Origin of the sequence: Streptomyces sp. 4N124, assembly GCF_052245395.1 — a bacterium.
Classification (GTDB): Bacteria; Actinomycetota; Actinomycetes; order Streptomycetales; family Streptomycetaceae; genus Streptomyces.
Window position 1 is genome coordinate 1 of sequence record NZ_JBQQBS010000016.1, and the last position, 53,744, is coordinate 53,744.

62 protein-coding genes, 1 tRNA gene and 3 pseudogenes (1 of these 66 running past the window's edge) are annotated in these 53,744 nt (G+C 68.2%); 33 read left to right on the forward strand and 33 right to left on the reverse strand.

Translation table 11 applies throughout. From position 1 onward, the window contains the following. Positions 1-105: 105 nt before the first annotated feature. Entirely contained in the window at positions 106-441 is a 336-nt protein-coding gene (locus ACTWQO_RS18035; protein WP_443238353.1) for a hypothetical protein, read from the reverse strand. A gap of 957 nt (positions 442-1,398) precedes the next feature. Here ACTWQO_RS18035 and ACTWQO_RS18040 point away from each other — a divergent pair. Beyond that, entirely contained in the window at positions 1,399-1,758 is a 360-nt protein-coding gene (locus tag ACTWQO_RS18040; protein WP_443238354.1) for a hypothetical protein, read from the forward strand. On the opposite strand, the gene ACTWQO_RS18045 is transcribed toward ACTWQO_RS18040, so the two are convergent. The 4 genes from ACTWQO_RS18045 to ACTWQO_RS18060 form a co-directional block, all read right to left on the reverse strand. After that, positions 1,698-1,997 (reverse strand): hypothetical protein, encoded by a 300-nt coding sequence (locus ACTWQO_RS18045; RefSeq protein WP_443238355.1) that lies wholly within the window; start codon positions 1,995-1,997, stop codon positions 1,698-1,700. The two genes, ACTWQO_RS18040 and ACTWQO_RS18045, sit on opposite strands and share 61 nt — an antisense overlap. Beyond that, complete coding sequence (locus ACTWQO_RS18050; RefSeq protein WP_443238513.1) at positions 1,990-2,514, reverse strand: tyrosine-type recombinase/integrase; 525 nt, start codon at positions 2,512-2,514, stop codon at positions 1,990-1,992. Before ACTWQO_RS18050 ends, ACTWQO_RS18045 begins: the two co-directional genes overlap by 8 nt. A gap of 27 nt (positions 2,515-2,541) precedes the next feature. After that, a complete protein-coding gene (locus ACTWQO_RS18055) occupies positions 2,542-2,925 on the reverse strand; it encodes a phage integrase N-terminal SAM-like domain-containing protein (protein ID WP_443238356.1) in 384 nt (127 codons plus the stop codon). 9 nt (positions 2,926-2,934) lie between these two features. After that, positions 2,935-3,010, reverse strand: a tRNA-OTHER gene (locus tag ACTWQO_RS18060). A 455-nt stretch (positions 3,011-3,465) separates the two neighbouring features. Between ACTWQO_RS18060 and ACTWQO_RS18065 the strand changes: the two genes are divergently transcribed. Beyond that, positions 3,466-3,846 carry a nitroreductase family protein gene (locus ACTWQO_RS18065; RefSeq protein WP_443238357.1) on the forward strand — a complete coding sequence of 127 codons (381 nt, stop codon included), beginning with the start codon at positions 3,466-3,468 and terminating at the stop codon, positions 3,844-3,846. A 46-nt stretch (positions 3,847-3,892) separates the two neighbouring features. On the opposite strand, the gene ACTWQO_RS18070 is transcribed toward ACTWQO_RS18065, so the two are convergent. Both ACTWQO_RS18070 and ACTWQO_RS18075 read right to left on the reverse strand, forming a co-directional pair. Next, positions 3,893-4,690 carry a MerR family transcriptional regulator gene (locus ACTWQO_RS18070; RefSeq protein ID WP_443238358.1) on the reverse strand — a complete coding sequence of 266 codons (798 nt, stop codon included), beginning with the start codon at positions 4,688-4,690 and terminating at the stop codon, positions 3,893-3,895. A gap of 23 nt (positions 4,691-4,713) precedes the next feature. Further along, positions 4,714-5,514, reverse strand: coding sequence for an alpha/beta fold hydrolase (locus ACTWQO_RS18075; protein WP_443238359.1), 801 nt, complete (start codon positions 5,512-5,514; stop codon positions 4,714-4,716). 686 nt (positions 5,515-6,200) lie between these two features. Between ACTWQO_RS18075 and ACTWQO_RS18080 the strand changes: the two genes are divergently transcribed. Both ACTWQO_RS18080 and ACTWQO_RS18085 read left to right on the forward strand, forming a co-directional pair. Then, on the forward strand, positions 6,201-7,301 hold the full coding sequence (locus tag ACTWQO_RS18080; protein WP_443238360.1) for a serine hydrolase domain-containing protein: 1,101 nt from the start codon (positions 6,201-6,203) through the stop codon (positions 7,299-7,301). A 292-nt stretch (positions 7,302-7,593) separates the two neighbouring features. After that, positions 7,594-8,919 (forward strand): GDSL-type esterase/lipase family protein, encoded by a 1,326-nt coding sequence (locus ACTWQO_RS18085; RefSeq protein ID WP_443238361.1) that lies wholly within the window; start codon positions 7,594-7,596, stop codon positions 8,917-8,919. Here ACTWQO_RS18085 and ACTWQO_RS18090 read toward each other — a convergent pair. Beyond that, on the reverse strand, positions 8,913-9,581 hold the full coding sequence (locus ACTWQO_RS18090; protein ID WP_443238362.1) for a TetR/AcrR family transcriptional regulator: 669 nt from the start codon (positions 9,579-9,581) through the stop codon (positions 8,913-8,915). The two genes, ACTWQO_RS18085 and ACTWQO_RS18090, sit on opposite strands and share 7 nt — an antisense overlap. Before the next feature lie 146 nt (positions 9,582-9,727). Here ACTWQO_RS18090 and ACTWQO_RS18095 point away from each other — a divergent pair, with 146 nt between their 5' ends. From ACTWQO_RS18095 to ACTWQO_RS18105, 3 genes and pseudogenes are all read left to right on the forward strand, one after another. Beyond that, positions 9,728-10,846, forward strand: a complete 1,119-nt coding sequence (locus tag ACTWQO_RS18095) for an FAD-dependent oxidoreductase (RefSeq protein WP_443238363.1) — start codon at positions 9,728-9,730, stop codon at positions 10,844-10,846. Positions 10,847-10,855: 9 nt separating this feature from the next. Next, a pseudogene (locus tag ACTWQO_RS18100) lies at positions 10,856-10,987 on the forward strand (MFS transporter); the annotation flags it as partial. 166 nt (positions 10,988-11,153) lie between these two features. Then, positions 11,154-11,759, forward strand: a complete 606-nt coding sequence (locus tag ACTWQO_RS18105; protein WP_443238364.1) for a GPP34 family phosphoprotein — start codon at positions 11,154-11,156, stop codon at positions 11,757-11,759. Positions 11,760-11,843: 84 nt separating this feature from the next. Here ACTWQO_RS18105 and ACTWQO_RS18110 read toward each other — a convergent pair whose 3' ends face one another. Both ACTWQO_RS18110 and ACTWQO_RS18115 read right to left on the reverse strand, forming a co-directional pair. After that, a complete protein-coding gene (locus tag ACTWQO_RS18110; RefSeq protein WP_443238365.1) occupies positions 11,844-13,109 on the reverse strand; it encodes a SpoIIE family protein phosphatase in 1,266 nt (421 codons plus the stop codon). Positions 13,110-13,706: 597 nt separating this feature from the next. Further along, positions 13,707-13,973 (reverse strand): hypothetical protein, encoded by a 267-nt coding sequence (locus tag ACTWQO_RS18115; RefSeq protein ID WP_443238366.1) that lies wholly within the window; start codon positions 13,971-13,973, stop codon positions 13,707-13,709. 113 nt (positions 13,974-14,086) lie between these two features. Here ACTWQO_RS18115 and ACTWQO_RS18120 point away from each other — a divergent pair, with 113 nt between their 5' ends. Then, entirely contained in the window at positions 14,087-14,296 is a 210-nt protein-coding gene (locus ACTWQO_RS18120; RefSeq protein ID WP_443238367.1) for a hypothetical protein, read from the forward strand. A gap of 312 nt (positions 14,297-14,608) precedes the next feature. Further along, positions 14,609-15,676 carry a hypothetical protein gene (locus tag ACTWQO_RS18125; RefSeq protein ID WP_443238368.1) on the forward strand — a complete coding sequence of 356 codons (1,068 nt, stop codon included), beginning with the start codon at positions 14,609-14,611 and terminating at the stop codon, positions 15,674-15,676. A gap of 237 nt (positions 15,677-15,913) precedes the next feature. On the opposite strand, the gene ACTWQO_RS18130 is transcribed toward ACTWQO_RS18125, so the two are convergent. Together ACTWQO_RS18130 and ACTWQO_RS18135 are read right to left on the reverse strand one after the other, a co-directional pair. Further along, the gene (locus ACTWQO_RS18130) at positions 15,914-16,267 is read right to left on the reverse strand and encodes a hypothetical protein (protein ID WP_443238369.1); all 354 of its coding nucleotides are present in this window, start codon (positions 16,265-16,267) and stop codon (positions 15,914-15,916) included. Positions 16,268-16,302: 35 nt separating this feature from the next. After that, positions 16,303-17,805 (reverse strand): hypothetical protein, encoded by a 1,503-nt coding sequence (locus ACTWQO_RS18135; RefSeq protein ID WP_443238370.1) that lies wholly within the window; start codon positions 17,803-17,805, stop codon positions 16,303-16,305. Between the two features lie 203 nt (positions 17,806-18,008). Between ACTWQO_RS18135 and ACTWQO_RS18140 the strand changes: the two genes are divergently transcribed. Next, positions 18,009-18,164, forward strand: a complete 156-nt coding sequence (locus tag ACTWQO_RS18140; RefSeq protein WP_443238371.1) for a hypothetical protein — start codon at positions 18,009-18,011, stop codon at positions 18,162-18,164. 273 nt (positions 18,165-18,437) lie between these two features. Here the strand turns inward: ACTWQO_RS18140 and ACTWQO_RS18145 are convergent, their stop codons facing one another. Beyond that, positions 18,438-19,322 (reverse strand): alpha/beta hydrolase, encoded by an 885-nt coding sequence (locus ACTWQO_RS18145; protein ID WP_443238372.1) that lies wholly within the window; start codon positions 19,320-19,322, stop codon positions 18,438-18,440. 147 nt (positions 19,323-19,469) lie between these two features. Between ACTWQO_RS18145 and ACTWQO_RS18150 the strand changes: the two genes are divergently transcribed. Then, positions 19,470-19,979 (forward strand): SUKH-4 family immunity protein, encoded by a 510-nt coding sequence (locus tag ACTWQO_RS18150; protein WP_443238373.1) that lies wholly within the window; start codon positions 19,470-19,472, stop codon positions 19,977-19,979. Between the two features lie 221 nt (positions 19,980-20,200). Beyond that, positions 20,201-20,386 (forward strand): annotated as a pseudogene (locus tag ACTWQO_RS18155) (IS630 family transposase); the annotation flags it as partial. Here ACTWQO_RS18155 and ACTWQO_RS18160 read toward each other — a convergent pair. Then, positions 20,359-20,997, reverse strand: a complete 639-nt coding sequence (locus ACTWQO_RS18160) for a TetR/AcrR family transcriptional regulator (RefSeq protein WP_443238374.1) — start codon at positions 20,995-20,997, stop codon at positions 20,359-20,361. The pseudogene ACTWQO_RS18155 and the gene ACTWQO_RS18160 overlap by 28 nt on opposite strands. 122 nt (positions 20,998-21,119) lie before the next feature. Here ACTWQO_RS18160 and ACTWQO_RS18165 point away from each other — a divergent pair, with 122 nt between their 5' ends. Continuing rightward, entirely contained in the window at positions 21,120-21,908 is a 789-nt protein-coding gene (locus tag ACTWQO_RS18165; protein WP_443238375.1) for an SDR family NAD(P)-dependent oxidoreductase, read from the forward strand. Between the two features lie 61 nt (positions 21,909-21,969). Then, positions 21,970-22,434 carry a transposase family protein gene (locus ACTWQO_RS18170; protein ID WP_443238514.1) on the forward strand — a complete coding sequence of 155 codons (465 nt, stop codon included), beginning with the start codon at positions 21,970-21,972 and terminating at the stop codon, positions 22,432-22,434. Positions 22,435-22,475: 41 nt separating this feature from the next. Here ACTWQO_RS18170 and ACTWQO_RS18175 read toward each other — a convergent pair whose 3' ends face one another. From ACTWQO_RS18175 to ACTWQO_RS18200, 6 genes are all read right to left on the reverse strand, one after another. Further along, positions 22,476-23,360 carry a helix-turn-helix transcriptional regulator gene (locus ACTWQO_RS18175; RefSeq protein ID WP_443238515.1) on the reverse strand — a complete coding sequence of 295 codons (885 nt, stop codon included), beginning with the start codon at positions 23,358-23,360 and terminating at the stop codon, positions 22,476-22,478. A gap of 36 nt (positions 23,361-23,396) precedes the next feature. Beyond that, positions 23,397-24,203 (reverse strand): SDR family oxidoreductase, encoded by an 807-nt coding sequence (locus ACTWQO_RS18180; RefSeq protein WP_443238376.1) that lies wholly within the window; start codon positions 24,201-24,203, stop codon positions 23,397-23,399. 214 nt (positions 24,204-24,417) lie between these two features. Then, the gene (locus ACTWQO_RS18185; RefSeq protein WP_443238377.1) at positions 24,418-24,933 is read right to left on the reverse strand and encodes a hypothetical protein; all 516 of its coding nucleotides are present in this window, start codon (positions 24,931-24,933) and stop codon (positions 24,418-24,420) included. Positions 24,934-25,116: 183 nt separating this feature from the next. After that, a complete protein-coding gene (locus tag ACTWQO_RS18190) occupies positions 25,117-25,329 on the reverse strand; it encodes a hypothetical protein (RefSeq protein ID WP_443238378.1) in 213 nt (70 codons plus the stop codon). Positions 25,330-25,515: 186 nt separating this feature from the next. After that, positions 25,516-26,721 (reverse strand): MFS transporter, encoded by a 1,206-nt coding sequence (locus ACTWQO_RS18195; protein WP_443238379.1) that lies wholly within the window; start codon positions 26,719-26,721, stop codon positions 25,516-25,518. Positions 26,722-26,856: 135 nt separating this feature from the next. After that, the gene (locus ACTWQO_RS18200; RefSeq protein ID WP_443238380.1) at positions 26,857-27,801 is read right to left on the reverse strand and encodes an alpha/beta hydrolase family protein; all 945 of its coding nucleotides are present in this window, start codon (positions 27,799-27,801) and stop codon (positions 26,857-26,859) included. Between the two features lie 147 nt (positions 27,802-27,948). On the opposite strand from ACTWQO_RS18200, the gene ACTWQO_RS18205 reads away from it, so the two are divergent. Continuing rightward, complete coding sequence (locus ACTWQO_RS18205; RefSeq protein WP_443238381.1) at positions 27,949-28,539, forward strand: TetR/AcrR family transcriptional regulator; 591 nt, start codon at positions 27,949-27,951, stop codon at positions 28,537-28,539. 43 nt (positions 28,540-28,582) lie between these two features. Further along, positions 28,583-29,155, forward strand: coding sequence for a GNAT family N-acetyltransferase (locus tag ACTWQO_RS18210; RefSeq protein ID WP_443238382.1), 573 nt, complete (start codon positions 28,583-28,585; stop codon positions 29,153-29,155). 29 nt (positions 29,156-29,184) lie between these two features. Here ACTWQO_RS18210 and ACTWQO_RS18215 read toward each other — a convergent pair whose 3' ends face one another. Continuing rightward, entirely contained in the window at positions 29,185-30,444 is a 1,260-nt protein-coding gene (locus ACTWQO_RS18215; protein WP_443238383.1) for an SLC13 family permease, read from the reverse strand. A 132-nt stretch (positions 30,445-30,576) separates the two neighbouring features. Here ACTWQO_RS18215 and ACTWQO_RS18220 point away from each other — a divergent pair, with 132 nt between their 5' ends. The 5 genes from ACTWQO_RS18220 to ACTWQO_RS18240 are packed head-to-tail and all read left to right on the forward strand — an operon-like array spanning position 30,577 to position 34,724. Further along, complete coding sequence (locus ACTWQO_RS18220; protein WP_443238384.1) at positions 30,577-31,050, forward strand: carboxymuconolactone decarboxylase family protein; 474 nt, start codon at positions 30,577-30,579, stop codon at positions 31,048-31,050. A gap of 56 nt (positions 31,051-31,106) precedes the next feature. Further along, the gene (locus tag ACTWQO_RS18225) at positions 31,107-32,081 is read left to right on the forward strand and encodes a patatin-like phospholipase family protein (protein ID WP_443238385.1); all 975 of its coding nucleotides are present in this window, start codon (positions 31,107-31,109) and stop codon (positions 32,079-32,081) included. Further along, entirely contained in the window at positions 32,078-33,304 is a 1,227-nt protein-coding gene (locus tag ACTWQO_RS18230) for a macrolide family glycosyltransferase (RefSeq protein ID WP_443238386.1), read from the forward strand. Before ACTWQO_RS18225 ends, ACTWQO_RS18230 begins: the two co-directional genes overlap by 4 nt. After that, on the forward strand, positions 33,304-33,789 hold the full coding sequence (locus ACTWQO_RS18235; protein WP_443238387.1) for a hypothetical protein: 486 nt from the start codon (positions 33,304-33,306) through the stop codon (positions 33,787-33,789). The genes ACTWQO_RS18230 and ACTWQO_RS18235 overlap by 1 nt, the downstream gene beginning before the upstream one ends. Further along, positions 33,786-34,724, forward strand: a complete 939-nt coding sequence (locus ACTWQO_RS18240; protein ID WP_443238388.1) for a hypothetical protein — start codon at positions 33,786-33,788, stop codon at positions 34,722-34,724. The genes ACTWQO_RS18235 and ACTWQO_RS18240 overlap by 4 nt, the downstream gene beginning before the upstream one ends. Before the next feature lie 99 nt (positions 34,725-34,823). Here ACTWQO_RS18240 and ACTWQO_RS18245 read toward each other — a convergent pair whose 3' ends face one another. Then, entirely contained in the window at positions 34,824-35,753 is a 930-nt protein-coding gene (locus ACTWQO_RS18245; RefSeq protein ID WP_443238389.1) for a UTP--glucose-1-phosphate uridylyltransferase, read from the reverse strand. Positions 35,754-36,033: 280 nt separating this feature from the next. On the opposite strand from ACTWQO_RS18245, the gene ACTWQO_RS18250 reads away from it, so the two are divergent. From ACTWQO_RS18250 to ACTWQO_RS18260, 3 genes are all read left to right on the forward strand, one after another. Then, positions 36,034-36,885 (forward strand): MBL fold metallo-hydrolase, encoded by an 852-nt coding sequence (locus tag ACTWQO_RS18250; RefSeq protein WP_443238390.1) that lies wholly within the window; start codon positions 36,034-36,036, stop codon positions 36,883-36,885. A gap of 150 nt (positions 36,886-37,035) precedes the next feature. Further along, a complete protein-coding gene (locus ACTWQO_RS18255) occupies positions 37,036-38,736 on the forward strand; it encodes an L-aspartate oxidase (RefSeq protein ID WP_443238516.1) in 1,701 nt (566 codons plus the stop codon). Between the two features lie 129 nt (positions 38,737-38,865). Then, positions 38,866-39,612, forward strand: coding sequence for an SDR family oxidoreductase (locus ACTWQO_RS18260; protein ID WP_443238391.1), 747 nt, complete (start codon positions 38,866-38,868; stop codon positions 39,610-39,612). Positions 39,613-39,661: 49 nt separating this feature from the next. Here the strand turns inward: ACTWQO_RS18260 and ACTWQO_RS18265 are convergent, their stop codons facing one another. Continuing rightward, positions 39,662-40,357 carry a haloacid dehalogenase type II gene (locus ACTWQO_RS18265; protein ID WP_443238392.1) on the reverse strand — a complete coding sequence of 232 codons (696 nt, stop codon included), beginning with the start codon at positions 40,355-40,357 and terminating at the stop codon, positions 39,662-39,664. An 86-nt stretch (positions 40,358-40,443) separates the two neighbouring features. Further along, positions 40,444-40,875, reverse strand: a complete 432-nt coding sequence (locus ACTWQO_RS18270; protein ID WP_443238393.1) for a sigma factor-like helix-turn-helix DNA-binding protein — start codon at positions 40,873-40,875, stop codon at positions 40,444-40,446. 345 nt (positions 40,876-41,220) lie between these two features. Here ACTWQO_RS18270 and ACTWQO_RS18275 point away from each other — a divergent pair, with 345 nt between their 5' ends. Then, positions 41,221-41,706 (forward strand): MarR family winged helix-turn-helix transcriptional regulator, encoded by a 486-nt coding sequence (locus tag ACTWQO_RS18275; RefSeq protein ID WP_443238394.1) that lies wholly within the window; start codon positions 41,221-41,223, stop codon positions 41,704-41,706. A gap of 105 nt (positions 41,707-41,811) precedes the next feature. Here ACTWQO_RS18275 and ACTWQO_RS18280 read toward each other — a convergent pair whose 3' ends face one another. Then, positions 41,812-42,462 carry an FMN-dependent NADH-azoreductase gene (locus ACTWQO_RS18280; RefSeq protein ID WP_443238395.1) on the reverse strand — a complete coding sequence of 217 codons (651 nt, stop codon included), beginning with the start codon at positions 42,460-42,462 and terminating at the stop codon, positions 41,812-41,814. Between the two features lie 148 nt (positions 42,463-42,610). Here ACTWQO_RS18280 and ACTWQO_RS18285 point away from each other — a divergent pair, with 148 nt between their 5' ends. From ACTWQO_RS18285 to ACTWQO_RS18295, 3 genes are all read left to right on the forward strand, one after another. Then, on the forward strand, positions 42,611-43,276 hold the full coding sequence (locus ACTWQO_RS18285; RefSeq protein WP_443238396.1) for a nitroreductase: 666 nt from the start codon (positions 42,611-42,613) through the stop codon (positions 43,274-43,276). 105 nt (positions 43,277-43,381) lie between these two features. After that, positions 43,382-44,260 carry a sigma factor-like helix-turn-helix DNA-binding protein gene (locus ACTWQO_RS18290; protein WP_443238397.1) on the forward strand — a complete coding sequence of 293 codons (879 nt, stop codon included), beginning with the start codon at positions 43,382-43,384 and terminating at the stop codon, positions 44,258-44,260. A 70-nt stretch (positions 44,261-44,330) separates the two neighbouring features. Further along, entirely contained in the window at positions 44,331-45,269 is a 939-nt protein-coding gene (locus ACTWQO_RS18295) for a sigma-70 family RNA polymerase sigma factor (protein WP_443238398.1), read from the forward strand. Here ACTWQO_RS18295 and ACTWQO_RS18300 read toward each other — a convergent pair. Both ACTWQO_RS18300 and ACTWQO_RS18305 read right to left on the reverse strand, forming a co-directional pair. After that, complete coding sequence (locus ACTWQO_RS18300; protein WP_443238399.1) at positions 45,235-45,912, reverse strand: NAD(P)H-dependent oxidoreductase; 678 nt, start codon at positions 45,910-45,912, stop codon at positions 45,235-45,237. The genes ACTWQO_RS18295 and ACTWQO_RS18300 overlap by 35 nt on opposite strands. A gap of 34 nt (positions 45,913-45,946) precedes the next feature. Further along, positions 45,947-46,279, reverse strand: a complete 333-nt coding sequence (locus tag ACTWQO_RS18305) for an ArsR/SmtB family transcription factor (protein WP_443238400.1) — start codon at positions 46,277-46,279, stop codon at positions 45,947-45,949. A 409-nt stretch (positions 46,280-46,688) separates the two neighbouring features. On the opposite strand from ACTWQO_RS18305, the gene ACTWQO_RS18310 reads away from it, so the two are divergent. Next, the gene (locus ACTWQO_RS18310) at positions 46,689-47,153 is read left to right on the forward strand and encodes a hypothetical protein (RefSeq protein WP_443238401.1); all 465 of its coding nucleotides are present in this window, start codon (positions 46,689-46,691) and stop codon (positions 47,151-47,153) included. A gap of 248 nt (positions 47,154-47,401) precedes the next feature. On the opposite strand, the gene ACTWQO_RS18315 is transcribed toward ACTWQO_RS18310, so the two are convergent. The 3 genes from ACTWQO_RS18315 to ACTWQO_RS18325 all read right to left on the reverse strand — a co-directional run bounded on the left by ACTWQO_RS18315 (position 47,402) and on the right by ACTWQO_RS18325 (position 49,243). Then, positions 47,402-47,746 (reverse strand): hypothetical protein, encoded by a 345-nt coding sequence (locus tag ACTWQO_RS18315; RefSeq protein WP_443238402.1) that lies wholly within the window; start codon positions 47,744-47,746, stop codon positions 47,402-47,404. A 368-nt stretch (positions 47,747-48,114) separates the two neighbouring features. Next, positions 48,115-48,447: a hypothetical protein gene (locus ACTWQO_RS18320; RefSeq protein WP_443238403.1), complete on the reverse strand. Its 333-nt coding sequence runs from the start codon at positions 48,445-48,447 to the stop codon at positions 48,115-48,117. A 163-nt stretch (positions 48,448-48,610) separates the two neighbouring features. Then, entirely contained in the window at positions 48,611-49,243 is a 633-nt protein-coding gene (locus tag ACTWQO_RS18325) for a peptidoglycan-binding protein (RefSeq protein WP_443238404.1), read from the reverse strand. Between the two features lie 10 nt (positions 49,244-49,253). Here ACTWQO_RS18325 and ACTWQO_RS18330 point away from each other — a divergent pair. After that, positions 49,254-49,682, forward strand: a pseudogene (locus tag ACTWQO_RS18330) (IS701 family transposase); the annotation flags it as partial. A gap of 54 nt (positions 49,683-49,736) precedes the next feature. Here ACTWQO_RS18330 and ACTWQO_RS18335 read toward each other — a convergent pair. After that, positions 49,737-50,258, reverse strand: a complete 522-nt coding sequence (locus ACTWQO_RS18335) for a cupin domain-containing protein (protein WP_443238405.1) — start codon at positions 50,256-50,258, stop codon at positions 49,737-49,739. A gap of 120 nt (positions 50,259-50,378) precedes the next feature. On the opposite strand from ACTWQO_RS18335, the gene ACTWQO_RS18340 reads away from it, so the two are divergent. After that, positions 50,379-50,939, forward strand: a complete 561-nt coding sequence (locus ACTWQO_RS18340; RefSeq protein ID WP_443238406.1) for a TetR/AcrR family transcriptional regulator — start codon at positions 50,379-50,381, stop codon at positions 50,937-50,939. A gap of 21 nt (positions 50,940-50,960) precedes the next feature. Here the strand turns inward: ACTWQO_RS18340 and ACTWQO_RS18345 are convergent, their stop codons facing one another. Then, positions 50,961-51,182, reverse strand: coding sequence for a hypothetical protein (locus ACTWQO_RS18345; protein ID WP_443238407.1), 222 nt, complete (start codon positions 51,180-51,182; stop codon positions 50,961-50,963). Positions 51,183-51,670: 488 nt separating this feature from the next. Here ACTWQO_RS18345 and ACTWQO_RS18350 point away from each other — a divergent pair, with 488 nt between their 5' ends. Next, positions 51,671-52,183: a hypothetical protein gene (locus tag ACTWQO_RS18350; RefSeq protein ID WP_443238408.1), complete on the forward strand. Its 513-nt coding sequence runs from the start codon at positions 51,671-51,673 to the stop codon at positions 52,181-52,183. Positions 52,184-52,249: 66 nt separating this feature from the next. Here ACTWQO_RS18350 and ACTWQO_RS18355 read toward each other — a convergent pair whose 3' ends face one another. Beyond that, the gene (locus ACTWQO_RS18355; protein ID WP_443238409.1) at positions 52,250-52,741 is read right to left on the reverse strand and encodes a hypothetical protein; all 492 of its coding nucleotides are present in this window, start codon (positions 52,739-52,741) and stop codon (positions 52,250-52,252) included. Between the two features lie 438 nt (positions 52,742-53,179). On the opposite strand from ACTWQO_RS18355, the gene ACTWQO_RS18360 reads away from it, so the two are divergent. Continuing rightward, a protein-coding gene (locus ACTWQO_RS18360; protein ID WP_443238410.1) for a molybdopterin cofactor-binding domain-containing protein crosses the window boundary here: on the forward strand, positions 53,180-53,744 show its start. 1,682 nt of this gene lie beyond the right edge of the window; 565 of the gene's 2,247 nt are visible here — the first part of the coding sequence; it begins with the start codon at positions 53,180-53,182; the stop codon falls past the right edge of the window.

Below are 53,744 nucleotides of genomic sequence, written 5' to 3' on the forward strand. Positions count from 1 at the left end.
CGGCGGATCTCCGCCCAGTCCTCCACGCTGATCACCCATCCTCCCGGCCTGACTCAACGAGTCAGGCCGCCCAGGAGGGCCACAATTCATCCGGTGGAAGTGGTCTCAGATTGAGCCGTTGCCGACACCGGCCGCCGCCGACACTACGTCTTTCAACAGCGCAACACGAGTTGGCAGCAGCAGTACGCACGTGCAGAGAAGCTGCGTCAGGAGCAGCTGGACGCCTTTGCTGCATGCAGAGGTGCCCTCGCGAACTACCGTCGCGGCCAGATGGATCTGTGGTTCGGGACCCACCGGCATCAAGCGCAGGCCTTCGACCACTCGTTCTCGTCCCTGGTGCAGAGCGAGTCGATCCGTCGGTCCTGAAGTTGTGGATCCCATCCCGGACAGCTTCACCGGCAGGCCAGGCGCCTGGTCGCTCTCCGCGTGCCGGTGCAGCATGCGCGCTCGTCCCGGTATCCGTCCCGTCGAGCAGCCAGAAAACCGGGGTCGAAACGATCACCAACACGGCAGCAACCGACCACGTCATCGACAAGTGCACGCCGACGGAGATCGCCAGGATGCGACCGTCCGGGCACCCAACTCGCGGCTACACGAAGCGCGACTCGCGGACCGGCATCCATAAGTGGCGCTCGTGAACTGTGTCGTGATGATTTTCCGGTGGTGCGCCCACATCACGATCACGGCCCTCAACGACCGGCAGCATGGGGGCCTCCCTGCGATCGATGCGTGGATACGGACGAGGGAACGTCTTCGCGGGCACCTTCCCCGACCTGGCACGCCACCAGCTCTCGGAGCATCAGAGCTTCGCTTTCCCATCGTCCCCACCACCGCCGCTCCCCTGAAAAGCACATCTGCCACCGACGTCCGGTCCAGGTCCCAGCAGAGATGGGCCCTCGTGATGACACCGGCAACCAAGATCCGGACCATATGCGAGCCAGCCTCCGTCCAACCTTCTACGCAGCCGCCATTCGTGCTGGTCAACGGCTTACACGGCCTGCACTGCCAGCAGACCAAGAACCTGCTGGCAGTGCAGCCCCTACACCAGTCCCGCGTTGTCGACAGACGCTAGATCATCCTTAAATATGCAGGTCAACAGCTACTAAGAGGTTACTAAGTCGCTACTAAAATCCTCGTAGCAACCATCCGGCGCCCGGCTGACCTCGCGCCTTCGCATTGCTTCGGGAACGCGGATTAGCCGGGACGAACCAACCTCCAGTGGCGTCTTTCGCCGCCCCAATCTCCGCCCGATGTTTCGGTGCTCCTAGCGGGTACAGCCCGGACCCCGCTCTCGACCTCCGGCACGCTTCCTGCGCGCAGGACGGCGACCAGTGAGCGGGATCGTGCGGCGCCGATATGCAGGCGCTTGCGGAGCGTCTCGGCGGAGATCGGCCGCCGGTGGGTCTGCCAGTGCCGGGCATCTTCCGCCCGGGCACGCTCGAGAAGATCCTGGCCCTCGCCGACCCGGACGGCAGGCTCGTCCGCCTGCACACTGCGCAGCCGCCCGCCTGCCGGGCCATGCCCACCCGATGGTCCTCTCGGCGCATCGGTGGCGACAGCGCGGACACCGCTAATGGCCTGCAGCAGGCCGGGGCCGACCCCGGCCCAGCCGATCAGCAGGAGCGGGCCGACCGCGTCGAAGGCCGCCCGCCCGTACGCGCCGACGAGCAGCGGTTCGGTGACGTTCAGGGCGAGCGTCAGCAGGACAGGAGCAGCAGCCTGCGGGCCGGGCGCAATGCCGTGGCGGGGGCGCCGTAGAGGGCGAGATAGCGGATCGCCAGCAGCAGTGCCAGGACGGACAGGTCCACGGCCGGCGCGACGAGCAGCGCCACCCAGGCGGATACGCCCTGCCGCAGGGCCAGCGTCCATACGTTGCCGAAGCCGAAGAGGAAGGCCAGGCCCACTACCGTCCCCGTGATCGCGGTGACGGCGCGGAAGGCCAACTGCTGCTCACGCAGGGCGGCCCGCCGGACCGTCATCGCACCGGGCTCAGACATGATCGCCGACTCCGATCCGCTGGTGGGTTTCCTGGGCGCGTTCGGCGGCGGCGCTGGCTCCGTAGCGGCGGGGCATCTCCTGCGAGGTCCAGCCGAGCAGCAGCATCAGGTCGCCGGTGTCGGCGCCGGCGCGCTTCCACTCGTGGGCGAAGGTGTGTCGCCACCGGTGCGCGTGCAACTTGGCCAGTCCGGCGGCAAGGCCCCGCCGCTTGAGCATGATCTTGATGACGTTGGGGGCCAGCGGCCGCATCCCCCGCTCGACCAGCCACAGCTCCGGCAGGGCGGCCGCCTTGTGCTTGGCGCGGGCCAGCAGGTAGCGGCTGACGGCTCGCGTGGTCTTCGGCCCGAACCGCACACGCCGATCCTTGCTGCCCTTGCCGTGGTAGTGCACGGATTCGGTGGTCAGGTCGATGTCATCGAGTGCCAGACTGCCAACCTCGGAGAGCCGCGCCCTGTATTGCAGTACAGCCGGATGATCGCCTCGTCCCGCAACTGCACGAAATCCCTGCCCTTGCAGGTGCCCAGGACCTTCGTGGTCTCCTCGTCACGAATGACCGGGACCAGCTTCTGCGGCATCTTCGGCTGCCGGACCCCGTTCCATCGGCGACCGGTCGATCTCGCCCTCATCCAGCATCAGCCACTTGAAGAACTGCTGCAGCGCCTTGTGCTTGTTCAGCGCGGTCGCCGCCGACCGCGTCTCGATCATCCACGCCTGGAACGCCTCGACGTGCGCTCGCGTGACGTCGACCGGATCCTCAGCCGCGTCATCGGCGTCCGGATCCGGCGAATACTCCCCCAGGTAGCGGCCCAACTGCGCCGCCGCCAGCAGATAGTTGTACCGGGTGGTCTCCGGATAGTTGCCCGACTGCAGCGAGCGGTCCCAGTCCCGCAGGAACCCCGACCAGGTCGTCGACAGCCCCGCAGTCATCTCACACCGTCGGGACGACAGGATTTGAACCTGCGACCCCTTGACCCCCAGTCAAGTCCAGAATGCCCCTGGCTCCACCGCCCCGGACCAGCACGGCCTCAAGATCCGGACCATGGCCGGACCAACCTCCCGCCGCGTTTCTCGACCCAGGCCATGTCCGCTGGTCAAGCTATACCCGATTCCTGTACCACCAGCAGACGAAGAGTCTCGCTGGCACCTACTCGGCCCTTACACGGGACGCCGCTGCTCCGTCTTTTCGCCCTCATCACGCAGCCCGTAACTGCGCTGACCGTTGGCCCGACTACTCCTGACGAGAGCAGTCAACTGCCTCGACCGAGCCACGCCGACGTGGAGTTCCTTCCGAAGCGTTTCGGCCGACGCAGGGCGCTGATGTAGCTCTCGATGCCGAGCATCGAGCTCCGAGCCCCTTCGGCCGGCTTCTCCCAGGCTGGGCGTTCTTGGCCCTGACCGCCCTCACTGACCGCGCTCGCTTCTGGCCATTCGTACCGACCCGTGTCGAAAAGACGCCACCCATGCAGCATGCTCCGCTGGTCGTCGTACCGCTGGCCCACAAGGCGGCCTACCTCGAACGCTACGCCGAGCCGGACAAGGGCGTGGGAAGACCGCGCAGAAGCTCGCTGGCCCGCGCCGTACTGGTACATCGACACCGCGATGGCCTCCCTGCTCATGCTGCTGACCGCTGTTGACGAGGGCCTCGGCGCCTGCTTCTTCGGCATCATGCCGGAGCAACTCAACGACTTCCGGGCCGAGTTCGGGACTCCCGATGAGTACGACCCCATCGGCGCGATCACGGTCGGCTACCGCGCCGACGACCTACCCACGCAGAGTCCTCGTGTCGAAGAACGCCGACGTGGCTCCGGTGAGGTCATCCACCGCGGTCACTGGGGCCGACACGCCTGAACCTGTCCCGAGACGGTCCCTTGAAGGTGACGAATCGGCGTCGTTCCTACTGCTGCGTTCCCGTCGGACCCCGCGTCCTGTCCACGCGCTCAAGCTTCGTCCAGCCGGTCCAGCCGCGTTTCTGCAGCAGCTCGATCAGTCGACGGGCCGGTGGTGCGGTGGTGAAGGCCAGTGTGTCCATCAGCCTCGCGAAGGGCGGCTCGATGTCGGTGTCGTCGACGTAGTCCTCGCCGTGCTCGTCGGCCATGTGCGTGAGGTGGGACGCCAGTTGGTCGGCGAGTTCGACCAGTCGTGGGTCGTCGTCCGTCCAGTCGAGGGCCTGGCCCAGGGTGAGATAGAAGTCGATCAGGTGGGGGTCGGCGATCTGCTTCCGCTTGCGTGCCGTCCACTCCGGGACTCGCTCCGGTGAGTGCGCGGCCAGCGGAATCCAGCCGTCGCGTTCGACCTGGACGATCCGCTCGTCGACGCCGAGCGCTCGCAGTCGGTCGAGGAACTCGACCACCTCCGGGGGCAGTACGAGGTTGTCGCCGGCGGTGAGGCGGGCGAGCCGCTCGCGGTGCCGCTGCCGCTCGCGGATCTCCGCTTGCAGTCGTTCGTCGATCTCCGCGACGGCGGCGGCCAACTCCCCCGCGTCGGCCTGGAGCAACTCCCGCACGCGCGCCAGTGGAACCCCGGCCTCGGCGAGCGTCCGGATCTTGATCAGCTCGACCAGGGCGCCGGCGTCGTACCTCCGATAGCCGGAGTGGTCCCGCTCCGGCTCGGGCAGCAGGCCCTTGGCGTGATAGTGCCGCACCGCGCGCACCGTCACTCCGGCGTACGACGCCAGCTCGCCGATGGTCAGCATGGGACCAGTCTCCTCAGAGCCGTTCAGGACGTCGCCCTGCGGGCCGGTCGGTGTGTTCTCCGGATGATGTCCGCGATGTCCGGAGCGTGGGTGAAGACCAGCCCGTGGCCGGTGTCGAGCCAGGACGCGGAGACGTGCGGCCGCTCGTGAACGAGCCGCTCGACGCCGGCACGCCAGAGCCGGTTGTGCCGCGGCGCACGCCCTTCGGTGCTGTCGCCGGCTATCGCGGTCGACATGATCATGGTGATGGAGTGGTCGATTTGCCGGTACCGGTCGAGGATTCCGGACCGCACCTCGTCGATCTCGAGGTTGAGGTCGAGGATGTCCTTTGCTGTGAGCGAGACCTGATGTGCAGTGCCCTTGGCCCGCTCGGACCGTTGCGCCTGGTCCTCCGCCATCGCACGGAAATCCGCCAGGTCCACGTCGGTGATGAACGGTTCGGGCAACGGATTCGCCCCGTCGATGAGGACGAGCCCGGCGACGGCGTCATGGCACTCGGCGGCATAGTGCACCGCCAGGTCCGCGCCCAGCGAGTAACCCACGAGCACGGGCGGCGAGGGCAGGGCACTGCGTCCCAGCTCCGCCAGCACGGCGACAAGGTCGCTGAGAAACGCGTCGAAGGTGTACCGGTCGGCAGCAGAGGCGAGGCCGTGGCCCCTCAGGTCGAAGGTCGTCACGTCGTGGTCGCGTCGAAGGAGTTCGGTCAGCTCGCGCAGGTCGGCCTGTGTCGAGTTCAGTCCGGGACACAGGACCAGCGGACGCCCCCGGCCGCCGCGGGATATCGGGATCCTGACGCCGTCATGGTGGACCGTGTAGTGCCGCATCGTCCCGTCGCCTCTCTCGATCCGCTCCGCGTCGTGCCGGTCGTTGTGTCAGTGATCGTCCGTTGCCGAGGCCTGTGATCAATTCCGCCGACCGCTTCGGGTACGCCGTACGACTGCCGCAGTCCTGCGACCCCGATCGGACTGGATCTCGTGGTCATGCCGCCATGCTCTGAGGTTGCCCCTGCGTCAGGGTCAAGCGGCGCAGCGGCCATGACTTCCGCACGCGTACGGCCGCCGACCCCTGGTCAACGATCAAGCCAACTGCCCGATCCCTCGTACAACCTGCTGCTGGTGGTGCCGGCGAGGAAGATCCCCAGCAGCATGACGGTGACGTCCTCCGGTTCGTCGTCGGGGCGGAGGGAGCCGTCATCGGCTCCGCGACGCGGGTGGCCCCCTTCACTTCGAGCCGGAGCCTGGTCAGAACCGTGAGGAATTCGCCGCCCACGGTTTCGTGCAGGTGAACGTCGGCGGCATGGAATCCCTCGGCACGAGCCGAAGCAGTGGCGCCACTCGGCGTTCTCCTCGTGACAGAGGGTTAACCCCACCACCGATCCGGTTGATCGCCCCATCGCTCCGGTGCACCCGGTGCGGGCATCGTGGAATGACACCGTAAGCCTGGACGATCAAGGAAAACCGCATGCGCAAGCACAAGCGCGCTGGGTGGCGCACTCACACTGGCCGTGGCGATGGGGGTCGTGGGGGGCGTGCTGCCGGCCACCGCCGCGGAATCCACCGTCGGGGAGTCCGCGCGCCACGCCGACGACGCGCGGCTGCGCGCCGTGCTGCACCGGCTGACCACGGTCGATGGCGTGCCCGGAGCGCTGGCCGAGGTGTGGGACCGGCACCGCAGCGTGCTGACCAGTGGTGTCGCGGACGTCGAGAGCCGCGCGCCGGTGCACCGCGACAGCAGGTTCCGGATCGGCAGCATGACCAAGACGTTCACCGCGACGATGATGCTGCAGCTGGTGGGAGAGCGGCGCGTCGATCTGGACGCACCAGTGGAGCGCTACCTGCCCGGCGTCGTGCACGGCCACGGCAACGACGGGCGCAAGATCACCGTCCGGCAGATGCTCCAGCACACCAGCGGACTGCCCGACTTCCTCGCCTACCTCAAACCGCAGGATGTCGTCCAGGACCCGATGGCCCACCACGACCCCCGTGACCTGGTGAAGCTGGCGCTCGCCCACCCGCCGACGTTCAAGCCGGGCACCGGCTGGAAGTACTCCAACACCGGCTACCTGCTGGCCGGAATGATCATCGAGAAGGTGACCGGCTGCTCGTACGGCGAGGAGCTGCAGCGGCGCATCGTCGAGCCGTTGCAGCTGCGGGGGACGTCCTTCCCGGGCGACGACCCGGCGATCCCCGGACCGCACGCGCGCGGATACGCGCAGCCGGCCCCGGACGCACCGCTCCTGGACATCACCGCGATCAACCCCACGGTCGGCGGCACGGCCGGCGGGATCATCTCCAGCGGCACCGACGTCAACCGGTTCATGGGCGCGCTGCTGGGCGGCAAGCTGCTGCCCCCGGCCCGGCTCAAGGAGATGATGACGACCCGCCCGACCGGCAGCTCCGACGGTCGCGCGTACGGCCTCGGCCTGGAGAGCAAGCCGCTGCCCGGCGGCGGCCTCTACTGGGGACACACCGGCGACTTCCTCGGCTACGAGACAGCCGCCGGCGCCACCCTCGACGGCAGGCGGGCCACGGTCATGGTGAACCTCGGCCCGGGCAGCTCGGACGCCCAGAGCGACGACATCCAGACCGCCATCGAAACGGCGCTCTCCTAGCGCCTCATGGGGTGGCTGGATTGGTCGCCGCCGCTCCCGGCGGGACCTCTCACCTTTCCGCTGGTCAGCGGCTTTGGCATGAGTAGTGGTCGGGTGAACGCAACTCACTCAAGGAATTGCACGGCCCGCACTGCCTGCTCGGCCGGAATCGACGCATGCGGTTGACAGGTGGGGCTGCGATGTCTGGAAGATTGCCGGTCCGAACGTGCGCCGCGACGTCGAGCGTGAGAAGGGTCCGGCTGAACTCCGGTGCACCCGCCCGCACTTGCGCCTGTTGCGAAGGATGAGGTCGATGAAGATCAGAGCCTGGCACACCGCGTTGGCCGCCGCTTCGGTGCTCTTCACGCTGCTCGGCGACACGTCACCCGCGGCACAGCCCTACGATGCCCCGCGCCCGGCCACCGACACTCCGGCGGCCGGACGGTCCGCCTGGCACACCTCATGGGCGCAGTCCCAGCAAGGCCTGGCGGAGGAACCCCTCAGGAATCAGACCGTGCGCACCATCGCCCGGCTCAGTCAGGGCGGGACAGCGGTGCGGATCCGCGTGCAGAACCAGTTCGGGCAAGAGCGCCTCGACATCGAGCACGCGTCCGTCGCCGTTTCCCGGGACGGCGGGCCAGCCGTGCGGACGGGCACCACCCGCGAGCTGACCTTCTCAGGGAGCAAGCGGGTCGGCGTGCCTGTGGGCGGCGAGGTGTGGAGTGATCCTGTACGGCTGCCGACCGAGGCACAGACCGATATTGCCGTGAGCCTGCATGTGCCCGGCACGATCCGCCCCGGTGTGCACGGGGCGGCATGGCGCAACAACTACCTGACGCCGGCGGACTCCGGCGACCACACGACCGATGCCGACGGGGCCGCCTTCACCGTCACCACCTCGTCCACCTACCTGGTCAGCGCTTTCGACGTCCGCAGCGCACGGATACGCGGCACCATCGTGGCGTACGGCAGTTCGGTCGTCGACGGAGCGGGCAGCACCGACTGCGGTCCGGGTTGCACGCCGGACGGGACCGACCAACGCTGGACGGATGTCCTGGCCCGCCGGATCGTCCGCGAGCTTCCCGCCGACCGTCAGCTCGCCATCGCCAACGCCGGCATCAACGGAACGCCCAGCGCGCCGGACTGCCCCGGCACTTCCGACGTCTACGACGGCCTGGACGCGTCGGCCCGCCTCGACCGCGATGTGCTCGCCCTCCACGGTGTCACCGGCGTGATCTTCTTCTATGGCACCAACGACCTGCAGAACCGCTGCACTTCCGAGCAGATCCTCGACAGCTACCGCAAGGTCTTCAGCCGACTGCGCGCGGCGGGCGTGCAGGTGTACGTCGTACCCAGCACCCCGCGCCCTGGATACACGGACCAGATGAACCGGTACCGGTGGGACATCGGCACATGGGCGGGCCATCAGGGCGACTGCGGTGGCGCCTGCGACGGCGTCATCGACTTCGATCAGGTCATCAAGGACCCGGTCGCGCCGAACAGCATCAGCGCGAAGTACGACGTGGGTGACGGCGTACACGTCAACATCGCCGGGCATCGGGCCGAGGCGGAGACGATCTCGCTGCGCATGCTGCTGGCCTCTGTGGGCAGGCGAGCCGACTCGGCCCACGGCTACTGAAGAGCAGCGATTCCGCTGAGGATGAGGTCGATGCCGGCGACGAACTCTGTTCGGTCGTCGTGGTCGCGTAGTCGGTCTGCGACGTTTCGGGTGAACGCGTACTCGTCGGGATCGAGGTTCGCCCATGTGGCCGCGGCGGCGTTGAGGAAGTCGGCCCGGTTCGTGTCCGGCACTGCGCGGGCGTTGGTCGCGTTCTGTTCGCCCACTCCGAGGATGTAGTGCAGTAGCGCGGAAGCGGCGGTGAACTGGGCGTCGTCGGGTACTCCGAGTGCTTGGACCTGACGCCCAAGGCGCTCGAAGATCCGTAGCATCGGCGACTGCCCAGGGGCGCGGGCGAGTTGAGTGCCGATCCACGGGTGGTCGTCGATCGCGTCGAACACGCCGAGCGCGAGGGCGCGGATCGCCTCCGGAGGCGTTGTGTCGGCGGTGCCGGTGGTCATGGCGCCGTCGACGACGGCGTCGGTCGCGGCACTGAGGAGTTCATCCTTGCCCGCGACATGCCAGTAGATCGCACCGGGCCCGGTGGCGAGGCGCTGGGCCAGCGCGCGGAACGTGAGTCCGCCCTCGCCCGCCGTGTCGAGAAGCTCGATCGCAGCCTCGACGATGCGCTCACGGGAGAGCGGTTCCCCTCGTCGCTCCGGACCACGCGTCCTGGTTGCCATGGAGACATCCTGGCACACGTCTGGAACACCGTTCCAGCTTGACATCTCTGGAACGCCGTTCCACGCTTGAGGACGGGCTGGAACGCTGTTCCAGAGACGACCTCCGGGTGCCCACCCGGGCAGGCAGCGACACGCAAGGAACCACCATGACCACTGACGTCACGATCATCGGCGCGGGGCTCGGAGGACTGACCCTCGCCCGCGTTCTCCACGTCCACGGCATTCCGGCGACGATCTACGAGGCGGAGACCTCACCGACCGCCCGCACACAGGGCGGCCAGCTCGACATCCACGACCACAACGGGCAGCTCGCCCTCAAGGCCGCGGGCCTGTTCGAGGAGTTCCTCGGCCTCGTCCACCAAGGCGGTGAGGCGTCGCGCGTGCTCGACAAGGACGGAAACGTGCTCCTCGACGAGCCGGACGACGGTACGGGCGGGCGCCCGGAGGTCCTCCGCGGCGACCTGCGGCGCCTTCTGCTCGACTCGCTGCCGGCCGACACGATCAAGTGGGGGCGCAAAGCCACCGCGGTCCGCCCGCGCGGCAACGGCCGGCACGAAGTGACGTTCGCGGACGGGACGATCGTAGAAACCGGTCTCCTGGTGGGCGCGGACGGGGCGTGGTCGCGGATCCGTCCGCTGCTGTCCGACGCGCAACCCGAGTACGTCGGCATCTCCCTCATCGAGACGTACCTGTTCGACGGCGACACCCGGCACCCGGCCGGCGCGAAGGCGGTCGGCGGCGGCTCGCTGTTCGCGCTCGCGCCGGGCAAGGGGATCCAGGCTCACCGGGAGAGCGGCGGGACCCTCCACACCTACGTGGCGCTGTCCAAGTCTCGGGACTGGTTCGCCGGCATCGATTTCACCGATTCAGCCGCGGCCACCGCGCGGATAGCGCGGGAGTTCGCCGACTGGGCACCCGAGCTCACCGCGCTGATCACCGACGGTGAGACCGCGCCGGTCCTGCGCACCCTCAGCGCCCTGCCGATCGGGCACCGGTGGGATCGGGTGCCGGGAGCGACCCTGCTCGGCGACGCCGCCCATCTCATGCCCCCGTCCGGCGAGGGCGCCAACCTGGCCATGTACGACGGCGCCGAACTCGGCCGGGCCATCGCCGCGCAACCCGATGATGTCGAGGCCGCGCTCACCGCATACGAGCAGGCCCTGTTCCCCCGTAGCGCCACGGCCGCCGCCGAAGCCACCCGCATCCACGAGCTCTGCTACGGCGCCAACGCACCCCACAGCCTCGTCGACTTCTTCACCAGCTGAGTACGAGCAGTCGGTCCGGCCGCCGCATCGGCGCTGTGGGGCCGGCTGGGGCGCCGCTGGTCCCGCCCAGTCGGCATCGCACTACCGGCGCCGGCCTCCGGGGTGGCGGCGGCGCTGGTCTCCGCGGTCCTGTTCGGGGCGAGGGGCCGCCGCCGTACTCGCTGCTGCCGCAGCCGCCGCCGTGCTGCGCGTCGGCTCCACGCACCACACTGTGGTGGTACGGCAAACCGCCCCGGTACGATCACCCGCCCGGCGGACGACGCCGCAGCCGCGGATCACCGACGCCACTGACAGGGAGTCCGACACCATGACCACAGCACGGGATCTGCTCATCGTCACCCTGGACTCCGCCGCCGACCGCCCCTCCGAGCAGGGCGACGTCGCGCTGGCGCTCGCCGGAGCCGAACTGCTCGACCTCACCGACGCCCAGGCCGTCACCCTGGACGGCGACCACATCGTCCCCGGCCCGCAACCCGACCTGGGTGACCGTCTGTTGAACGAGGCGGTGTCGGCCCTCGTCCGGCAGGCGCCGTACGAGTCCGTCGAGGAGTGGCTGTGGCGCCGGGGCCGCGGCCTGCACGCGGCGTATCTCGCCGCCCTGGAGACGGAGGGAGACGTCACCCGGCCACGCCGTCGCTGGAGCCCCCTCCGCAGCGACCGAACGGCGGTGCCCGACTCAGCGGCCCGGAGCCACGCGGCCGAACGCTGGGCATCGGGCGAGCCCGTCCTCGCCGGTCTCGCGGCCGCCGTCGGGATCCGCGACGAGCCGTCCGAAGACCTCGCGGACCTCACCGACGACGCGGTCATCACCGTATTGGCAGCCGTGAGCGACGCCGTGACCGAGCTGGCAGCCGAACGGCAGCGGCGAAGCATCGAAGACGCGGCGTTCGACAACATCTGGCGGGGGCCGTGACCCGCCCGACAGTCATTGGCAGACGTCGGGCGTGAACATCAAGTCCCGGCTGTGGACGTCAACTACTGAGGCAGCCGCTCCCGTTCAGGAGCTGGAGCGCTGCAAGTCGTGTGCGTGCGCGGAGCGGTGCTGGAGCCGGGCGGCCAGTGCCGCGACGTCGTCCTCGGCGTTGCGGGCGTCGAGGCGGGCGAGCGCCGTGTCGAGGACGTCCTCGATCCCGGCGGCGGCCGAGAAGCTGAGACCGGCCAGCCGGTGCAGGGACTGGTCGATGCCCTCACCGCGGCGCTCGACGAGGCCGTCGGTGAACAGCATGAGTGTCTCGGAGGGCTCCAGCCGGTACGTCGCCGGCTGGTAGCCGCCGAGGCCGGTTCCCAGGGGCGGGCCGACCGGCACGGGAAGGAGTGCGACCCGGCCCTCGCCGTCGATCACGGCCGGCGGCAGGTGCCCGGCACTGGCCAGGGTCACCAGCCCGCGGACGGGGTCCACGCGCGCGATGAGGCAGGTGGCCGGGCGGCGGTCCGCCTCCTTGGCGGCGATGTCGTCGAGCTGGCGCAGCACGCGATGCGGTGGCAGGTCGGCGGAGGCTATGTATCGCAGGGCCGAGCGGTAGGCCGCCATGTCCACGGCGGCCTCCAGGCCGTGCCCCATGACGTCACCGACGACCAGGAGCGTACGTCCGAAGTGCAGCCGGACGGTCTCGCACCAGTCGCCGCCGACCAGGGCCCGCTGCCCCACGGGCAGATAGCGGATGGCGACGTCCAGGTTGGGGTGCGGCCGACCGGGTTCGGCGAGCAGCGCACGCTGCAGCTTGCCGACGATGCCGCTCACCGCGTCGTGCTCCCGGGCATGCCGGATGTTCGAGGAGGCCTGTTCCGCGAGGAACTCCACCAGCTCTCCCTCGGCTCGCGTGAACGGCGCACCCTCACGGGCGCACACCAGCAGGCCGTAGTGGTGCCCGCCGGCGGTGAGTGGCACGCACAGCGCGGGCCGGGAGCCGCCGGAAGCCGCATGCACGACCCCGCCCTCCCCCAACGCCGCCGACTCCCCCGCGACAGCTGCCGCCCACTCGACACCGGGCAGCACCTCCGGGTTCCCGCACACGGCCTCGTACTCCGAGCCGCCCCCGCTCCGCACCCGCAGGATCGCCGCCGCGGCTCCCACCTGGCCGGCGACCTCTCGGGTCAGCTCCGCACAGGTGGTGTCCTCGTCCAGCGTCGTACCGATCCGGCCAGCAGCCGACCGCAGCGCACCCAACAGGGACGGCGCACCCACGCCTCGCGCGGGCACACCGCCGCGACCGCCGGCCTCTACGGCCGCCGGACTGTGAAACGACTCGAACCACTGCGCCACAACCACCACCCTAAAGGCGTTGCAGAGCGGCCGACGTAACACCCAGGTTCCATCGTATCGAACACACGTTCCCTCATCGGCCGGGGCCGGAGCGTGGTTCACCATGTCAGGCGTGCACAGGGCATCCAGCCGCCCTATATCACCGACCCCGTTACCCAACTCGCCGTCGACGGCGGCAGGCAGGCATCGTGAGCCCAGGCCAGGCGCCGGCCTCGGGCCACGTCGTGACGGCGGATCTGTGCAGGTCACCGACGGACCGACAACAGTGCCGTCGACGACGCCGCCACAGCGGACGGCCGCCCTGCAGCAGGGGTGCTGGTAGGGAGCTTCGTCGGCTACTGCTTCCCGGCGAAGCTGCAGGTCTCGGCTTCGGCGAGGGTGCGGGGCAGTCCGGGTGCTCGGGCAGGTTCGGTGGGACGGCGGGGAGCCGGTCGGCGAGGCCGGTGACGGTCTTCCGGGTGACCGCGAGGTCCTCGAGGTGGATATCGGCTTACCGCAGCCGGGTCTGCAGTTCGCCGATCTGCGCGCGGAGGTCGTCGGCCTGCGCCCGGGAGGCGTTCTGCTGGATGTCCCGGGAGTCAAGCAACGACTGGTTGTTCATGCGGTGACCGCCTGTGGTTCGCGCCGTATCAGGATCCCGCAGGGCTGTTGGCCCTTCCACCGTCGCGGCGGCGACAGGAATCCCTTGTCCTGGGGGTTCCGTTCGGCGACCTCGACGTCGATGCCGAGGCGGGTGCCGTGCGCGACGATCTGGTTCTTGAAGCCCTGGTTCACGAGTGCTTTGCGGACGGCGCGGCCGGCGTGCTCGGCAGTCTGGTCCGACAGGCCGATGCCCGCGGCGTTGCCGTGCGTGTTCGAGGACAACCACCACGATGACCAGGCCGAGGACGTGCACGCCCAGTCCGCGCTTGCGGCCCGGCACCGGGCGTCCAGCACCACCAGGGTCGGGTCCTCTGATCAGCGGGCCTTCTCATGACGTGCGAGCCGTCGATCGAGCAGGCGTCCATGTCGAGGAGAGCCATGCTGCGGAACTCGGCCAGGAGGGCTTCGTGGAGGCGGGGCCACACCCCGCCTCGGTCCAGTCCCGCAGCCGCCGCCAGCAGGTCACCCCACTGCAGCCGATCCGCTCGGCAGGCACGTCCGCCCAGGGTCACGCCCTTGCGCAGCACGTACACGATGCCGGCTAGGGCGACCCGGTCGTGCACCGGCTCCCAGCCGGGGAACCAGTGCCGGCGTGGAGCCCGGGCCGGGAGCGGCGGGCTGCCCGCTCCCACAGGTCGTCAGGCACAAGATCGTCAGCATTCGGCAACCCCTGCCCGACGACTACCTCAACTCCCAGCCGCGAAAGCAACAGGCAAGCGCAACAGTTACGCCACACCAGCCGCCGATAACAGATGCGATGCCCGCTGTCACCTGCGGCCCACCCCTAACTGGATCAGGGGTTCCGAGCGGCACATTCCGCACTCACGCTGGTCCGCAACCTATCGAAAGGAACAGTTGTGCGATCTCGCATGCTCGGGACGGCAGCCGCCATCGGCACGGCTGCCCTGCTGCTCAGCGCGACGCAAGCCGTCGCCGCGCCCAAGGCCACCGCCTCCGCCTCCGCCTGCACTTGGACCAAGACCACGCTGCCCTTAGCACCAGGCGCCGCGTTCGGTGAAGTCCAGGCGACCGATCACCATGGCGGTGCGGCCGGCCTGATCAAGAACGACCCGGCGCTGCCGGACGGACTGGGTTCCTGGAAGAACGGCGCCGCATCCCTCGACAAGGCCGGCGCGGCCTACACGACGTACGAGGTGATCGACCAGAACAGCTCCGGAACCTACATCGCCAACAGCAGGTTCGGGTGGATCACCGGTCCCATCTACGGGATCATGGTCGTCAAGGACGGCCAGCGCCTGCCCACTCCTTCCACGTGGGGAGTCGATGGAGTGCTCGACATCGCCGAGAATGGCGACATCACGGCATGGGCCAAGCTCGGAACCGCCACGAGCAACCCCACTACGCACATTCTGCGCTGGAACGCAGACCGTCCCACCGAGGTCACCGAGCTCGGCCAGATACCCGGCTTCCCCGCGACCGCCAGACCCACGGACGCGGACGAGGACGGCACCGTCCTTTACACCATCTGGAGCAGCACCGGCGCGAGGAACTACACACTGCGCAACGGCCAGGTTGTCGAGCTGAAGAAGCTGGCGGGCCTTGAGAACACCACGGCGGATGCCATATCCAACGGCAGAGTCGTCGGTAGCGGCACCTACGGGGGCAAGCACGTCGGCGTCCTCTGGGGGAACGACGGAACTGTCACCATCCTGCCGAACTCGGAGAACAGCGGGGACCTCGCGATCAACAAGAGTGGCCTGATCGTCGGCTCCGGCGGCAACTCGTCGACGGACAACGGCATCCCCGTATGGCAGCTCGGTACGTTCGTCAAATGGGTCGGCGGCACGGGCGACATCGCCCATACCGTCGGGGATGACGGCACCATCGGTGGCCTGACGGTCACTCCGGCCGGCGCGGACCTGTATCCCCCGAAGGGCAACCCGGCCCTCTGGCGCTGCAGCTGACCGCTCCAGCACACGGTGAGAGCCCCGCGGGCGGGGGCAGGTGGCGGGCACCGCGCCCACACACCTGCGGGCTTCTCGTGCGTAGCCACGCCGGCAACGAACCGCGACGAGCAAGCGCGGCATTACCCCGAAAACCGCCCGCCGCGGCGTCGGTCGCTTGAGCACCGCGGTCGACCCGGCTGAACACAAGGCCGCGGTTCCTGCAGGGCGACTGACCCGAGCGAGTTCGATCCCCGCTCAGTAGCCGGGCGGGATCCGGTCCTGTGGCCCGTCGGCAGCCTCTTCCGCGCCGTCGTCGATCTGTGCCCGCTCGGCCACGGCCGGGTCGGTCGAGTCCGAGACCAGCTCGGCGATGCGCAGGGTGCACTCCCACTCCGACAGCCTGCCTTTGATCACCACCAGGTATGACTCCTGGTCGGCGAAGCGGTACACGCGGCGCCACTTCTCGACGATGTGTTTGCTCGGTACATACGTGTGGCAGGCAGCACGGAGCGCCTTCAGTGCCTCGTCCTTCGATTCCTGCCCACGGCAGATGAACTCGGTCCTGTACGCGTCGCTGTAGTACTCCGCGATCACGACCCAGTTACCCATGCACTCCCCCTCGACGCGGTCACGATCAGTGTCGTTCAACGGCCGTGAGGGGCGAGTGTCTCCCCGAAACGGGCGTCGGCGGTGGGGGCACGGAGCGTGGCGCCGTTGAAGGACCATGAGCGGTTGGTGGAGAGGCCGCCGCTGGTGCCGGGGAAGACCCAGACGCGGCCGTCGCCTGTGTCCTCGCCGGGGGCGGAGGCGATCAGGCTGGTCCTGAGGTTGCGGTCGGCGTCGATGAGCCGCAGCGCGCCGCCGAACTGGTCGGCCTTCTCGGGGGTGCCGGGGACGGCCCTGGGGCTCTGGCTGAGGGTGCGGATGCCGTTGGTGGTCAGGCCGGTGGCGGAGCCGCGCATCACCCAGACGGTGCCCGCGTCGGCGGCTGTGCCCATGTCGTTGCCGGGGGCGCCGATCGCGACGTCGCCGTAGCCGTCGCCGTTGATGTCACCGACGGTGAGGGCACCGCCGAAGCGGTCGCCGACCCGGTTGACGCCCGGGACGCCCGGGGAGTTCTGGGTCCAGAACTGGCGGCTGGAGCCGCCGTTCGGGCTGCCCGGGCCGCCGGGTCCGCCGAAGTGGACGTAGACGACACCGGCGCCGGAAGGGTTGCCCGCGGAATCGCGCTCGGTGGGGGAACCCACGACGAGGTCGGTGTAACCGTCCTTGTTGACGTCGCCCGAGGCACCGACCGGGCCACCGCCGGATATCTCATAGCGGTCCGCCCACCCACCGCCTCCCCCGGACACGTAGACCGCCCTGCCGTACAGGCCCGCCTGGCCGTAGCTCCCGGTCCCGAGAATGACGAGGTCGTCCGCGCGGTCCTTGTTGTAGTCGCCCATGGTGAGCGAGGCGGGACGGAAATCCGCGGGTACGAAGAAGGACAGCGCGGTGTAGTCCGAGGTCATGACCCGGCCGTAGGGCATGACCTCGAAGCTGAAGGCCCACAAGGTGCCCTTGGAGATGATGGCGACCGACGAGTCGACGATCTTGAACCACCCGGCGGCCAGTCCCATCCCGAAGCGGTTGCCCGCCACCGGGGTGATCTCCCGCAGCCATCGGCTGTCGGTGGCCTGCAGCCCGGTCGCGGAGCCGAACAGCACGGTGGCCGAGCCCGCGTCGACTGCGGAGCCGATGTCCTTGCCGGGGGCGCCGACGACGAGGTCGTCGTAGCCGTCGCGGTCCACGTCGGCCGTGGCGGTGGAATGCCCGAACCGGTCGCCGCTTTGGGCGAGACCTTCCACGCCGGGGGTGCTCATGCTGAACGTCGCACGCCGGGAGGTGGAGAGGCCGGTCGCCGAGCCGTACAGAACGGCGACGTAGCCGGCGCCCTTCTTGCCGCTGACGGTGCCGCCCGGGGCGGAGACGACGAGATCGCGGTAGCCGTCGCTGTTGAAGTCGTCGTGGGTGATGGGCGCGGGGGCGGCGGTGGCCGACGTGGTCGTCGCGGTGATCGTGGCGCCGATCGTCAGCAGTGCGGTCACGGCGGCCGTCGCGGTCGTCCGGCTCGTCCTGCGTCTGCTGGTGGGTCGCTTGCTGCGCACGATGGGGCTCCCGGGATCGCGGCGTGGCCGGGCGCGGAGTGGCGGGGGCCGACGAGGGGCCCGTCCCCCGCCGTCGCCAGTTGGACCCGGGAGCGGGCCGAAGGGTTGCGCCGCGCAAGGGAGTTGCGGTCCACCCCTGTGGTGACGTGATCAAGGTGCGGCGGCAGAGAGCCGTCCGATCGCCTCGGGGCCGAGCGGTACAGGTGGTCGAACGCCACGAACGCCCTCACTCCGCCCCGAACGTCGAGATCATCACCGACGCCACGGAGCACTTCTTCGCCATGCTCGCGTGCGCCGGAATCTTGGCCGACTGGGGGCTCAGAGTGGCCAACTGGGCGGTTCTGGCCGCTCTTCCGTGATGGCTACGGCCCTTTCCGGAGCAGCAGGTCCTCCGTGAGGCGGTGCAGGGGCAGTGCGTCGCCCTGGTCGAAAGCTGAGCCGTTTAGGGGTAGTTGGCGTGTGGTGGGACAGGCGGTGAAGCGTTCGCCTGGCGGTTCGTTCAGGAGATAAGAAATAGTTCAGCGGGACTTGTGGAGAGCCCGGCGCTCGGAGAGGGGCACACCGGGTTCGGGAGGCGGTTCGGGGAAACCCCCCGGCAACGATGCTGGCAGGGCGCCCCGGGACGGCCGCTTCTACGAAGCCGCTTCGCCCACGCCCACCGACTGGTTCGGGTGATCAGCAGACCGCCACAACCAGCGCAGAGCATCTGGGAGCAGGACACCACCGTGGTTGGGGCTGTGGCCGCCATCGCCCAGGACGAGGCGGAAGTCGTAGCCGGCTTCTGCGAGAGCTGCCGCGACACGCAAGTTGTCGGCGAGCCAGTTCGCCTCGGGCTCGTTCCAGCGCAGGTCACGATGGCCCGCCTGCAAGAAGATCCGCAGCGGCTTGCGAGGAACGCGGGGAATGACTTCGGGGTACGGGTTGCCGTCCGGCATCTGCGCGAAGCTGGACAGGTACCCGATGACGCGGCGGAACTTGTCCGGGCGTAGCCACGCCGCGGTGAAGGCGCAGTTGCCGCCGCTGCTGCCACCGCAGATGCCCCACTGATCGGGGTCCTCGGCGATCGAGTAGTGCTTGCTGACCTCGGGGACGATCTCGTTCAGGAGGAAACTGACGTACCGATCGTCGAATGCGTCGTACTCGGTGTTGCGGTTCTTCGGATCCTCGGCGTCGGGGAAGATGCCGGGGTCGACGAACACGCCGATGGTGACCGGGATGTCACCCCGGTGCATGAGGTTGTCCAGGACGATCGCCCCGCGGACCTCACCTGCGGGGTCCAGATACCACCATCCGTCCTGGAAGACCATGAGCGACGCTGGGTTGGCAGGGTCGTAACCCGCCGGCACGTGGACCCAGACCTTCCGGGACGTGCCGGGGTACATCGCGCTGTCGTTCCAGTCGAACTCGATCGTCTCCCCGACGGGCACGTCCGGCTGTCGAGCCGAGTCGGGGCCGTGGACGTAGCGAACGTCCGACTGGTCAACCGGAATTGGCTGGTAGGGCACCTCGATCGTCACGCGGGCCAACCTAGGGGAGATCGCGAACCGCCTCAAAGAGGTCTCCACCTTTTGGTCCTTGATGTCGGGTCCGGACGCCCGGCACGAGTCGCCCGTCTCGCGGGCCTGTGGGTGTTGCGGGGCAGTCCGTCGGGAGAAGATCCTCCCGTGAGCCACCCCCTGCCGCAGTTGCCGAAGCCCGAGTTCCTCTTGATCCCCATCGAGGCCCCACCCGGGGTGCCAACCCGGATCGCTGTCGATCTCGGGGAAACGGGCATCCCAGGCGGGTTGATCGGCTACGAGTACCGACCGCTGACCGAGCCGGTGTACTTCGAGGGGATCGGTGAGCGGGGGCTGGTCGCCATCGCGACGAGTGGCCTGTTCGGACGCATCGCCATCGACGTGGCCAGTGGTCACGTGGTGCAGATTCCCAAGATCGAGTCAGCGACAGCCAGTCACGTGAACAGGGACCTCGACTCCTTCAACCGATGCGTCGCGGCCGTGATCAAACGCTTCCCGTTCTATGCGGAGGGCGACGAGGAGAGGTGTGAGGAGGTGGCGGAAGAGCTGCGCGATCTCGTCTCCGCCATCGACGAGACCGCTCTCGTGCACAACGGGTTCTGGGAGACCTTCTGCGACGACGTGGCGATCGGGGACTATGCGGACTGGGAGGCGTGATCTCGGACCGATTCCGATTTCGGTCAGCCGTCCAGGCTCAGGCCGGTGGCAGCGATGCAGCCATCGACGCGATCAGGGCGGTACCGGATCCCCTTGAGCCGACGTTTCGCGCTCTGGTGACCGATGCCGTGGACTAGTTGACCGCCGCTGGTGAACTTGATTGGGGAAGGTCGGGGCTGTTCGCCTGACCGTGACCGGTCCGATCCGGTAGCCCTGAGCTGGTGAGATACGCGCAGGGCGGCGGGTTGACTGACGCAGGGAGGGCCGCACGGGAGCGTGTCCGGCTTCAGACCGTGGAACGCTTCGAGCGACCGGGTCGAGAGCTTGCCCATGCGGGAGATATCAGGTGGTTGCGCAGAGCGGCGGGGCGCCTGGCGCCTCAGGCAGCGGGGGTCCCCGGCGCGCCGTATCGGGCGAGCATGGTCAGCACCGCTTGGTCGACCGCGTTGGTGATGGCGGAGTCGTCGGGCTCCCAGCGCGCGAGCAGCATCCGCGGCCAGAACACGTAGTTGGAGATCATTCCGAGGAACTGGGTCGCCGCCATCTCCGCATCGTCAAGCCGTGCCGCACCAGCGGCGTTTTCCGCTTCCAGGTAGCGGCGGACCGATTCGAAGTAGGGCATCTTGCCGAGATTGAACTGCGTCTCGCCGAGCTCGGGGAAGCGCGGTACCTCGGCGATGACGATGCGGAAGAGGGCGGCCATGCCGGGCTGGGTGAGAAGGTCCACGTATCGGCGTGCGATGGTCTCAAGTCCTGCGCGGAGGTTCCCTGGCTCAGGGAGGGGCGCCTCCTCGTCGTCGACCTTCCAGTGTTCGGCGACCATCGCCTCGAACAGGGCCGCCTTGGTGGTGAACTGCTTGAACAGGGTCGCCCTCGACACTCCGGCCGCCTCGGCGATACGGGCCAGTGAGGTGCCGTCGTAGCCGGAGTCGAGGAACAGCTTCGTCGCTGCCTCGATGATGGACGTCCGCTTCTGCGCCGCCACGCGCCGGTGGTATTCCGAAGGCTGTGCCGTCATGCCCTCCAGTATGCCCCTCGCTGCGAGGTGAGTCACTTGACTCACCTCTAGCCCTGCTCTTACTTTGAGAGAGGAGGTGAGTCGAGTGACTCACCATTAATGTGAGCCTGGAAGGATGCATCATGGGACGCTTCGAGGGCCAGACCGTCATCGTCACGGGCGGCAGCGGGGGCATGGGCAGCAGCCATGTGCAGGGCTACCACGCCGAGGGGGCGAACGTCGTCATTGCCGGCCGCGACGACGCCGCCGGCCGCGATCTCGCTGCTCAGCTCGGTCATCGGGCTCTGTCCGTTCACTTGGATGTCGCCAGCGAGGACGACTGGGCGGCGGTGGTGCGAGAAGTCGAGGGCCACTTCGGGCCGATCACCATCCTGGTGAACAACGCGGGCGTCCAGAACCCGGCGGCCCCTGTCGAGCACACCGAACTCCGCACCTGGGAGCACACCTTCAGCGTCAACGTCACCGGCCAGTTCCTCGGCATCAGGGCCGTGGCTCCGTCGATGCGCAGGGGCGGCGGCGGAACCATCGTCAACATCGCCTCGACCATGGCCCACGTCGGCACGGCCTTCTACGCCCCCTACACCGCCAGCAAGTGGGCCGTGCGTGGGCTGACCAAGACGGCCGCGCTGGAGCTGGGGCGGGACAACATCCGGGTCAACTCCATCCACCCCGGCGTCGTCTCCACACCGCTGATCAACGAACCCACCGTCGCAGGCCAGCCGGCCATCGCCGACTTCTACTCGCCCGATCCCTTCGCCATCCCCCGCCTCGCCGAACCCTCTGAGATCACCCGCCTGTTGCTCTTCATCACCTCCCAGGACGCATCTTTCGCCACGGGCTCGGAATTCGTCCTGGACGGGGGCATGCTGCTCGGCCCCGCGCTGCAACCCGAAGCCGACATCGCAGCTTGAGCCGACATTGCAGTAGGGGCGTGCAGGCGCGGGCACCCATCTTGTCTTGTTCAAGGCGAAGATCACGGCGTCCGAGCCGTCCTGGATAGCTCTATTCACTGGGCTGAGCCCGCGCTGCTTCGGCAGGTTGGTGGCCGCGTTGCGACGAGAGGGCGCGGATGCGGTGCGGCGGGGCCGTCCGTGGAGTCTGCCGCTGGAAGACCGCGTGCTGCTCGTGACAACGTACTGGCGCACAAACTTGACGATGCGCCAGCTTGCGCCGCTCTTCTGCATCTCGAAGTCCGCAGCCGACCGCATCATTGACCACCCACTCGCGGCCATTCGACGAGCGGCCTGGCAAGCCGAAGTCCTGGGCTGGAAAGAGGAACACAACCGGTCCCACAAACAGGTTCGCGCCCGCATCGAGCACACCTTCGCCCGCGTGAAGACCTCGAAGATCCTGCGCGACTGTCGCCTCAAAGGCGACGGCATCCACCACGCCGTGCGCGGCATCGCACGCCTCCACAACCTCACCCTCGCCGGATAGGTGCACTCGACCGCCTCCGGCCGAAACCTGCCCGTCTTGGACTATCCGTCGTGTGCTTCGAGCTCGGTCGCCAGCGTCTGTTGGGTGGCCGCCCACGACGCCAGGAGCGCCAAAGTGTCAGCGGTCGGTGTGCCCGCGGGTGCGGTGTAGACGTTGAGGTGCAGGCCGGGTTCGGCGGGCAGTTCCAGGGACTCGACGTCCAAGTCGAGTTGGCCCACGATCGGATGGCGCACACGTTTGCGGCCGGACCGGTGCAGCCGCACGTCCTGAGATGCCCACCGCTGCCGAAATAGCTCACTGCGCGTTGACAGTTCGCCGACCAGGGCGATCAACTCCTCGTCGTGCGGATTGCGGCCGGCTGCCATGCGTAGCTTCGCGGCCGCGTCACCGGTAATTTGGTCGTAGTCGACAAAGAAATCTCTGGCCGCCTCGGGGTCCAGATAGACGAACCGCGCTGTGTTCGCGGGCCGTCGCGGGTCGGCCAACACCGGTGAATAGAGCGCGCGAGCGAGTTGGTTCATGGCGAGCACGTCATAACGGCCGTTACCGATCCAGGCCGGCGCATCGGAGATCGCGTCGAGCACCTGCTGCAGCGTCGAGCGCACCGTCACGGCAGGCCTACGTCGGCGTGGGCCGCTGGGCGCCCTGGATTGGCGCGCGAGGTGGAACAGGTGGTCGCGCTCGGCCTCGTCGAGTTGCAAGGCAGAGGCCAACGCGTCGAGCACGCCATCGGAGGCACCGGCGAGGCTGCCGCGCTCCATGCGCACGTAGTAGTCGACCGATACCCCGGCCAGTAGCGCCACCTCCTCGCGGCGCAGACCTTTGACCCGACGGTTGCCGCCGTAAGCGGGCAGGCCCGCCTGCTCGGGTGCGATGCGGGCGCGACGCGAGCTGAGAAACTCCCGGATCTCGGCGCGTAGATCCATCGTGGCCATCCCCTCACCGTAAGCCCGTCGCGCAGTCTAAGGAGTACCCGTTGCGGTCGTCGCGATGCCGCCGTCTACCGGGATGACGGTGCCCGTGAGGTAGGACCCAGCCCGGCCAGCGAGAAACACGGCGATACCCGCCATGTCGTCGTCGCGGCCGAGCCGGCGCAGAGGGGCCGCCGCCGCGATCGTGTCGCCGATGGCATCGAGCGTGGACGCCATCATCTGCGACGGGAACACTCCCGGTGCTACCGCGTTCACCGTGACGTGCTGTGGGCCCAGCTCTCTGGCAAGCACTCTGGTGAGTTGATGGAGCGCCGCTTTGCTGCTGGCGTACGAGTAGTTGGGCGACTGGGCGACGTGGATGGCGGCGATACTGCCGATGTTGATGATCCGCGCGGGATCATCGGCGGTGCCCGCCTTGCGAAGTGCGGGGAGCAGCGCCTGCACCAGCCAGAAAGGCGACTTGAGGTTGAGGTCGATCACTGCGTCCCAGGCCTCGTCCGGGAACGTCGCCAGCGGCTCGCGCCACATCGCTCCCGCGTTGTTGACAAGGATGTCCAGGCGTTCCGAGTCGGCCTTGACAAGATCAGCGAGGCGCTGACACTCGTCGTGCCTGGACAGGTCGGCGGGGATTGCTTGAACGTCGCCGAAATCGGACAGTAGATGCTCTGCCTCCGCGCACGTGTCTGCCTTGCGTGAGCTGATGACGACGCGGGCGCCCGCCTGGAGAAGGCCGCGCGCTATCATCATCCCAATTCCCCTGGTGCCGCCAGTGACAAGGGCGTACTTCCCACTCAGATCGAAAAGTTCTGTGTGAGTGGCGAATTGGTTGTCCGTCATTGGTCTCCGTCCCTTGCGTGTCCATGGAGTGTTGTCGGCGCTTTCGACTCAACCAGGTTGACAGGCGTTTTGGACGTCTGGGAGACCCTGGTGATCCAGGTACTGTGAGAACCCCTTTGCCTGGTGCGCTGACTCACCCCGGATCCACCGGCTTGTCACGGTCGGTGAAGGGCATGTTCGATTCCCGTGTCTGAGCCGGAGTGCGCCGGGTCTGTCAGGGATGGTCGGGGCTGCCCGCGAGGGATCCGCCTATCCAGAAGGGCAGTGCCTTTTGGTCTTTGCTCAGCGACCGTCGTATGGCGTTGACCAACTGCACCTGCGCTTGGGCGGGTGCTCTACTGGCCTGGGCGAACTCCTCCGCGCTCAACGGATTATGCAACGGGTCGCGTGCCGGGTCGCGCGCCACCTGGTCCAGGAACGCGCCGATGGCCTTGCCGAAGTTGTCGATCTCCGCCGCGACGGCGGCGGGGGCGACCAGGCTGGCACGGGTCAGGGCTGCGCTCCACTCGCTCCAGTCGTAGTCCCATCCCTGTCGGCCGGCATGGGCGCGGCTGATGGTCATCGTGAACTTGGCGTAGTGGCTGATCAGTTCCTGGTAGGCGATCAGTTGCTTGTCCCGCAGCCACTGACGGTCCTGGGCACGGTGCGTGATGATGCCCCCGACCAGGACCCCGATCGTGGCGGACAGCGCCCCGGCGGCCGTTGTCACCAGTGTGTCCAGCAGTGCCACCCGAGGCCCCGCATCCCCTGTCGCTCGAACGCCAGCGGCTCGAACCTACTGGTGACCGGGCTCCGGTGACAATGCCCAACCTGCGCTGGCGCAGGCAGCCATCGCGGCGGGTCACGCGAGCAGGATCGTCTTCCGTAGGAGGGCAGGAGGACGCCGGTCTGCTGGGTGAGCATGTCACCGAAGTCACGGATGAGTTGGTGCGCGGTCGGCGGTACCGGAGGCGGCTGTGGGGGTCCGGCGGGGCTGGTGCAGGCAGTGCCGCGCCCAGTCGCGCAGCGTGGAGTAGCTGCTCTGCCAGCCGCGTTCGGTGAGTTCGCGGTGCAGGGCGGTGAGCGAGATGCGGCCGCGGGTCTCGGCGATGCGTCGGGAGTTCGCAACCGTCCATGCCCAAGACATCGACCGCGCCACCCGTGTCCAGTCCGCTGAATCGAACACGCCCTTCACCGACCGTGGCAGCTTCCTGTGATCGCTGCCAGAGCCCAACTCACTGCGCCTGGTCTTCACCAATCACCCGTGAATCGGGGCCAGTTGGAGTCGCCGTGGCGGAGCCGTTGGTGCCGCCCCAGCCAGGGAGGGGAGGATTCAAAGGGAGTACTCGGTCTGCTGCACGGGCGACCTCGCGTGATGTGCGGCTACGGCCATGACGAGGACGGACGCCAGGACGATGCCGGCGCCGACGTAGAGCGGTGCGGTGTAGCCGAGGCCCGCGGTGATGGCCAGGCCTCCGAGCCAGGCGCCGAGGGCGTTGCCGACGTTGGACGCGGACACGTTGGCGCTGGCGGCGAGTGCCGCGCCGTGGGCGTAGTCGGTGACGCGAGTGATCATGCCGGGGACGCCGGCGAAGCCGAACAGCCCCATCAGAAAGACCAGGATGACGGAAGCGGTGGCGCTGCCCGCCAGCAGGCCGAACGCGGCCAGGGTGACGGTGAGTCCGAGCAGGGCGAGGACCAGGGCGCTATCACGGTCGTGGTCGGCCGCTCGTCCGCCGATCAGGTTCCCGACGACGAGGCCGACGCCGTACACCATGAGCAGCCAGGCGACATCGGCGGAGGAGAATCCGCCGACCTCGGTGAAGGTGTAGGCGATGTAGCTGAACGCGCCGAACATCCCGCCGTAACTGAGCGCGGTGGCTGTCAGGGTCAGCCAGACCTGCCAGGACCGGAACGCACGGAACTGGGCGCGCAAGCCGATGAGCGGTATCGGGTCGGAGCTGCGCGTCGCAGTCGGAGGTCGTGTTTCTCCCGCCGCGGCGGGGACGAGGGCGGCGATGCCCGCCAGGGCGAGTACGCCGATTCCGGTGACCGCCCAGAAGGCCGCCCTCCACCCCCAGCGCTCACCGACCAGCGCACCGAACGGCACACCGAGCACGTTCGCGACGGTCAGCCCGGCGAACATGACCGCCACCGCACGGGACTTCTTTTCCGGCGCGACCAAGCTGCGAGCGACCAGCGAGCCGATACCGAAGAACGAACCGTGGCAGAGCGCCGCGACGATCCGCCCGAGCAGCATCACCGGGTAGTTCGCCGCAACCGCCGACAACAGGTTGCCGATGACGAACAACCCCACCAGGCCGACGAGGATCCCCTTGCGGGGCAGCCGCGCCGTCGCCGCGGTCAGCACGATCGCGCCGACCGCGACACTCAACGCATACCCGGAGATCAACCAGCCCGCCGCCGCCTCGGACACCCCGAAACTCGACGCCACCTGCGGCAGTAGCCCGGCGATGAGGAATTCGGTCAGACCGATACCGAAGCCGCCGAGTGCCAGCGCGATGAGTCCACTCGGCATCCGTCGCTCTCCGATCACGCGCCCAACGAGTCATGGGTCAGCGGGAGTTCCAGCTGCGGCCGGCCCACTGTGCCATCAGAGGACCGGAGTTCGGCAGGCGATGTCCATGGACTCGACGACTGGGCGCATGCACTTTCACTTGGATTCGATGCGGCCCAGTGGATTGCTGCTCTCCGTCAATGCCGTGCGGGCTGCCGACCAGCTGGGATCCTGCGGGTCGAGTGCGCTGCGAAGGTAGGCCCAGGTGAGCCGTTGGATCAGGGCGACTCGTTCGGGGTTCTCGTCCGTTGTTTCCTTGGCTTCGTAGCCGGGGATTCCGCCCAGCGAGTGTTCCGCCCCGAACACGGTGAGCAGGCTCTTGCTGCCGGGACTCAAGAAATAGGGGTCGGCGCACCAGTCCGGCCCCCGAACGGTCAGCGGTGAGTCGTCCTGATCCCCCGCGATCACCAGGGTCGGCGTGGACATGTCCGCGAAGCTCGGGTTCATGAACGGGTAGCGCTCGGCCGCGAACGGTGTCAGGTCGGCGCCGCCCTGTCCGGCCGTGGCGAGCAGTACGCCCGCTTTGATGCGCGGGTCGGAAAGGTCCTCCCCCTTCTTGTTCTGCTCATCAAGGACGCGCAGGCCCAGCAGATTGCCCGCGGTCTGGCCGCCGAAGGAGTGTCCGGCTGCGGCGATTCGGCTTTGATCCAGGCGGCCACTGAGGCCCGGCACGGCAGCTTCCAGGAGATCAAGGTGGTCGAGGATGCGCTTCATGTCCTCGACTCGGTATCGCCAGATCCGTGGTGTGCGGGGATCGTCCGGTGGAAGGGCCAGGGTCCTGGAGTCGAGATGGGTGGGTTGGATGACGACGAATCCGTGAGCGGCCCAGAAGTCGGCCAGCGGTCCGTACCCGTCCAGCGATGAGCCGAAGCCGTGTGAGAAGACAATGACGGGCAGTTCGTGTCCGGCCGCCGGGGCGGACACTCGCACGTGGAGGTCGTGACCACGGCCCGGCGCTGACAGCGCTATCGGCTTCACGGAGACGATGGGAGTGGGCGCGCCCATGGCTGGATCCATGATTGCCCTCGCCGATTCGGCCATGGAGCGGTCTTCCTTTCAGCTGTTGCGCAGCAGGTGTTGCGCAGTTGACGCCCCGGTCTGACATCATGAAGAAGCGGGACAGTGTCCCGTTTGAAAATACGGGACACTGTCCCGCTTAGCAAGCACGGCAGCGAAGGGAAGGGTGCGGTGAACGCAGGCGATCAGGACGCAGGACGCGTGGTGCGGCCCAAACGGGCAGACGCCCGCCGCAACAAGGAGACCCTGCTCGACGCGGCCGCCGCGGTCTTCGTCACGGCAGGCGTGGAAGCGCCGATCCGCGACATCGCGGCCAAGGCCGGTGTCGGGACGGCCACGATCTACCGCCACTTCCCGACGCGAGCGGATCTCATCATCGCCGTCTACCGCCACCAGGTCGACGCCCTCGCCGACGCCGGGCCGACCCTGCTGGCGAGCAGCGCGACTCCCCACGCCGCGCTCGGGCAATGGATCAACCTCTTCGTCGATTTCCTGGTCACCAAACACGGGCTCGCGGCCGTACTGCAGTCCGACGACCCCTGCTTCGACCCCCTGCACGCCTACTTCCTCGACCGCCTCGTGCCCGTGTGCACCCAACTCCTCGAAGCCGCCGCCGACGCCGGCGAGATCCGCCCCGGCCAGGACGCGTACGAGCTCATGCGCGGCGTCGGAGGGCTGTGCGCAGGCGCCGGCAACAATCCCCGCTACGACGCACGCCGACTGGTCCAACTCCTCATCGCCGGGCTGCGCCTGCCGCAGTGACGGCGGCCGTGCGTCGCGATGAGGGCCGTGACATCGTGGGGCCATGACCATCGAGGTGCGCCCGGCTTCGGTCTTCGAGGATGTCCGTACGCTGCTCGGCCCCAAGGCACCGGGAGCCAACGTCTGCTGGTGCCTGAGCTACCGGATCCCGTCCAAGCTCAACAACGAGCTGCGCGGACCGGCCCGCGGTGAGTACGTCGCCGAGCTGTGCCGCGGAAAACCGGCTCCGGGAGTGATCGCCTACGACGGTGACGAGCCCGTCGGCTGGGCCGCCGTCGCACCCCGATCGGACACCTCCTTCGCACGCAACCGCAAGATCCCGCACGTCGACGACCTGCCCGTCTGGTCGCTGTGGTGCATCCGCGTGCGCCCCGGACACCGGAAGAAGGGCGTCTCGCACGCCCTCATCGCGGGCGCGGTGGAGTTCGCCCGCGCTCACGGCGCACCGGCGATCGAGGCCTACCCCCTCGACAACGGCGACGCGCGGGTCGACCTGACGATGGCGTACGCAGGTATCCGGAAGAACTTCGAACGCGCCGGGTTCACCCACGCCGCCGACACCACCTCGGTGCTGGCCGGTCATCCCCGGGTGCTGATGCGACTCGACCTGCGCTGACCGGTCAGCAGGGGGCGTGCAAGCAGCCCTCACTCCGCCATCATCTTCAGCGAGGCCCACAAGGCGAGGGTGGAGGCCAGCAGGGCGAGGGGGACGGTGAGCAGGCCGAGGAGGGTGAACTCCTTCAGCCTGACGTCGTGATCATGGTGGTGGGCGATACGCCGCCACAGCAGCGTGGCCAGGGATCCGGCGTAGGTGAGGTTCGGGCCGATGTTGACGCCCAGCAGGACGGCCAGGATCGCCCCGGGCCCGGAGGGTGCGGCCAGGGGCACGAGGGCGAGGACGGCGGGCAGGTTGTTGATCAGGTTCGCCAGGAGTGCGGCGAGCGCGGCGATGCCCAGCAGGGCGGGCAGCGTGGTGCCGTCGGGCAGGACATTCCCGAGGGCCCGGCCGAGGCCGTTGTCGACGACGGCCTGTACGACCACACCGAGGGCGAGGACGAAGACGAGGAACGGCACGTCGGCGGAGCGTACGATCGCGGCCGGAGTCGTGTGCCGACGAGCCAGTGCGCGTACGGCCATCACGACCGCGCCGACCGCCGCGGCCCAGGCCGGGTCGATACCGAGTGCGGAAGCCACGACGAAGCCGGCGAGCGTGGCGGCGACCGTCACCAGCGCGAACAGTGGCAGGTCCGTGAGCTCGTCCGCCCCCGTCGGATGGGTCGGTGCGTTGAGTTCGGCGGCGAAGAAGCGACGGAAGACGGCGTACTCGACGGCGATGGCCGCCAGCCATGGCAAGGTCATCAGCAACGCGAAACGTGTGAAGGTCAGCCCCGTCGCCGTGAATGCGAGCAGGTTCGTCAGGTTCGACACCGGCAGCAGCAGGGACGCCGTGTTCGACAGATGCGCGCCTGCATAGACGTGAGGGCGCGGCCGGGCCCCCATGCGTGCGGCGGTGGCGAACACCACCGGCGTCAGCAGGACCACGGTGGCGTCCAGGCTGAGCACGGCCGTGATCAGTGAGGCGAGAGCGAAGACCGAGCCCAGCAGCCTGTGCGGTCGGCGGCGGGACCAGCGGGCCATCCATGTCCCGCAGGCGTGGAAGAGCCCCTCGTCGTCACAGAGCTTGGCGAGCACCAGTACGGCGGCGAGAAAGCCGATCACCGGCCCGAGCCGGGCCGCCTCCTCCCGCACTTCCGCGATCGGGATCCCGCCGGCCGCGACCACGATGCCGGCCGCGGGTACCGCGAAGGCCGCCTCCGGCCAGCGGAAGGGGCGGACAACGGCACACACCAGCACCACGACCAGCGCGGCGACGGACAGGGACTCGAGCAGCACAGCATCGATCATCCACAGGGCGCGTAAGGACCAGGTCACCGCCCCCAGATACCTCTGAGTCCCCCGTCACACCCCGCTTCCTGTCACAGGCCGCCGGCCTCTCCGGTCAACGGTGTGTATCCGCCACTCGGCAAGGAGATCAGCATGGAATCGCGTCTCGACTACTTCGGCCACCCCCTCGCGGGCAAGGTGCTCAAGCACATCAACTCGGCCAGCAAGGTGGTATCGGACTCCACACTGCCCCTCGCGACGCAGGAACTGGTGAAGATCCGCGCCAGTCAGATCAACGGCTGTGGTTTCTGCACCGACATGCACACCAAGGACGCCATCGCGGCGGGAGAGACCGCGCAGCGCCTCCACCTGGTCGCGGCCTGGCGTGAGGCCAAGGTCTTCACCGACGCCGAGCGCGCCGCGCTGGAACTGGCGGAGCAGGGCACCCGCATCGCCGACGCAGCCGGCGGTGTCACTGACGAGGCCTGGAGGAACGCGGCGAAGTACTTCGACGAGGATCAGCTCGTCGCCCTGCTGTCCCTGATCGCCGTCATCAACGCGTACAACCGCATCAACGTCATCAACCAGCAGCCCGCAGGTGACTACCAGCCCGGCCAGTTCGGCTGACCGGCACCTGGCATCCATCGGTTCCCCGTTCGGTGCCGAGGTGAGAAAGGTGCACCATGAGGGTTACCTGGCGCCAACGATCAGGCGCATCGGCACGCTTCGTCTCCGGCGGAGGCGACTCGTCGGCGGGCTTGCACGCCCTTCCCCGTCCCGTGGCCGTGGTGGTGGGCGCCGGTGGCGTGCTCGGGGCGGCTCATGTCGGTGTGGGATACGCGCTGGAGCAGCGTGGGTTCGTACCGGACATGATCATCGGAACCTCGGTGGGTGCCCTCAACGGGGCCATCGCGGCCGCGCACCCCGACCGGGCCGCGCCGTGGCTGGATCACGTGTGGACGCAGTTGCGTCGCCGTGAGGTGTATCCGCTCGGCTATCTGTCCTCGCGGGCCAGCGTCTTCACCGATCGCGGCCTGCGGCGGCTGATCGCTCGGGCCGAACTGCCGTCGCGGATCGAGCAGTTGACGGTGCCGTTCACCGCGGTGGCCATGGACCTGGTCAGCGGCGCTCCGGCGCTGCTCGACCGCGGAGACCTCGAGTCCGCGCTGCTGGCCAGCGCGGCCATTCCCGGGATGCTGCCCCCGGTGGATCGTGCGGGGCGGACGCTCGTCGACGGCGGGGTGATCGCCTATGTCCCGGTGCTGGCAGCCCGGCAGGCCGGGGCGGCCAGCGTCGTGGTGGTGGCGACGGGGCTGGAGAGCTCGCCGTTGCCCACCACCCATCCGCGCCGACGTGCCAGTGCGATCGCCGCCAGGGCCGGGCTGCTGCTGTTGCACCATCAGATCGAGCGTGACCTGCACGAGGTGTCCCAGCACATTCCCACTGTCGTACTGCCGACCGGCATCGAGTCCTGGCCCGCCCCGTGGGACTTCGGCCACTCCCAGCGCCTGATCAGCACCGCGTCCCTCACCGCGGGGCGCTTTCTCGACGGACTGCGCATCGACGGTCCGGGCCTGTACCGGGCCGACGACCCTTCGGTGCCGTCCGCCAGACCGGGCGAAGCATCCACTTCTTCCATACAGGGGGCCGGCCTGTGAGCACCATCGCGTTCCTCAACATCGCCATGCACGGGCGCGTCAACCCGACGCTGCCCATCGTGTCCGAGCTTGTCCGGCGCGGCCACTCCGTCACGTACCACACCTCACCCGCATTCCGTGAAGAGATCGAGGCCACCGGAGCGACCGTGTGCCTCTATCCCGGGGGCGACCAGCCGCTCCCTGATCCACCGACGCCGCTCACGCTGCTGGAGGGGCTTGCGGGCACCGCCGTCCGCTTGCTGCCCGCCGTCCTCTCCGACCTGCGCCGCGTCCGACCCGACTTGATCGTCCACGACAACGCCTGTCCGTGGGGCGCGGTCGCCGCCCGCGAACTCGGGGTGCCGGCGGCGTCGTCGTGCACCACGTTCGCCTTCAACCGGCATGTGCCCAGCCCCACCGGCGGCTCGTGGGACATGCTGGCCGCGGCAACGGCCCGGCCCCGCAGCCTCCAGGGGTACGTTCGGTCCCGCTGGGCGCTGCACCGCCGCTACGACGCTCACGGGTTGCCGCTGCTCGACCTGGGGAACATCCGCCAGCCGCTCAATCTGGTCTACACCTCGCGGGCGTTTCAGCCTGCCGTCGAGGAGTTCGACCGGTCCTACCGGTTCGTCGGCCCGAGCATCGGCGCCCGCCCCCTCGACCCGTCGTTCCCGGCCGACCGGCTCCAGGACCCGGTGCTGTACGCCTCGCTGGGCACCGTGTTCAATGCCGACCCGCAACTGCTGCGCACCTTCGCGACCGCGCTGGCACCGCTCGGCGGCACCGTGATCGTCTCTACCGGGCAGACCGATCCCGACGCGCTGGGACCGTTGCCGGCCAATGTGCTCGCCCACCGCTTCGTGCCGCAGCCGGAGGTGCTGGCCCGCGCGGCGCTGTTCATCACCCATGGCGGGATGAACAGCGTCAACGAGGCCATGTACGCCGGGGTTCCGATGCTGGTGGTCCCGCAGGGCGCCGACCAGCCGATGGTGGCCCGTCGCGTCGTCGAACTCGGCGCAGGCCTGTCGATCCGTACCCAGGACGTCGCCAAGGGCTCCGTGCGTGTCCTCGCCCGGCGTCTGCTGCACGACCCCGGGTTCGGGGCAGCCGCGAGCACCCTGCAGGTGGCCCAGCACGAGGCGGGCGGGTATGCGCGGGCCGCCGACGAACTCGAACGGTACCTGCGAGCGACCGGCTCGGTCCGTGAGTCGGTTCCCGTCGATCCGTCAGGCGAGGCCGAGTGATGTCACCTGTCGTCGTCCTGCTGCTGTTCGCCGGGCTGTCGGAGGCCGCCGGGCGCATCCTGCCCCTGGTGTCGCGCCGGCCCGGCATGTCGCGGACCTTCGTGGCCGGGTTGCTGGTGGCCGCTGGCCTCGTCGAGGCTGCCGTGTTCACGCTGTGGCCACTGACGGCGTGGACCCTGGCCGAATTGGTGCTGTCCTCGCCGACGCCGGGCGACGAGTTGCTGTGGACGCCGGTCCTGGTGGCCCCGCTGGTGCTCGCTGCCGTGCTTGCGTTCCCCTTGCTCGGGCCCCTGCTCCACCTGCTGCTCTTTGTGGGGGTCGGCGCCGGTCTGGCCGGCCCGCTCGCGACGGCGACCGGCCTCGGCTGGTGGGGCGCAGCCGGCTGCGTGGCCGTCTCCGGGGCCGCTCTCGGGGTCGTTGTGGAAGCCGTACGGCGCCTGGTGGTGAGGATCAGTGCGACCCGAGGACCAGAGGTGATCGCATGAACGACTTCGTGCTCTGGGTGTGCGCATTGGGGCCGGTGCTGCTCGCCGAAGCCCTGCTGGCCCGCTACGAGGTGCTCGCCTACGGCGCCGGCTGGCGGGCCCCCATCACCGAGCTCCCGGACGGCGTGCCCTACGCCCGAGGCGCGACCCCCGACAGTCCCCCGGCCGCCTACCTCGTCTACCTCGACGGCATCGGGAAACGCCGTGTTCGTGACACCCGGGACGGCGGCCAGCTGGTCAAGGCCGTGCTCGCCGGAGCGCCGGAGCTGCGGGTGCTGGGTCAGGTGCAGCCCTACTCGCCGCTGGCCGACCCGCTCGCCGACCGGCCGGTGTGGGCGTGGCTGCGCCGTCGCATCGGGCTGCTGCTGTTCCTGCACAACGTCATGCAGATCTTCGTCGCCGCCGACCACCGGTACCGGCCCCTGTACAACCGGGCCGTCGGCTCCCAGATCGCCACTCAGCTCCGGCTCGGCGGCTACCAGCCCGACAGCGGCATCCCCGTGGTGCTGCTCAGCTACAGCGGCGGCGCGCAGGTCGCCACCGGCGCAGTCGACGAACTCCACACCCAGCTGCGCTCCCCGCTCCTGCTGATCACACTCGGCGGCTTCCACAACGGCGCCAATGACCTCACTCACGCCGAGCACGTGCATCAACTCACCAGCGCGAGCGACCGGATCGAGCGGGTCGGCACCTGGATCTTCCCCCAGCGTTGGCGCCTGTTCCGCCGCAGCGGATGGAACCGCGCCGCCCGCGCCGGGAAGATCACCGTGCATCGGCTCGACCCAGCCACTCACCTCGGGCCGCGCAGCTACATCAGCCCGGAGGGCCGACGACCCGATGGCCGCAGCTGTCTCGACCACACCACCGACACCGTGATCTCGATCATCCGGGCCCGCCACGGTGCGATCCAGGCGACGGACAGCCCGTCGACGTGAGAGCCGCTCAGGGACGCGCGCGTGTGGAACGACGTCGCCCATTCGAGGCAGCCGATCCGGGCCGCCCGCGGTGGACGGCCCGGAACGGAAAGCGGCAGGTCAGGCGGTGGCTTCCGTCTGGACGGCGGCAGCGCTGTCGACGTCGAGTCCGGCGACCAAGCCGCGCAGGACGGGGCCGTACTCGGGGTGGGCGAGGCCGAACGCCATCTGGGCGACCAGGTAGTCGGCCGGGTTGCCGGTGTCGTACCAGCGGCCCTTGATGACCTGCCCGTACACCGCGCGGGTGGCGGCGTAGGCGTTGATGGCGTCGGTCAGGTAGACCTCGCCGGTCCTGTGCTCGTACCAGCGACGGGTCTGCTCGCGCAGTTCGTCGATGATGCCGGGGGTGACGACATAGCCGCCGATCGCCGCGTACGACGACGGGGCGGCGGCCGGCTCGGGCTTCTCGACCAGTCCGGTGATGCGGAGTTGGCCGTCGCCGAGGTCTTCCTTGACGATGGGCACGCCGTAGCGCTGGGATTCGGTGGGGTCCATCGGCAGGAGGGCCAGCACCGGGCAGCCGGTCTGCTCGTAGGCGCGGATCAGCTGCTGGGCGCGGGGGACCTCGGCCACGAAGACGTCGTCGGGCCACAGCACCAGCACCGGTTCGTCGCCGAAGGCCCGGGCGGCGTTCAGTACCGGGGTGCCGTTGCCGTACGGGCCGTACTGGTCCAGGTAGGTGATGTGGCCCCGGCGGGCCAGCTCGGCGACCTCCTCCACCGCGTCCGCGTAGGCCGTCTTGCCGTCGGCGCGGAGTTGTTCGACGAGGGCGGGGTTGGGGCGGAAGTGGTCCTGGATGAGGCTCTTGCCGCCGGAGACGACGATGGTGATGTCGGTGATGCCGGAGTCCACCAACTCGCGGACGGTGTGCTCGATGACCGGCTTGTCGCCGACCGGGAGCATTTCCTTCGGTGTCGCCTTCGTCAGGGGCAGCAGACGGGAACCGAGTCCGGCGGCCGGGATCACGGCCCTGCGAATCGTCGGGGACATCAGGTCTCTCTCGGTCGAGCGGCACACCGCACCGGCCGGCACGGCACACGCCGACGCTACCAACGCCTCCACCGCCCCTGCCGATCGCCCGTCCCGCCGATCGCCGCCGTGAGCTGGGGTACTGCCCGGCCTCGCAGAGTTCCTTGATGGCAAGGGTGCGCGGGCTGCGGGTCAGAGCACCGAAGCCGACCGTCACGAGTTCTGCGTTTGACGACAGCCCGGCACGGGGCTGCACTGGATTCATGGGCGCTGCGGCGACTCCGTCCTAGGGAGAGCAGCGATGACAACCTTGGAGAGTTTCAACCTTCTGCAGCCATACAAGATCGCCGAGGAGACGTTCGTCATCCCGTGGGCCCTTGAGGCCCCGCCGGTCGGCCACTTCCCGATGAACTCGATGGTGATCCGGGGAACCGAACCGGTCCTCGTGGACACCGGGGCGCCCGCAGTGCGCTCGCAGTGGCTGGAGGCAGCCTGGTCCATCGTGGATCCCCTGGACGTACGGTGGATCTTCCTCACCCACGACGACCGCGACCACGCCGGCAACCTCCTGGCGGTCCTCGCGGAATGCCCGAACGCGACCCTGCTGACGACATGGTTCTCCATCGGCCGCATGGCCGAGGAGTGGGAGACTCCCATCAACCGGTGTCGCTTCATGACCGACGGCGACACGATCGACGCGGGCGATCGCACCCTGGTCGCCAAGCGACCGCCCTTGTACGACAACCCCACAACCCGCGCCCTCTTCGACCCGAAGGCCGGCGTCCTGTGGGCCGTAGACACCTTCGCCACGAACGTGCCGACCCCTGTGCCCGAAACGGCGGCGCTGTCGCCAGACGAATTCCGTGACGGCCAGTTCTTCGGTGGAAGGCTGGTCTCCCCCTGGGTCGCCCTGCTGGACGCCCAAAAGTTCGGGACGGTCGTCACCGACTTCCAACACCTGAACGCCGAGGTCATCGCCGGCTGCCACTGCCCGGTCCTCCGCGGAGCCCAGATCCCCGAGGCCTACGACCTTCTCCGCCAGCTCCCCGGAATCCCACCGTGGACAGAGTTCACCCAGACCGACCTGGACCAGTGGATGGCGGTTGCCGAGAGCTCGGTTCCGCCGGAGCAGCCGCGGCCGTCGGGGACGTGAGCGGCGCTGCCGCGCGGCGCCGGGGTGGTGACCGTGGTACTGCCTTCCCAGCCGGACGTGTCACAGATTCCGGGGCAGTCCGGTCGTACTGGGTGAGACCCAAGGCGATCGGAGTGGACCGTGGCTGTCAGCGAACAACGTCTTTCCACCATGGTGCTGGTGATCGGCACCGGAGGAGCTGGGCTGCGAGCAGCAATCGAGCTGGCTGAGGCCGGCATGGATGTCCTCGCGGTCGGCAAGCGTCCCAAGGACGACGCCCATACGGCACTTGCGGCCGGAGGCATCAACGCCGCGCTGGCCACGATGGATCCCGAGGACAGCTGGCAGCAGCACGCGGCAGACACGCTCAAGGAGAGCTATCTGCTCGCCGACCCGCGCACCGTCCAGATCGTCACGCAGGGCGCCGCCCGGGGCATCGACGATCTGGAGCGCTACGGCATGGCCTTCGCCAGGGAGGAGGACGGCCGGATCTCCCAGCGGTTCTTCGGCGCGCACAAGTTCCGGCGGACCGCCTTCGCCGGCGACTACACGGGACTGGAGATCCAGCGCACGCTCATCAGGCGCGCGGAGCAGCTCAAGATCCCGGTGCTCGAAGGCGTCTACATCACCCGGCTCCTGGTGCATGACGGTGCCGTCTTCGGTGCCTACGGCTTCGACCTCACCGACGGGACGCGCTACCTGATCCACGCGGACGCCGTGATTCTTGCCGCGGGCGGCCACACCCGTATCTGGCGGCGCACGTCCTCACGGCGCGACGAGAACACCGGTGACTCCTTCCGGCTGGCCGTGGAGGCCGGAGCGCGTCTGCGCGACCCTGAGCTGGTCCAGTTCCATCCTTCGGGGATCATCGAGCCGGAGAACGCGGCCGGCACCCTGGTCAGCGAGGCCGCCCGGGGTGAAGGCGGGATCCTGCGCAATGCACTCGGGGAACGGTTCATGGCGCGCTACGACCCCGACCGCATGGAGCTGTCCACCCGCGACCGCGTGGCCCTGGCCGCCTACACGGAGATCAAGGAAGGGCGCGGTACGCCGAAGGGTGGCGTGTGGCTCGACGTCTCCCATCTGCCACGGCAGACGATCATGTCGCGACTCCCCCGCGTCTACCAGACGCTGCTGGATCTGCAGATGCTGGACATCACCCGCGACCCGATCGAGATCGCGCCGACCGCGCACTACTCGATGGGCGGGGTGTGGGTGAGCCCGGAGGACCACAGCACGGACGTGCGGGGCCTGTACGCCATCGGCGAGGCGTCGAGCGGACTGCACGGCGCCAATCGCCTCGGTGGGAACAGTCTCATCGAGCTGCTGGTCTTCGGCCGCATCACGGGCCGGGCGGCCGCCGCCTACGCACAGTCCCTGACCGTGCAACGCCGGTCGGCGTCGGCGATCGCGCAGGCCCGCGCCGAGATCGACGATCTCCTCGTCGCTGATGGACCGGAGAACGTCCGCGCGCTGCAACGCGCCATCCGCAACACCATGACCGAGCGTGCGGGAGTCGTACGCGACGAGGAGGGTCTGGACGCCGGGCTGGTGGAGCTCGGCGTGATCGAGAAGAGGATGGAGGACGTAGGCATCCACCCCGACATCGCCGGCTACCAGGATCTGGCCCACGCCTTCGATCTCAAGTCCGCCGCTCTGGCTGCGCGGGCCACGCTCGAAGCGGCGCTTGAGCGCCGTGAGACACGTGGCTGCCACAACCGCAGCGACTACCCGGACTTGGACCCCGCTCTGCAGGTCAATCTCGTGTGGTCCCCGACGACCGGTGTCACCCGCGAGAGCATTCCGGCTGTCCCGGACGAGATTTCCTCTCTGATGGAAGAGGTCGCGACCGATGGAAAGCTCGTCGAATGACGCCGTGGGAATTTTCGTCGCGGAAGTTTTTCTCGATTCCTGCGAGCCCCTGTCACAAGTAGAGCCGCTGTCCTGTCACCTCTAGTGCAGCCCAAATGTATTCGGTGCAATCTCCGAGAGGAATCCGTTATGAAGGTCGTAGTGATCGGTGGAACCGGGCTCATCGGCTCGAAGCTGGTCGGCAAGCTGGGCGAGCACGGGCACGAGGCGGTCGCCGCCGCGCCCAACACCGGCGTCAACACGCTGACGGGCGAGGGGCTGGCCGACGTACTGAAGGGCGCGTCGGTCGTGGTCGACGTGTCGAACTCCCCCTCGTTCGCGGACGAAGCTGTCATGGACTTCTTCCGCACCTCCACGACCAACCTCCTCAAGGCGGAGGTCGAGGCCGGCGTACAGCACCATGTGGCGCTGTCCGTGGTCGGCACCGACCGCCTCCAGGAGAGCGGGTACTTCCGCGCCAAGCAGGTGCAGGAAGAACTCATCAAAGCGTCCGACATCCCGTACTCCATCGTCCACGCCACGCAGTTCTTCGAGTTCATGAAGGGGATCGCGGACCTGTCGACCGAGGGCGACACCGTGCGTCTCGCTCCCGCGAAGATCCAGCCCATCTACTCCGACGACGTGGCCGCCGCCGTCGGGCGCACCGCGGTCGGCTCCCCCGTCAACGGCATCGTGGAAGTCGCCGGTCCGGACGTCTTCCAGCTCGACGAGCTCATCCGTAAGGCGCTCGCCGCCCAGAACGATCCCCGCACGGTCGTCACGGACCCGCAGGCCCCGTACTCCGGTGCCGGACTGCAGGAGACCACGCTCCTGCCCGGTCCAGACGCGCACATCGCCGAGACCCGGTTCACCGACTGGCTCGCCCAGCAGCAGTAGGCCGTGGGGTGGGGCCCCGCCGTCGAGGCGGGGCCCCACCGTTTCGGGGCTAGCGGTCGAGAATCGCGGATACGAGTTCCGCGAGACTTGCGGCGTGGTGATCGAACGAGTCGGTGGCGAGCGGTGCGTCGGCGACCGGCCGTTGGACATAGGCCGTGCCAAGTCCCAGCGATTGTGCGCCCCGGAGGTCCCATGCGTGAGCGGCGACCATGAGAATGCGCTCGGGTGCACCGACGTCGGCGACTTCGACGGCGAGCCGGTAGACGTCAGGAGCAGGCTTGTAACTTTGAGCATCTTCCGCCGAGAGCACGTAGTGCCACCGCAGTCCGGCGTGGGCGTTGAGGCGGGTCAGCGTCGCTCGGCTCGCGTTGGACAGACCCACGAGGGGAAAGTACTGCGCCAGTCGCTCGAGGGATTCGACGGTGTCGGGCCAGGGATCGAGCCGCCGTTCGGCGGTTGCGAGCCGTCCGATGGCGACCGGGTCGGTCACGCCGCACTTGCTCGCCACGAGTTCGGCTGCTTCGCGGTCGACGACGTCGCTGTCGACGTAGGGCCGGCGACCGTCGAGCATCCTGCGTTGCTGGTCGGCCACGTGCCCCTGCCACAGGTCGACGAGGTCGTCCGCCTGGTCGGTGCCGAGTGTCGGAGCCAGCTCGCGGATGCTGTTGTGGAGCCCGCCGGGTTCGTCGACGAGCGTTCCCAGGATGTCGAACACGACCAGGTCGATATCAGCCTGCGAGGACATCCTGCTCCGCCTTCCTGCTGCCTTTGTGGTCCGCTACAGGCTACAACTGCTGCATAGGTGGACCGCAGCCGTCACAAAACGGCGTTCTATCCAGCCAGTACGCGGCTTTGCGATGCGATGGCCCGAGTCGGAAATCGGAATGGAGGTGAATGAAAATGCCACTCCGTCGGCTTTTCCATCTCACCGGTTGCGACTACTCGCTTTCCGTGCGCGAGACGGTCCTGGGCGCGGGACACCTGCTGCCGCGCATTGACCACGCTGAGGTGCAGGATCTCGGAGATGCGGCTGTAGGGGTAGCCGAATCCCTCCCGTAGGACATACGCGGCGCGTTGCCGCGGCGTCAGTGTCTCCATCAGCAGGAGGACCGCTAGTTCAACGGTGTCGTGCCGTTCGGTTCGAGACGACCATACGATCGGTGCCCTGCCACCGCAGCCATGCCTCCTGGATGATGTGTCCGGGGTGGCTGTCGTGAGCACAACCTCCCGGTGTTGCCGGGCTTCGGCCGGTTGTGTGTCCACGACCGGCTCCTCTGCTCCGAGGGTCAGCGGTTTGATCGCTTGCTGACAACCAACGTCGCGCCCGGCACAGCCGATCCCGCCCTTGGAGATCCGTGGGTGGGTGCGTGGTTGTGCCGTGGTTGATCCGCGGCCACATCTCGGGACCGGTTCACGAGTCGGACTTCTCGGGCGGCGGAGCGAGTGTCAGGCTCTGGACGCTCGGCATCTGCTCCCACAAGGAGATCCGCACGATGCGTCTCGCGGACGAGGCGCGGGCCCAGCACTCCAACCCCGTCGGGATCTGCCGTAGCCGATTTGGTTTCAATCGCAACCGTATCGAATGAATGGGGGCGGTACTGTGGCCCCATGCACGCCGACGTTCCGCCCAAAACCACCGCCCCGCGCGCGACCGGCCGGCCCGGGGACGAATCGCCTTTCGCTCTCGGTCTGCTGCTGCGCCGGGCGCACTGGCATGCGGCGACGGTGATGACGGAGGCGCTGCGACCCCTCGGAATCGAGCTGCGGCATTTCGCCGTACTGATCGTGTTGGTCGACCGCGGGCCCACGGTGCAGCGGGACTTGGCGACGGCGACGGGATCGGACAAGGCGGGAATCATGCGGGTCGTGGACGACCTGGAGCGCAAGGGGCTGGCCGTACGCAAGGCCGTTCCTGGGGACCGCCGGGCTCGCGCAGTGGACATCACACCTCAGGGCATCGAGCTTTTCGACGCGGCTCATGTGGCGGCGGCGCCGCTGGCCGAGCGTCTGGTTGCCGGACTGGGGCCCGGCGAACCCGAGCAACTGACGGATTTGCTGACCCGGTTCGCCCACCCCGAGGGCGATGAAGCGTAGGCGCGCCCGCGCACCGATCGCCTGCGGCGTGATCCAGGCCGCTGGCAGCGAGGACGCCGTGTGACTCCTGAGTCGAGGAGTCACACGGTGTGACCATTCCAGGGGTCATGCGGCGAAACGCTCCGCGAACTCCTTGGCCTTGGTGGCCGCGTCCTCGAAGGCACGCTCGCGGGATGCCTCGTAGAGGGGGACCAGCTCGGACATGGCCGGGTTGCGGGGCGCCATGGTGAGTTCCGGGACGATGAAGTGCAGGTCCAGGCGGAGGGTGCCCTTGAGCACGGCCTCCAGGTAGTTCTGGACGAACTCGAAGCCCTCGCGCGGGGTGCCCGGTGCGTAGGAGCCGCCGCGGCTGGCGACCACGATGACCGGAGTGCCCTGGGCGGAGGGGGTCTCACCCGCGGTACGGCCGAGCAGCAGCACACTGTCCAGCCACGCCTTGAGGGTCGACGGGATCGAGAAGTTGTACATGGGGGCACCGATCAGAACGGCGTCCGCCTGCTCCAGTTCCTCGATGAGCTCCTCGCGCGCGGCGAACGCGGCGGCCTGCTCCGGGGTGCGCTCGGACGGGGCGGCGTAACCCGCGGACCAGGCGTCGGCGGTGATGTGCGGGACCGGGTTGGCAGCGAGGTCGCGGTAGATCACCGCGCCCTCCGGGTGCTGCTCCTCCCAGGCCGTGCGGAACGCAGCCGCGACCGAACGGGACGAGGACGCCTCGCCAGGGAACACGGACGAGTCGATGTGCAGCAGCGTGGCCATGGACGTTCTCCAAAGGGCTGCGCCCGGGGCAGGGTGCCGAGGGCGGTGGATTGATACTCGACGTTAGTTAAACACGCGACCGTATTGAATGATACTATCGCGAATGCAACGTAAGGAGGAACGTTGAGCACATGGGAGGTAGGCGATCTTGGACGTCTATGAGGCGGTCACGAGTCGACGCGCGGTGCGTGGATTCACCGACCGGCCTGTACCGAAGGAGGTATTGGAGCGCGTGCTCTCCGCCGCGGCCTGGACGCCGTCCGCATCGAATCTTCAGCCGTGGCACGCCTACGTGCTGACCGGCGGGCGGCTGGCCGAACTCAAGAAGCGTGCCAGCGAGCGCGTGGATGCGGGCGACCCCTGGGACGAGCCGGAGTACGAGCAGTACCCGCCCGCGCTGAAGTCCCCGTATTCCGACCGCCGTTCCGCCTTCGGTGAGCAGCGCTACGGTGCACTCGGCATTCCACGCGAGGACCTGGAGGCGCGCCAGAGGGCCGCCGCCGAGAACTGGAACTGCTTCGGCGCACCCGCCGCCCTGTTCTGCTACATCGACCGCGAGATGGGTCCGGCCCAGTGGTCCGACGTCGGCATGTTTCTGCAGACCGTCATGCTGCTGCTCCGCGCCGAAGCGCTGCACACCTGCACGCAGATGGCCTGGGCGAAGTATCACAAGACCGTCGCGGAGGTCCTCTCACCCCCGGACGAGCTCGTCCTCTTCTGCGGCATGTCGATCGGGTTCGAGGACGTCACGGTGGACTACACGCGTACGGGCCGGGCGCCGCTCGACGAGACGGTCACGTTCGTCGACTGCTAGCACCGAGCGGCTACGCGGTCGGCCGCGGAAAAGGTGTCACAAGCTCCGCGTGTGTCCGGTCTGACGGATGGAGACAAGGCTCGGCCGACGGAGGGAGGACGCCGTATGGACCACGCGGACGCGGTGTCGATCGCGGAGTTGCTCGACGAGCGGCGGTTTCTGCTGGATGTCGCCTACTGGATGCTGGGCAGTGCGGGTGAGGCGGAGAGTGTGGTCGATGAGACCTACCGCAGGTGGTACAGGCTGTCCGACGCCGCGCGACAGGAGATCACGGTGCCCCGGTCGTGGCTGGCCAGGACCACGGGCGGGATCTGCCTGGTCCGGCTGGCCCGCCCGGGCCGAGAGCGGGCCGACTGCAAGGACAGTCACCGCGTGGAGGCAGGGGGTACCCAGGGGGCGCAGGTGGAGTTGGAGGCCGAGATCAGCCGGGTTCTGCTTCAGGTGCTGGATTCCCTGTCGCCGGCCGAGCGGGCGGTGTTCGTACTCAATGACGTCTTCGGGATGACTCCGGGTACGGTCGCCGACATCGTCGGACGCACCGAGCCGGAGTGCGCCGAACTCGCCGAGCAGGCACGTCAGTGTCTTCGCCGGCAGCGTTCACGCCCCACGACACCGCAACGGCACGATGCCCTGGCCCGCGCGGTTCGTGAGGCGTGCGTGAGCGAGGACGCCGAGTCGCTGGCCTCTCTGCTGTGCCCGGACGCCACGGCGTTCTTCGACGGGGGCGGCAAGGTCCGTGCCCTGACCAGGCCGGTCCATGGCCGCCGGCAGGTCGCCCACAGTCTGCTCACCCTCCTGGCCCGCCGCCCACGCACCACCGTGAACGCCCAGTCCGTCAACGGCCGCACCGGCCTCGTCGCCCGCTACGACCACCAAGTCGCCGCTGTCATCAGCCTCGACATCGCCGACCGCCATGTCGCACAGGTCTGGGTCGTCCTCAACCCCGACAAACTACGTTCTTGGAACCACCCACCCACCGCATAGCGCGTGCCAATGCTGTGACCGGCACCGCTGGAAACACTGCGTCCCTGCCTGAGGCCTGAACCGGAGGATCATGGATCTCGACCCGCCTCCCACGACAAGTGGCATCGACGAGGCTCTGGCTGTCTTTGTGCAGCACCGGACGCGCCTGTTCGGCATCGCCTACCGCGTGCTCGGCAGCGCGGTCGAGGCTGAAGACGTGGTCCAAGAGGTATGGCTGCGCTGGCAGAAGACCGACCGCTCCGTGGTGGTCAACCCGGTGGCCTTCCTCTCCAGTACGACGACCCGCTTGGCCATCAATGTTGCGCAATCCGCGCGGGTGCGTCGGGAAACCTACATCGGACCGTGGTTGCCGGAGCCCATCGATACGAGCTCCGACCCGGAGGCCGGCGCGCAGCGCGCGGAGGCTCTGGAACTGGCGCTGCTGTTGGTCCTGGAGAAGCTGAGCCCCACAGAGCGCGCCGCATACGTACTGCGCGAGGCATTCGACTACCCCTATCCCGAGATCGCCGAGATCCTTCAACTCAGCCTCGTCAACGTGCGGCAGATCGTGAGCCGCGCTCGCAAGCATCTGTCGGCCGAGCAGCGGGAGAGCGTGGACACCGCGGAGCACCGGCGACTTCTCAACGCGTTCGTCTCAGCAGCTCAAACGGGAGATGTGGCTTCACTTGAGGCCCTGCTCACCCCCGATGCCGTCAGTCTGTCCGACGGCAACGGCATGCGGGGCTGCGCTCGCCTGCCTGTGCTGGGCCGCGCACGTGTGGCCAAGCTGTCGACCTACCGGCAGTTGTGGCGGGAAGCGGAGCACGAGTTGGTGGACGCCAACGGCTGTCCGGGCGTGCTGGTCCGACGAGACGGCCAACCGGTCGCGTTCATGACCGTCGCCGCCTCGCCCGAAGGCATCTACAAGGTGCTGTGGCTCTTCAGCCCGACCAAGATCGCCGCATTCCTTGACTCGCGTTCCCGCTTCGCAACCATCAACGAACGGTCAGCTCTGAATCCGCCGCCGTGAGCGCGACGGCTTTCCTGACGCGCTCCAGCGCCGCTGACCTCTCCCTGTCGGACATGCGGGCCGGGCCGTAGGTGATGACGGGGTCGAGGACCTCGTAGCCGACGAACTCCAGCATGCCGCGGTGTATATGGAACAGGAAGTCGTCCACCGCGCCGAAGGCGCCACCAGGCCGGAACGACTCACTCGAACCGCCCGTCGTGAACAGCAGCATCGCTCGTTTCCCGGCGAGCGCCGCGTCACCGAAGAGTCCGTGGTCGCCGCCGAAGACCGCGCCCATCACGAAGACCCGGTCCACCCATCCCTTGAGGATGGCGGGCAGCGAGAACCACCACAGCGGAAACGACAGCACGAGCAGATCAGCGGCGAGCAGCCGATCGAGATGGGCCTTTACGGCCGCGTCGAGCGTCCCCTCCTTGACCGCGCGCTGTTGCTCGGCCTGCGGCTTGAAGTGGCCGTCCACCGGCCCGAACTCCTCGCGGGCGAGGGCCGGTGCCCATGCGTCGGCATAGAGATCGAGGACGTCGACTCGGTATCCGGCATCGCGCAGGGCGTGGGCCGCGGCCCCCATCTGGGCGGTGCTGAACGAGTGCGGCTCGGGGTGAGCGTGAACGATCAGGGCTGTGGGGGCATCGGCAGTCGACATGATGAGATCATATCGACGTATCGCGATGTGTCAATCAAAGGGTGGTGCCGATCGCTCGCGCGACCTGCGCCAGTCGCTCGTCATCGCGCCGGTAGTGGGTCCACTTACCCACCCGGGTGGGATGCACGAGCCCCGCCCGTTCGAGCGTGCTCAAATAGCTGGAGACGGTCGACTGCGCGAGTCCCGACTTCGCCTGGATGTGCGTGACGCACACACCGACCGACTGGCGGTCCGCGATCGGCTCGTACTCGCTGAAGTGTGTGTCGGGGTCCTTCAGCCACTGCATGATCTGCAAACGGGCAGGATTGCCAAGGGCCTTGAACACCTCGATCAGATCACTTGACCCCGATGCCACCGCCGCGGCCATGCGCCACCTCTCTCGCCCGAATACTCCGACACACCACGATATCTCGATATCTCATCCGGGTCGGATTCGCAGTTGGCCATCGGATTGGTGATCACGGTCTCGGTAACCCACGCGTCGCACGGTATCGAGGTCGCTGCTGCGGGCCCCTGAAACAGGACGACGTCGAGCGGGCCGCGTAACGCTTCTTATCGCAAGTTCCGCTCGGCGTCGCAGGCCTGCGACGGCCATCTCTCCCTACATCTCATGGAGGGCCCGCGGCGGCCGTTCCTTGTGGGGCAAACGACCGACACACTCAGTGACCTGGCCGGGCTACGGTGCCCGTCGTACGGAGCCAGCAGGGGCATCCGGCATCAGATGCGAGGCGAGCGATCCTGCCGCCTTGGTGTCTGGAAACTCAGGAAGGGTTTTCATGGGGGTCAAGCGTGTGCGCCGGGTCGGCACCACCGGCGCGTTGGTCGCCGCGACGCTCGGCGCGTCGATCGTCCTCACTCCGTCGTCGGCATCCGCATCAGGCACATGGGATTGCCACGGCACCCAGGTCAAGCGCTGCACCATGATCTGGTGGGACTACGAAGCGGACACCTTCCGGGCACGGGCGAAGATCACCGACGCCGACGGCGGCGGCAACTACGGGGTCAAGGTCAACAACGTGAGGCTCCAGCGCTACACGTCCTCCACTGGCTGGGTGACGGTGCGCCAAGCAGACGATAACGACGGTTGGCATGCCATCAGCGACCTGGCCGGCACCAGCACCATCGACCCGTGCGCCGGGCCGCCGAATAGTTTCCGCGCGGTGGCGGCGTTCTACTGGAGGGGCGCGGGCTCCGGCTCGGAGACCTGGCATCCCAACTCGGCGACGAGCCGCGACTGCTGACCCACACCCGATGGTCCGTCCCGCACTCCTCGATGCGGGACGGACCATTTCGCTTGCGGTCGTCAGGGTCGCGGGCATGATCCGCACGGTTGAGCCCCATCCATTGCTCAGCTTCTTCGTCGACGCAGGCGTGCGCACTCCCGGGAGGACGGCGCGGCGGGCGGCCTCCATCTCCGCGAACACGTCGACGGGGTCACGCGAGAGTCGCGCCAGCACCTCGTTGAGGTCGCGGTAGGCCACCGGACCGATCAGAAGAACTGGAAGAACCAGCCTTGGGACTCGTGAATGCACGGTGTGGTGCTGTATTCGAGGTCCTCGGCCAACGACCGGTAAAAGCGACACTCCTCCCAAGAGACGTAGGGCCCGGCCCACGTTTGGATGTGGACGGTGCCGTCCTGCTCGGTTCCCCGGTGATCACTGACAAAAGCTGATGCCGGAGAGAGTGCGCCGCCCATCGCGCGGTCCCAGCTGGCCGGTCCGGCCTCATCGCCGAGTATCGAGTGCAGCTTGGTTTCAGTCGTGTCCGCCTGCGCGGACGGGGCAGCAACCAAGAACGCCCCCAGAACGATGCTGATCGCTCCAAGCAGAGCCATTATTTTCCGTAAGACAGACATCTCCGTACCTCTCATGTTCATCTGCTCCCATTCGACGGAGGACGCATGGTTGTCCCCTTTGGGTGATGGATGAGTAACTCTCCGGCCCGTCCACGGTGCGGCATGCATGTAGGCAGAAACCTTGCGAGAACCTTGCCTCACAGGTCAGCGCTGGTGACCATTACGTCGGCCAGGCGGCGCGCGCCCTTGTCGCGTTCCGCACCACTCCCACTTCCCCAACGGCCGTTCTACGCTGCCAAGATGTGCGGTGCTCGTCGCTCCATGACGCCGACCTTGCCGACGCGGTGGTCACCCTGGACGCGCTGCACGCCCAGCGCGAGCACGCCCGCGCGTCCTCCCAGGTCGCACTACCTCCTTGAGCCGTTGCGGGGCGGGCACTCGGTCTGTCGGGGCCGGTCTGCGTATGAAAGCGACACAACGCCCGTTGCAACACCGGCCACACCGGTCAGCGCGCCGACCACTCCGAGGGGCCACCGCCGCGCCTTCAACTCCTCCACCTCCGTCCGCAGTGCGGTGATGGCGGTGTCTGCGTCCTCCCGAAGCTGCTTGAGGTCCTGCTCGTTCCGCGTCGATCGTTCAACGAGGACGGCCAACGAGCCCTTGACCTCAGCGAACCCGGTAGACACGGTGCCGGGTAGCCGCTCCAGTTCCACGGCCACCGATGCCTCCGGCGCTTCCATGGACTACACCCCCTTGACCAGGGATGCGGAGTTGGCCACATCCCGCAGACGAGCGAACAGGCCCTTCCCAAAAGCCAGGATGGCGCGGACGCCGCCAGTGAACGACTGGAGGAACATGGAGAGCGTGCGCTCGAGGAGGTCTCTGCCGACGTCGCCGCTGTCTTCACGACGGTTTCCCTGCGGGCGAGGTCGAGTCCACTGGACATGAGCGGGGTCCCTTCCAGGAGTGAAGGAGCTTCCAAGTGAGCGGGCCCGGGTATCCGTCCGGGTCCGCACGGAGCTCGGCGCGGGAGCGCTGGAAGTCCGCGACGTTGCGCCGGGTGTACTCGGTGAACCGCGGCCCGGCCTGGTAGCCGTTGCCGTCGTGGTGCCGGGTGAAGCCCTTCGCGATGAGCCGCTTATCCACCTGCGTGACGGCCGGGTTCGTCTTGCCGAGACGAACGCGCCTGCGCCGGGGAAGGGCGCGATCTCCTGGCCGCCGCCGCTGGATGCGTCGGGGATGTGGAGCTCCTGGCCGGGATGGATCGTGTACGGCGGGCGGAGCCCGTTGACCTTCGCCAGGTCCTGCCAAACCACGTCCAGGCGGCGGGCGATGGCGGCCAGGGAGTCCCGGGCGCGCACCACGTAGACGTCGTCCGCCGGGGCAGGCTTGCTCCCGCCCGGCCGGGGCGCGCCGCGCTGATTCATCCCGGACGGCGGCGCCCTTGACGTCCTCGGCCGCGGACTCAGCCTCCTCCCGGTTCAGGTAAACGCCCTGCTCCTTACCGGCCTTGACGACGACGAAGCGCGAGAACACCCCCTTCGACCGCAACCGCAGGACCGGCGAACTCGCCTACTACCGCTGCTTCTCACCCAAGCCGGTACCCGTGGCCACCTTGGTGCGCGTCGCAGGTTCCCGGTGGCGGGTGGAGGAGACCTTCCAGGCCGGAATGGGCCTGGCCGGCCTCGATGAGCACCAGGTCCGCCGCTATCCGTCCTGGGCCCGCTGGGTCACCCTGGCCATGCTCGCCCATGCCTTCCTCGCCGTCGTGCGCGCCCAGGAACACGACCTCGACCCAGACCCGGACGATCTGATCGCATTGTCCTGCAACGAGATCCAGGACCTGTTCGTCACACTGGCCGTCCGGCCCGTTCACGACACGGCCCACCGGCTGGCCTGGTCCCACTGGCGACGCCGCCGCCAAGCCCGAGCACGGGCCTGCCACTACCGGCGCCAGGCAACCGCGACAAGATGATCACGATCTCCAGCTGGTACTAGGGCGCCTGGCTTACATCCAGGCGGTCCGGGACTAAGACGTCGGCATGGAGAGCTGGTAGCGCTCGATGACATCCGCGAACCATTCGGGCTCCGCCATTGGGACCTCGTAGCGGTTCGCGAGCTCGACGATCTTCGACATCTCCGCTTCGCCGCGCTCGGTCAGGTCGACCACCGTCCGGAAGAGCTCTTCGAATCCGGCAGGTGAGATGATCTCGATCATGCGCGCGGGCGTCAGCCCGGCGTTCCACATCGCGTGGACCTCGCCGCGGGGCTTCACGATGTATCCGCCCGGACCGAGCACGATCTCCTTGCCCTCGGACCGGAAGCCGATCTCGCCCTCGATCACGATGGAGAACTCATCCTCTCGGTGGTGGACGTGGGGCGGGACGAATCCGCCGACCTCGAAGGGGTGCTCGACGACGGCGAGGGCGCCACCGGAGTCGGCGCCGTCGATCTTGAAGATCACCCCGACACCGGGCATCAATTCGCCGCGCCGACCTTCACCGGGCTGGACAACCTTGACGGTCGTGGCCGCTGCAGTCGCTGCACTCATGCCGCACCTCCATTTGGCTGACACGCATGTACAGTGAAACAGCAGCAGAGCCGGCTTGTCAAGATTGGCTAACATATGTGTTCAGCGAAAATGGAGTCGCCACGCCCATACCGGAAGAGGATGCGTGCGCTCACTGAAGCCGAGACCCGGCAACGAATCGTCGAAGCGACGGTCGAGCTCCACGAAACGCTCGGCCCCGCGAAGACGACCATCAAGGCCATCGCCGAGCGCGCGGGCGTGCAGCGTGCCACGGTGTACAACCATTTCCCCGATCTTCAGGTGCTCTTCGAGGCGTGCAACGCCCACTACTACGAGCGGCATCCCATGCCCGACCCGACGTCGTGGATCGGCATCGCCTCACCCAACGAGCGCTTTCGCGTGGCGGTGCGCGAGCTGTATCGGTGGTACGAGGAAACGGAGACGATGCTCTCGCTAGGCATCCGCGATATCGATGCTGTCCCGTCGGCGGCCCGCGAGGCGTTCCTCGGATACTTCCGCCACGTCGCTCGTTCACTGATGACGGGACGTCGCGAGCGAGGGCGTGCGCGCGTGCGCACGGCGGCAGCCGTCGGCCACGCGATCTCGTTCGTGACTTGGCACTCGCTCGTCCGGGACGGATCGCTCACGAGCGAAGAGGCTGCCGATCTCACGGAGGCGATGGTCGGCGCGGCGGCGGGATAACGGAAGCCGTCAGCTGGAGTACTAGTCCTCCCCGCTGGAGACGTAGTGGTTCAACCGCCGGATCCGAGCGGGGGAATCGAGGTATGCCATGACGTCCCTCAAATCAACGCCCTTGGCTTCAGGCATCTGCTCGATGGCCTTCCTGATGGCAGCCTCAAGGGACAAGCCCTCTGCTTGAGCAATCCGCCCCCCTTTCTTGTTGATCTTTTCGTACAGCTCATTCTTAACTTTTCCCTGAACCACGTGTCGCTCCTTCGGCGAACCGGCGGGTGTCACTATGAGGCGATCACGGGACGCTGGAGTTCGCTCGTTATGCGCGTCAAGTGCCGGCCGTTCGAGTGACTGATGGATTCATGTGGCGCTGGCTCGGCGACGCGCAGTACACGTGCTGAGACACACAAGAAGAGGCGCCCCGAGGTGCGCCCCTTCTGCGTTGTCGTGGTCGAGCGAGTCGCGCTCGGCCGGCACCCGCGGCAGCGTTTACATGCCTTGCCGAGCGATCCCCCCGCCCCACCGACAGGGCGGGAGCGTCTCAGGCCACCGCTAAGGAGAGCGGCCTCCGCCGCTGCACTGATCAGCTCCCGGCAGGCTGGCACGCCCGCCCGCGTCAAACACCAGACCGCTCCCGGCCACGGCTCAATAGCCACCGGCCAGAAAGCTGCAACAGCCGCACGAACGGCGTCCCCCGGTGGGGGGCTGGCGCCGCGCTTGAAGCGATCACCGGTGGTCTCGTGGGCGCCCTCGCCGCGCCCCTCGGGACCGTACTGGTCGTCCGGGACAGTAAGCGCGGCCGTGAGTCCGCCTCTGAGGAGAGAGCCGCCGCCGCCCTGCTGGCACAGCTCCGCCGCGTCCGCCTGGACGATGCGTTCCTCACAGAGCAACGGGCCTCGACCGAGTTCCTGGAGGAGTGCGCGACCGCGGTCCTCGCCTTCCGCGACCGGGAGGTGAGGACACGCCTACGGGACTCCGTCCGCATCATCATCAACGCCCCGGGAGTCGCGCGGACCACTAATGCGGAGTTCCACACCTACCGGGCGTATGAGGTCGCCTTCGAGGACATCTGGCAGTGCCTTGAGGCTCGTCTCGACCGGAAGAAGCCACCGAAGCCCAGCCGGGAGTGGACCGCCGCGCGCAAAGACCTATATGCCTACCTGGGAGTCGCCGCGGATGAGTTCGACGCTACTGAGGCGGCGCACGAGGAGGAGCAGGAGGAACTCAACTCCCGCTATTCGAACCTCTTCTAGTGCGTTGGCTGCGAACGCCGGCGGGAGGGGGTGCTTCCCTGGCGGGGAAGCGCCCCGCAAGCCCCTCTATGTCCAGTTTGGTTCAAGAATGGGGTAAATATCGCTCCCGTACTTGACTTCCTCGATCGCCTCCGGGTCGAAGTGGTACTTCTCGGTGAAGATGGACCAGCTTTCGATCCAGCGGTAACGGTTCGTCATGCCGAAGTCGTCCCAGCTTTCGTCCCAGATGTAGACGTTAGCGCCGCCGCCGTCCCAATGGCGGAGGCGGCCATTGGTCAGTGCGTACGAGCTCTTGTTGCAGGACGCCCGGTCGATGGTGATGATGCCGTCCCAGGTCCGCCACAGCTTGCGGTAGACGGCTTCGCTTGGAATGGAGTACAGGAAGCCCGACGGGCCGACCAGGAAGACCGTGGCGCCGGTGGTGGGCGTCTTGAACCGCGTCCCCTCCGGAGGGCAGGCGGCCACGACCTCGGGAGCCGCGGTCGAGACGCCCGCTGTGGTCAGCGACAGGCCCAGTCCCAGAGCCAGGGCGAAACACAAACGACGTAGTCGTTTCACGAGTGATGTTCCCCTTCTGGTGACGCGAACACGATGACTGTTTTCCCGGGCGGGTGGTCCGCCCATCCCAGATGCCAACTCCCCCTGTTGGTCGGGGCGTTCACACGGTACGCACGCACATGGGCACGAACCTTGCGAAATCCTTGCTTCCCTGGCCGGCCGCGACTCCGACAGCGGAAGCATCAACGGCGTCCGCAGCACTCTCGACCGTTTTGTCGGTGCGTCTCGCATCCGGCGGACAGGGCGGGACCTTTGCCGCTCCAGGCGTTCCTGGCCATCACACTCCCGTGGCGCCCCCGGAGCACCGTGAACGGCATATAGGCCGCCTCCTGGTGACCGGTCGCACGACCGCGACCGATCCTTCACGGTTCCCGCGTTGCCCGGATCTGCGTGCCCACAACAAACTGTCTCCCACGCGCGGACAAGGGAGATCACGCGATGGCGGAGACCAAGGGCGATGCCGACAAGCCGACTCCGAAGGCCGCTCTGGGCCGACGTACGCTCCTCACTTACCTGGTCGCCGCCCCCACCCTGACCGTAGCCACCGGCCTCTCCCCCGCCACAGCCGCGGCTGCCGCTCCCGCCGCGCCGACGCCTCCTTCGCTCGCCGAAGCGGTCGACCTCGGGGATCTGTTGGTCCTTGCCGGTCTGCCCACGGCGCATCTGCTGGTGCTGACCGTGGACGAGGAGGGCGCGGTCCACTTCCGGCTGCCGCGGGAGGAGGTCGGGCAGGGGCTGACGACCGCCGTCGCGATGCTGGTTGCCGAGGAGATGGATGTGCCTCTTGCCGCCGTCACGGTTCATCTCGACGACGCACGGCCCGAGTTGCTGTTCAACCAGCTCACCGGGAGCTCGAACTCGATCAGGTCGCTCTACGATCCGGTCCGCCGGACTGCGGCAGCGGCCCGGGCCCGCATGGTCGAAGCCGCGGCGCGACGGTGGGAGGTGCCGGTGGACGGGCTCGTCACGCGCGACGGCGTCGTCCATGGGCCGGGCGGTCGTA

Coding starts and splice junctions, on each gene's coding strand:
- ACTWQO_RS18035 (WP_443238353.1), bottom strand. CDS start 441: ATGCTGCACCGGCACGCGGAGAGCGACCAGGCGCCTGGCCTGCCGGTG.
- ACTWQO_RS18045 (WP_443238355.1), bottom strand. CDS start 1,997: ATGTCTGAGCCCGGTGCGATGACGGTCCGGCGGGCCGCCCTGCGTGAG.
- ACTWQO_RS18055 (WP_443238356.1), bottom strand. CDS start 2,925: ATGACTGCGGGGCTGTCGACGACCTGGTCGGGGTTCCTGCGGGACTGG.
- ACTWQO_RS18065 (WP_443238357.1), top strand. CDS start 3,466: ATGCTCCGCTGGTCGTCGTACCGCTGGCCCACAAGGCGGCCTACCTCG.
- ACTWQO_RS18070 (WP_443238358.1), bottom strand. CDS start 4,690: ATGCTGACCATCGGCGAGCTGGCGTCGTACGCCGGAGTGACGGTGCGC.
- ACTWQO_RS18075 (WP_443238359.1), bottom strand. CDS start 5,514: ATGCGGCACTACACGGTCCACCATGACGGCGTCAGGATCCCGATATCC.
- ACTWQO_RS18080 (WP_443238360.1), top strand. CDS start 6,201: ATGGGGGTCGTGGGGGGCGTGCTGCCGGCCACCGCCGCGGAATCCACC.
- ACTWQO_RS18085 (WP_443238361.1), top strand. CDS start 7,594: ATGAAGATCAGAGCCTGGCACACCGCGTTGGCCGCCGCTTCGGTGCTC.
- ACTWQO_RS18090 (WP_443238362.1), bottom strand. CDS start 9,581: ATGGCAACCAGGACGCGTGGTCCGGAGCGACGAGGGGAACCGCTCTCC.
- ACTWQO_RS18095 (WP_443238363.1), top strand. CDS start 9,728: ATGACCACTGACGTCACGATCATCGGCGCGGGGCTCGGAGGACTGACC.
- ACTWQO_RS18105 (WP_443238364.1), top strand. CDS start 11,154: ATGACCACAGCACGGGATCTGCTCATCGTCACCCTGGACTCCGCCGCC.
- ACTWQO_RS18130 (WP_443238369.1), bottom strand. CDS start 16,267: ATGGGTAACTGGGTCGTGATCGCGGAGTACTACAGCGACGCGTACAGG.
- ACTWQO_RS18160 (WP_443238374.1), bottom strand. CDS start 20,997: ATGACGGCACAGCCTTCGGAATACCACCGGCGCGTGGCGGCGCAGAAG.
- ACTWQO_RS18165 (WP_443238375.1), top strand. CDS start 21,120: ATGGGACGCTTCGAGGGCCAGACCGTCATCGTCACGGGCGGCAGCGGG.
- ACTWQO_RS18175 (WP_443238515.1), bottom strand. CDS start 23,360: ATGGATCTACGCGCCGAGATCCGGGAGTTTCTCAGCTCGCGTCGCGCC.
- ACTWQO_RS18180 (WP_443238376.1), bottom strand. CDS start 24,203: ATGACGGACAACCAATTCGCCACTCACACAGAACTTTTCGATCTGAGT.
- ACTWQO_RS18190 (WP_443238378.1), bottom strand. CDS start 25,329: ATGTCTTGGGCATGGACGGTTGCGAACTCCCGACGCATCGCCGAGACC.
- ACTWQO_RS18195 (WP_443238379.1), bottom strand. CDS start 26,721: ATGCCGAGTGGACTCATCGCGCTGGCACTCGGCGGCTTCGGTATCGGT.
- ACTWQO_RS18200 (WP_443238380.1), bottom strand. CDS start 27,801: ATGGCCGAATCGGCGAGGGCAATCATGGATCCAGCCATGGGCGCGCCC.
- ACTWQO_RS18210 (WP_443238382.1), top strand. CDS start 28,583: ATGACCATCGAGGTGCGCCCGGCTTCGGTCTTCGAGGATGTCCGTACG.
- ACTWQO_RS18215 (WP_443238383.1), bottom strand. CDS start 30,444: ATGATCGATGCTGTGCTGCTCGAGTCCCTGTCCGTCGCCGCGCTGGTC.
- ACTWQO_RS18220 (WP_443238384.1), top strand. CDS start 30,577: ATGGAATCGCGTCTCGACTACTTCGGCCACCCCCTCGCGGGCAAGGTG.
- ACTWQO_RS18225 (WP_443238385.1), top strand. CDS start 31,107: ATGAGGGTTACCTGGCGCCAACGATCAGGCGCATCGGCACGCTTCGTC.
- ACTWQO_RS18235 (WP_443238387.1), top strand. CDS start 33,304: ATGTCACCTGTCGTCGTCCTGCTGCTGTTCGCCGGGCTGTCGGAGGCC.
- ACTWQO_RS18240 (WP_443238388.1), top strand. CDS start 33,786: ATGAACGACTTCGTGCTCTGGGTGTGCGCATTGGGGCCGGTGCTGCTC.
- ACTWQO_RS18245 (WP_443238389.1), bottom strand. CDS start 35,753: ATGTCCCCGACGATTCGCAGGGCCGTGATCCCGGCCGCCGGACTCGGT.
- ACTWQO_RS18250 (WP_443238390.1), top strand. CDS start 36,034: ATGACAACCTTGGAGAGTTTCAACCTTCTGCAGCCATACAAGATCGCC.
- ACTWQO_RS18255 (WP_443238516.1), top strand. CDS start 37,036: ATGGTGCTGGTGATCGGCACCGGAGGAGCTGGGCTGCGAGCAGCAATC.
- ACTWQO_RS18260 (WP_443238391.1), top strand. CDS start 38,866: ATGAAGGTCGTAGTGATCGGTGGAACCGGGCTCATCGGCTCGAAGCTG.
- ACTWQO_RS18265 (WP_443238392.1), bottom strand. CDS start 40,357: ATGTCCTCGCAGGCTGATATCGACCTGGTCGTGTTCGACATCCTGGGA.
- ACTWQO_RS18275 (WP_443238394.1), top strand. CDS start 41,221: ATGCACGCCGACGTTCCGCCCAAAACCACCGCCCCGCGCGCGACCGGC.
- ACTWQO_RS18280 (WP_443238395.1), bottom strand. CDS start 42,462: ATGGCCACGCTGCTGCACATCGACTCGTCCGTGTTCCCTGGCGAGGCG.
- ACTWQO_RS18290 (WP_443238397.1), top strand. CDS start 43,382: ATGGACCACGCGGACGCGGTGTCGATCGCGGAGTTGCTCGACGAGCGG.
- ACTWQO_RS18295 (WP_443238398.1), top strand. CDS start 44,331: ATGGATCTCGACCCGCCTCCCACGACAAGTGGCATCGACGAGGCTCTG.
- ACTWQO_RS18300 (WP_443238399.1), bottom strand. CDS start 45,912: ATGTCGACTGCCGATGCCCCCACAGCCCTGATCGTTCACGCTCACCCC.
- ACTWQO_RS18305 (WP_443238400.1), bottom strand. CDS start 46,279: ATGGCCGCGGCGGTGGCATCGGGGTCAAGTGATCTGATCGAGGTGTTC.
- ACTWQO_RS18310 (WP_443238401.1), top strand. CDS start 46,689: ATGGGGGTCAAGCGTGTGCGCCGGGTCGGCACCACCGGCGCGTTGGTC.
- ACTWQO_RS18315 (WP_443238402.1), bottom strand. CDS start 47,746: ATGGCTCTGCTTGGAGCGATCAGCATCGTTCTGGGGGCGTTCTTGGTT.
- ACTWQO_RS18320 (WP_443238403.1), bottom strand. CDS start 48,447: ATGGAAGCGCCGGAGGCATCGGTGGCCGTGGAACTGGAGCGGCTACCC.
- ACTWQO_RS18335 (WP_443238405.1), bottom strand. CDS start 50,258: ATGAGTGCAGCGACTGCAGCGGCCACGACCGTCAAGGTTGTCCAGCCC.
- ACTWQO_RS18340 (WP_443238406.1), top strand. CDS start 50,379: ATGCGTGCGCTCACTGAAGCCGAGACCCGGCAACGAATCGTCGAAGCG.